This is a genomic window from Pigmentiphaga sp. MLSB6-MA01 (genome assembly GCF_058793475.1).
In genome coordinates, this window is sequence record NZ_JBXAFV010000011.1 from 29,776 (window position 1) to 85,325 (window position 55,550).

Sequence of the window (55,550 nt, forward strand, 5' to 3'; positions counted from 1 at the left end):
GCAGCTGACCGAGCCCTCGTGGGACGAGATATGCGACAGCCGGGCCGCGCGCGCGCCCGACGCCACCGCCTCGTCCTGCGCGCGGTACTGATCGGCCAGGATGCGCAGGTTGGCCAGGTTGTCCTCCACCTCCTTGAAGGCCGTCAGCACTGTCTGCCGATAGTTGGCGGCTTCTTCTTCGTAGGCCGCCCGCGCGGCCTGGAGCCCGGCTTCGCGCCGTCCGCCGTCGAAGATGGGCAGCGTCAGCATGGTCCCCACCAGCGGACCCAGCAGGAAGGTGCGGCTCGACCAGTTGAACAGGTCGCCCAGCTGCGCCGACTCGTAACCCAGCGCGCCGGTCAGCGCCAGCCTGGGAAAGAAGGCCGTGCGCGCAACGCCGACCTCGGCGTTGGCGGCCGCCATCGCCCGCTCGGCCGCGGCGATGTCGGGTCGGCGTTCCAGCAGCTCGGACGGCAGGCCGGGCGGGACCGGCACCGCCAGCCTGGCCAGGGGACGTGCCGGCAGGCTGAAGTTGGCCGGCGCCTCGCCCAGCAGGATCGCCAACGCATGTTCCGCCGCCGCGCGCTGGCGGGCGATGTCCAGCGCCTCGGACCTGGCCGATGCCAGCTCCGTGCGCGCCCGCGCCAGGTCCAGTTCGCTGATGTCGCCTTCGTCGTAGCGGCGCTGGATCAGCGCCAGCGTCCGTTCGCGCAAGGCCACGGTACCGCCGTAGAGTTCCTGTCCCGCATCCAGCTCCCGCACCAGGAAATACGCCTGCGCGACGTCGGCCTGCACGGCCAGCAGCACCGAGCGCAGCAATGCCTCGCCTTGCCCGGCCCGGGCCGACGCCGCATCGACGCTGGCCGCGACCCGGCCGAACAGGTCCACCTCGTAGGCCACGCTGGCCTGGGCACGCCACAGCGTGGACGGGGACGTATTCGCCTCGGCGGGCAATCCCTTCGAGGCCGGCGACGGCCGCTGCCGCGTGGGGCCGGCGCCCGCGTCCACGCGCGGGTACAGGTCGGCCCGCGCCTCGCCCAGCCGCGCCCTGGCTTGTGCCAGCCGTGCCACCGCTGCCTTGAGATTCTGGTTCGCGTCCGCCGCGCGCGCCTGCAACTGATCCAGCACCGGATCGCCGAATACCGTCCACCAGTGTCCACGGTGGGCATCCTCGGCCGGCCGGGCGGCCTTCCAGTTGCCAGCGGCCGCTTCCTTGAACGCCACCGGCACGTCGGGCCGGGGCGGATCATAGACGGGCGCCACCGAGCAGCCCGCCAGCACGAGCAAGGCCATCGATGCCGCTCGCCGCAGATATTTCTTCATGGGATTCTCTTTCACTTCAGTGGCTCCGCGTGGTGCGCCGCCACGATGGGCGCCTCGTGCTGGGCGGCCGAGTGCAGCTTGCGCGCACCGCTGGCCAGCCGCAGCAGTACATAGAAGACGGGGGTCAGGAACAGGCCGAACAAGGTCACGCCCAGCATCCCGAAGAACACCGCCACGCCCATGGCATGCCGCATCTCGGAGCCGGCGCCGGAGGACGTCACCAGCGGCACCACCCCCATGATGAACGCGATGGATGTCATCAGGATGGGACGCAGGCGCAGACGGCTGGCCTCGACGGCCGCCTCGATCACCGACCTGCCCTGCAGCTCCAGCTCGCGCGCGAACTCGACGATCAGGATGGCGTTCTTCGAGGCCAGGCCCACCAGTACCATCAGACCGATCTGGGTAAAGATGTTGTTGTCTCCCCGCGTCAGCCAGACGCCCGTGAGCGCGGCCAGGATGCTCATCGGCACGATCAGGATCACCGCCAGCGGCAGTGTCAGGCTCTCGTACAGGGCCGCCAGCACCAGGAACACCAGCAGCACGCTGATCGGAAACACCCAGATGCCGGCATTGCCCGCCAGGATCTGCTGGTAGGTCAGGTCCGTCCAGGCCAGTTTCATGCCCCGCGGCAGGACTTCCGCCGCGATGCGCTCGGCGGCGGCCTGTGCCTGGTCCGAGGAGTACCCCGGCGCCGGCCCGCCGTTGATGTCGGCGGCGGTGTAGCCGTTGTAGCGCACCACCATTTCCGGTCCGAATGTCGGCCGCACATCCACCAGCGACGACAGCGGCACCATCTCGCCCGCGGCATTGCGGGTCTTCAACGCCAGGATGTCGTCAGGATGCGCGCGAAACGGCGCGTCGGCCTGCGCGCGGACCTGGTACACCCGCCCGAAGCGGTTGAAGTCGTTCACGTACAGCGAACCCAGGTAGATCTGCATGGTGTCGAACACGTCCGTGACGGCAACGCCCAGCTGCTTGGCCTTGACCCGATCCAGTTGCACGTCCAGCTGCGGCACGTTGATCTGGTAGCTGCTGAACGTCGGCCCGAGCTCGGGCGCCTTCTGCGCCGCGGCCACGAAGGCCTGCGCGGCCGCATCCAGTTCGGCGTAGCCCAGCGCGGCCCGGTCCTCGATCTGCAGCTTGAACCCGCCCAACGTGCCCAGGCCCATGACGGGCGGCGGCGGGAATACCGCGATGAAGGACTCCTTGATGGCCGAGAACTGCTGGTTGAGTGCGTTCGAGATCGCCTCGGCCGAGACGTCCCGGCCCTTGCGTTCGTGGAAGTCCTTCAGCGACACGAACACGATGCCCGCGCTCGAGCTGTTGGTGAAGCCGTTGATCGACAGTCCGGGAAATGCGATGGCGCTTTCCACGCCCGGCTGCTTGAGCGCGATGTCGGACATGCGCCGGATGACGTCTTCCGTACGGTCGAGCGATGCCCCGTTGGGCAATTGCGCGAAGGCGACCAGATACTGCTTGTCCTGCGCGGGCACGAAGCCTCCCGGCACGATGGACGAGACGCCGAGCGTCAGCGCCAGCAACACGCCGTATACGCCCATGACCACGGCCTTGCGCGAAATGACACCCGATACCCCGTCGCCATAGCGGTCGGACGCCCTGCCGAACAGATCGTTGAAGCGGCGGAAGAAGCCCCCGAACAAGCGGTTCATCACGCGCGTCAAGGCATCGGGCCGGGCATCGTGGGACTTCAGCAGCAGGGCCGCCAGCGCCGGCGACAGCGTCAGCGAATTGAACGCCGAGATCACCGTGGAAATGGCGATGGTCATCGCGAACTGCTTGTAGAACTGGCCGCTCAGGCCGGTCATGAAGGCCAGCGGCACGAATACCGCGACCAGCGTCAGCGCGATGGCGATGATGGGACCGCTGACCTCGCGCATCGCGCGATAGGTAGCCTCGCGCGGCGTAAGCCCGGCGGCGATGTTGCGCTCCACGTTCTCGACCACCACGATCGCATCGTCCACCACGATGCCTATGGCGAGCACCATGCCGAACAGCGACAGCGCGTTGATCGAATAGCCGAAGCCCAGCATCAGCGAAAATGTTCCGATGATGGAGACCGGCACCGCCAGGAGCGGAATGATGGACGCCCGCCAGGTCTGCAGGAATACGATGACCACCAGCACCACCAGGGCCACGGCCTCCAGCAGCGTGACCACCACCGCCTTGATGCTGGCGCGCACGAACTGCGTCGGGTCGTAGACGATGCGATAGTCCACCGACGGCGGGAAGTCCTTGGCCATCTCCTTCATGGCCGCCCGCACCTGATCCGACACCGCCAGCGCGTTGGCGCCAGGCGACTGCATGATGGCCAGCGCCACCGCCGGCTTGTTGTCCAGCAATGAACGCAGGCCGTACTCGGCCGCGGCCAGCTCGATGCGCGCCACATCCGACAGGCGCGTCACGCCGCCGTCGGGCGAAGTCTTCAGGACGATGTTGGCGAAATCCGACTCGGTCTGCAGACGGCCCTGCGTATTCACCGACAATTGCAGGGACACGTCGGACGCGCTGGGCGAAGCGCCGATCACGCCGGCCGCCACCTGCACGTTCTGCTCGCGTATCGCCGCCACCACGTCCGAGGCCGTCAGCCCCCGCTGCGCGACCCTCTGGGGATCCAGCCAGACACGCATCGAATAGTTGCCGGCCCCCCACAGCTGCACTTCGCCCACGCCGGGAATGCGCGCCAGGCGGTCCTTGACGTTGATCAGCGCATAGTTGCGCAGGTAGGTGATGTCATAACGATCGTCAGGCGAGATCAGATGCGTCACCATCGTCAGCGTGGGCGAACTCTTGATGGTCGTGACGCCCAGCCGCTGCACGTCCTCGGGCAGGCGCGGCAGCGCCTGCGACACCCGGTTCTGCACCAGTTGCTGCGCCTTGTCCGGGTCCATGCCCAGGCGGAAGGTCACCGTGACGGCCAGGTTGCCGTCGCTGTTGGCCTGGGACTGCATGTACAGCATGTCCTCGACGCCGTTGATGGACTCCTCCAGCGGCGAAGCCACCGTCTCGGCGATCACCTTCGGATTGGCGCCGGGATACTGCGCCCGCACCACGACCGAGGGCGGGACGACTTCCGGATACTCCGAGATGGGCAACTGGAACATCGCCAGCGCGCCCGCCAGCAGGATCAGGACCGATAGCACGCCCGCGAAAATGGGCCGGTCGATGAAAAACTTGGAAATATTCATGATCGTGTCCGGAGCGCCTCAAACCTGCTTCGGCTGGCGGCCGGCCTGCGCGCGCGGCGGCGCGCCGTCGGCCGGCGGGTGATCGTCCGCGAACCGGCCCGGCTGCCCCGCCATGGGGACTTCGCGCGGCGCCACCGGCTCGCCCGGCCGCACGCGCTGGAGCCCGTTGACCACGATGCGCTCGCCCGCCTTCAGGCCGGCGTCGACCACGCGCAGGCCATCGCTGGCCGTGCCCAGGCGCACTTCGCGATAGCTCGTCCGATTGCCTTCTTCCAGCACCAGCACGAAACGCTTGTCCTGGTCGGTGCCGACGGCGCGTTCATCGATCAGCAGCGCATCGCGCGGCTTGCCGCCGCCCAGTTGCACGCGCGCGTACAGCCCGGGAATCAGTTGGCCGTCGGGATTGTCGAACACCGCGCGCACGCGGATGGTGCCCGAGGCCACGTCCAGCCGGTTGTCGATGAAGCTGACCGTGCCCTTGCGCGGATGGCCGTCCTCGTTGGCCAGGCCCAGGTAGACCGGGATGGTCCCCGAACCCGCGCGGCTGGCCTGCGCCATCTTCAGATAGGTGGGCTCGTCCACGTCGAAGGCCGCGTACATCCGCGCCGTCGACACCAGGGTGGTCAACGGCGCCGACGCGGCGCCAGCGGCCACGACGTTGCCCACCGTCACCTGCGCGCGCGAGATGCGGCCGCTGACCGGTGCCGTGATGCGCGTGTACTCCAGGTTCAGCCGGGCAGCCTCGAGCGCGGCCCGCGCGGCCTGCAGATTGGCCACCGCCTCGCGCGCCGCGTTCTGCTTTTCCTCGAAATCGCGCTTGGCGATCGCGTTGTCCGCAAGCAGCCGCTGGCCGCGGGCCAGGTCGGAGGCCGCGTAGGCGTCGCGCGCCTCGGCCGCGGCGAGCTGGCCCTGGACGCGGGCGACCTCGGCCGCGTAGGGGCGCGGGTCGATGGTGAACAACACCTCGCCCTTCTTGACCAGGGCACCGTCCTGGAAATGCACGGCGGTCAGCGTTCCGGACACCAGGGGCCGGATCTCGACGCGGTCCACCGCCTCCAGCCGTCCGGAATAGCCGCGCCAGTCCGTGATGCTGCGGCTGACGACCTCGGCGACATCCACGGCCGCCGCGGGGGCCGGCGCGGCCGGGGCCTCCTGGCTGGCCAGGGCCGGCATCCGCTGCACGGCGATGCCGCCGGCAACGCCAAGCACGGCAACGCCCAGCGTGACCGCCAGCGCGTGTTTGCGAAAACGAAACATGAAAAACCTCGGGCTCGTATGGGTGAATACAGCGATGCCCGATTTTGAGTGTTATCTTGTTTCCGATAAATCCTGCGTTTTTACAAACACTATTCATCCAGAACGAACAATCGCCGCCCATAAGGCGGCAGGAGCCTCCCGTGGACAAATTCCAGGCCATGCAGGTGTTCACGCGCGTGGTGGAAGCCAACAGCTTCACCATGGCCGCCGACAACCTCGGACTGCCGCGCGCCACCGTCAGCACGACCATCCGCAACCTCGAACGCGCGCTGCAGGTCCGGCTGCTCAACCGGACCACGCGCAAGATCAGCCTCACGCCCGACGGCGCCTCGTACTACGAGCGCTGCATACGGCTATTGGCTGACCTGGAGGAGGCAGAGACCTCCTTCCGCGATGTCGCGCGCCGGCCCCGGGGCCGGCTGCGGATCGACACGCCGGCCTCGATCGGCCGCTCGATCCTGATCCCCTCGCTGTGCGAATTCCACGAACGCTACCCGGACATCGAGCTGGTGATCGGCATGGGCGACCGCCCCGTCGACCTGGTCCAGGAGGCCGTGGATTGCGCCATCCGTGTCGGCGAACTCCAGGATTCGTCCATGGTGGCACGGCGCATCGGTACGTTCGAAAGCCTGACCTGCGCCGCGCCTTCGTATCTCGAAGCCTATGGCGAGCCGCGCACGATCAAGGACCTGGAACGCCATCATGCGGTCCACTATTTCTCCGCGCGCACCGGCCGCACCATCGACTGGGATTTCGTCGTCGACGGCGTGGCCACCGAAGTCAAGGTCAAGAGCATCGTCGCGGTCAACGACTCGGACGCCTACGTGGCCTGCGGCCTGCAGGGCTTCGGTCTCATCCAGCCCGCGCGCTATATGGTGCGGCCCCACCTGGAGTCCGGACAACTGCGCGAGGTCCTGACCGGCTGGAAACCCTCTCCCATGCCGATCTCGGTGGTCTACCTGCACAACCGGCACCTGTCCCCCAAGGTCCGTGCCTTCGTGGACTGGGTGACCGAACTGTTCGGCCGTTGCCCGCTGCTCGGCGGCGAATGCCACGCGGGCGAGATGCCGCAGGAGTGCGAGTTCGCCTGCGAACCCACCGGCCATACGGTCCGGTCCGTCATCGAACAGCACAACCTGGCCGAAAGCGTCTTCTGACGCCCTCGCCAGGGCCTGTCGCCCTAACCCCGGACGCGGCTCTTGCCCGCCCGGGCCTCGACCGCCGCGCGGCACGGAGCGAGCAGGTCCAGTTGCTCCTTGTACACGTCCGTCCGGACCTCGAACATCCCCAGGAACGAATGGAACAAGTTGTCGTGACTATAGGGTTCGTCGCGGCGGGCGGCCAGGCAGGCCGTGTCCACGCCCCAGCCTTGGGCCGCGCCGGGTGACATCCACATCACCATGGGCACGTGGGTCTGGGCGCGCGGTGCGATCGCATACGGCGCCGCGTGCAGGTAGAGGCCATTCTCGCCCAGCGACTCCCCATGGTCGGACACGTAGACCATGGCGGTATCCCGCGTGGCGGCCTGCTTCTGCAAAAGAGCGACGACCTGCGCCAGGAAGTGGTCCGTGTAGAGGATGGAGTTGTCGTAGGCATTGACCAGCGCCCCTTGCGGACAATCCCCCAATTGGTTGGTCCGGCAAACGGGCTTGAATCGCTCGAATTCGGGCGGATAGCGCCGGTAGTACGCCGGCCCGTGGCTGCCCATGGTGTGCAGCACGATGAAAGCGTCGCCCGGATGGGCATCCATGTAGGCGGGCAGGCCTTCGAGCAGCGCCTCGTCGCGGCAGCCGTCGGCATCGCAATGCGGATGCCGGGGATCGCCCATGACGCTGTCGTTGGGCACGCGCAGGCAGGTACCCTTGCAATCGCTGTTGTTCTCGCGCCAGTAGACCGCCACGCCCGCCCGCTGGAGCACGTCCAGCAGGCCCTCGCGCGTCTTGGCCGCGCGGTCTGAATAATCCGCCCGGCCGAGGTTCGAAAACATGCAGGGCACCGACACCGCGGTGGACGTGCCGCACGAAGAAACGTTGGAAAAATTGAGCACGCCCAGGCGCGACAGCTCCGGCGTCGTATCGCGCGCATAGCCGTTCAGCCCGAAATGATCCGCGCGCGCGGTCTCGCCCACCACGAATACCACCAGGGACTTGCGGGGCCGCGCCGTGGCGGCGGCCCCACGGACGGCGTCCAGGCCGATCGGGGCCACGACCAGGGCGGCCTCCTTGGCGCCCCAGCGCTGGCGCGCATACTTGCCCAGCGCATACACATAGCTCGTCGGATTGATCTTCTGGGTCACCTGCCTGTGCTCGCGGAACAGCGGCGCATACACCGAGTAGAACCCACCCAGCATCGCCAGGCCGGTGACCAGGCAGGCCACGGCTACCAGCAGTCGGGTCGCCACGCCCCGCACACCTGCCGCGTACTCGACGCGCAGACGCCACAAACCCACCACCGGCAGGACCCCCAGCACAAGCAGGTAGCCCAGCAACCCGGGACTCAGCAAGGCCCCGGCCTCGCGCGCGTCGGTCTCGACCAGGTTCTGCACCATCACGTTGTCGATCGCGATGCCGTAGGTGGACATGAAATAGGCCGCCAAGGCGGAGACCGGCAGCAGCACCGTCAGCAACGGCTTGAACACCGTCTTGAACGAAAACAGCGTCAGCAGCAGCCCGAACACCGACCACATCAGGATGGCGAACGAGAGATAGAAGGCGGCGGAACTGGCACCGTTCCAGGGGACGATGCGCAGGATATCGCGCCAGACCGCGAGGTTGTAGAAAAGCATCAGCGCGGCGGCAATGGCGAGCGACAGGCGCGTGCTGTTGCGGAGTCCCCAACCCCGGTCCCGGCCGGCCGCGACCAACCCCCAAATGAACGCCCCCGAGCGGCGTTCGTGTAGTGCGGAAGACAAACTGGTGCTCCCATGAAGCAATGCCGGCCAGCCTATCGGAACCGTCATCGAAGAAACGTCGAATTTTTGTCGAATTTTTGTCGAACCGGCAAATTGTTAGCATACAAATAGTTTGCATGCTAATATCTTTCCATGGAAAGAATTGACAAACAGCTGGCCACCCTGACCATGGCCCTGGGCCGCACGGCCCGCGCCTACAAGTCGGCCGCCGACAAAATGACCGCCGATTTCGGCCTGTCCCAGGCTACCGCCTGGCCCGTGGTCATGATCGGCCGCCTGGGCGACGGCGCCCGCCCTGGCGCCGTCGCCGACGCGCTGGGCATCGAGCCCTCCTCGGTGGTCCGTGTCATCGATCGCGTGGTCGAGCTGGGCCTCGTGGAGCGCCGCGAAGATGCTTCCGACCGCCGCGCCAAGTCCCTGTATCTCACGGCCGCCGGCCGGCAATGCGCCGACCGGATCGAAGCCGCCCTCATCCCCTTCCGGCGCTCCCTGTTCGCGGGCAAGAGCACGGACGATATCGAAGCCTGCCTGCGCACGCTCGAAGGCTTGCAGGCCGCGATCGAACAACTCGCACAGGAATCCGGCCCCGCTTCGTCCCCATGAAGCTCCCTACTCTTTCAGAGACGCTGTTCTCGCTCAAGAGCTACATCGCCGCGGTCCTCGCCCTCTACCTCGCGATGCGCATGGGCCTGCCGCGTCCGTTCTGGGCCATGACCACCGCCTACGTGGTCAGCAGCCCGCTGGCCGGCGCGGTACGCTCCAAGGCGGTCTACCGCATCACCGGCACCACGCTGGGGACGGCGATGGCCCTGGCCGCCGTGCCGCTCCTGGCCAATGCGCCGGAACTGCTGTCGCTCGCATTCGCGCTCTGGGTGGGGCTGTGCCTGTACATTTCGCTGCTCGACCGCACGCCCAGGTCCTACCTCTTCATGCTGGCGGGCTACACCGCCGCGCTGATCGGCTTTCCCGCCGTCGCGCAGCCCGAGCAGATCTTCGACACCTCGCTGGCGCGCGTGGAGGAAATCCTGCTCGGCATCACCTGCGCCACGCTGATACACAGCCTGGCAATGCCGCAGGGCATCGGTCCCGTCCTCGTCTCCCGCGTGCAGCGGGCCTATGACGATGCCCAGCGGTGGATCGCCGACACGCTAGGCGGGAAACCCGACGCCGGCCAACTGGACCGCCGCAAACTGGCCGCCGATGTCACCGATCTGCGGTTGATGGCGACCCACCTGCCCTTCGACACCTCGCACCTGCGCTGGACCTCGAACGCCATCCATGCCGTGCAGGACCGCATCTCGTTGATGATGCCGCTGCTGTCCGCCATCGAGGACCGCCTGGCCGTGCTGCGGGCGATGCCCGCCGGCCTCGCCCGCGGCTGGGAAACGGTGATGCGGGACGTGGCCGCGTGGACCCGCGATCCCCGATCCCGGGACCCGGCGCGGCTGGCCGGGCTGGTGCGGGACATCGACGCGAACCACCCCGCGATCTCGCGGGACATGAACTGGCGCGACATGGTCGAACTCAGCCTGGGCTCGCGCCTGAAGGCACTGATCAACGCCTACGCCGACTCCAGCGCGCTGCGCACGCACATCGAGGCCGGCCTGCACGATGCCCGCTCGGAACTCATCCGCGAGCATCCCAACTCGCCCCGCGTGCTGCACACCGACCGCGGGCTGGCCCTGTTGTCGGCCTTCGCGGCCACCGTGGCCATCCTGGCCTGCTGCCTGTTCTGGATCGCCACCGCGTGGCAGGCGGGTTCGGGCGCTGCCCTGATGGCGGCCATCTTCTGCTGCCTGTTCGCCACCATGGACAACCCGGTGCCGGCGATACGGGTGTTCCTGAAATTCACGCTGTTGTCGATCCCCTGCTCGGCCTTCTACCTGCTGGTCGTGCTGCCGGCCGTGCACAGCTTCGAGATGCTGGTGCTGACCACCGCGCCGTTGTTCCTGCTCCTGGGCATCCTGGTCGCACGGCCGCCCACCACCGGCCGCGCGATGGCTTTCCTGTTCGGCGTGACGTCGGCGCTGGCGATGCACGACACCCAGACGGCCGATCTCGTCTCCTTCGCCAACAGCATGCTGGCGCAGGTCGCGGGCATCGTGGCCGCCGCCGTCTGTACACGGCTGTTCCGGACCATCAGTGCCGACTACGGCGCGCTCAGGCTGCTGCGCGCGAACTGGAGGGAATTGGCCGAACTGGGACGCGCCGACTCGGCCCGAAACATCGCCGTGACCGAAATCTCCGCCCGCATGCTGGACCGCCTGGCGCTGCTCTCGCCCCGCATGGCGGTGGCCCGCGCCAACGCGGACCTGCAGGACGCCGATGTGCTGGCGGACCTGCGCCTGGGCCTGAACATGACGCAGTTGCTGCGCCTGCAGCCCGAGCTGGACCGCGAGCACGTGTCCGTACGCCCGTTGCTGGCCGCGATGTCGTCGTTCTTTGCCGGCCGGCGCCTGCCCGCGCGGCGCCCGGCGCCCTCCCTCCTCTGCCGGGTCGACGGCCTGTTGCGCGCCGTGTGCGCGCTTCCCCCCTCGCCCGGACAACGCGACGCCGTCGCCGCGCTGTGCGGCATCCGCCGCGACCTGTATCCCGATGCCGACGATTATCAGCCGGCGTCCTCCCCGCCGGAGTCCGACCGTGTTCGCTGAAATCAATGTCTATGGCCTGTACGTGCCCGCCCTGTTGTTGCTGACTTTCGCGGCCCTTGCCGTGTCGCGGCTGCTCGGACATGGGCTGGCCCGCCTCGGGCTCTATCGCCTGGTCTGGCACCCCCCGCTGTTCGACGCCTGCCTGTTCGTCATCGTCCTGGCTTGCCTGTCGTTCCTGTTCACCCGCGAGTTCTAAAGTGATACCCAAGCTTTCATTGCCGGCGCTGGGCCGGTTCGCATTGACCCTGCTGGTCCTGGCCATCGCCATCGCCGCCGGCTGGACGCTGTGGCAGCGCTACGAGGTCCGCCCCTGGACTCGCGACGGCCGCGTCAAGGCCTATGTCGTGCAGGTCGCCCCCGATGTCACCGGTCCCGTCACCCAGGTGCTGGTGCGCGACAACCAGGCCGTCCAGGCCGGCCAGATCCTGTTCCAGATCGACAAGGCCCGCTACGAGCTCGCCGTGCGCCAGTCCGAGGCCGCCGTGCGGTCGCAGCGCGCCGCGCTGGCCCAGGCCATGCGCGAAACCCGCCGCAATGGCGAACTGGGCGAATTGGTCGCCCAGGAAAGCCGCGAGCAGGCACAGTCGCGCGCCGAGCAATTGGGCGCCGCCCTGGCCCAGGCACAGGCCAATCTCGATCTGGCCCGGCTCAACCTGACCCGCAGCACGGTGCGCTCGCCCGTCAACGGCTACGTGACCAACCTGGACCTGCAAGGCGGCGCCTACGTCACCGCCGGCCACGCCGTCATGGCGCTGGTCGATCGCGATTCGTTCTACGTCGAAGGCTATTTCGAGGAAAACAAGCTGCCGCGCATACACGTCGGCGACCAGGCCTCGGTGCTGTTGATGGGAGCCGGCGAGCCTCTGGAAGGCCACGTCGAGAGTTTCTCGGAAGGTATCGCCGACCGCGATCGCAGCACGGCCGCCAACCTGCTTCCCAACGTCAACCCGACCTTCAACTGGGTCCGGCTGGCCCAGCGCATCCCCGTGCGCGTCGTCATCGACCGCGTTCCGGATTCGGTCAGGCTGGTGGCGGGCCAGACGGCCACGGTCGAGGTTCGCGAACAGGCCGCGCCTCGTTCCGAAGGAGCGGCCTCATGAAGACCCGCGCCCCCCGGTACCTGGCCGCCGCGCTGCTGGCGACGATGGCCGCTTGCTCGACCGTGGGCCCCGACTACCATCTTCCCGGGCAGGCCGCGGCCAGATTGGAGGCCGCCAACGGTCCGCTGGCCGGACGGGAAACGGCCTCCGCCCTGTCCGTGCCGCTGCCGGCCCACTGGTGGCGCCTGTACGACGATCCGGTACTGGATGATCTGGTCGGCCAGGCGTTCGCCGCCAATGCCGATCTACGCGTGGCCGCCGCCAACCTGCAACGCGCCGCAGCCGTCGTCGACGAAGCCGGCGCCGGCCGGCGTCCGAGCGTCTCGGTCAACGCCTCCCCCGCCTATGGACGCGCCTCGGGCGCCGCCAAAGGCGTGCCCTACGCGCTGCCCGACATCGGCACCTACGACGCGGGCGCCGCGGTGTCCTACCAGGTTGATCTGTTCGGCAAGATTTCGCGCGGACTGGAAGCCGCGAATGCCGATGCCGAGGCGGCCCAGGCCGCCTACGACCTGGCCCGGGTCAATGTCGCCGCCGGCACCGTGCGGGCCTACGCCGAGGCCTGCGCGGCGGGCCAGCAACTGGAGGTTGCCCAGCACTCGATCGCGCTGCAGGAACAGTTCGCCGAACTCACCCGCAAACGCGCCGGCATGGGCCGGGGCACGTCGCTGGACGTCAGCCGCGCGCAAGGCCAGCTCGAGCAATTGCGGGCGGCCGTGCCGCCGCTGGAAGCGCAACGCGCCACCTCGCTCTACCGGCTGGCCGTGCTGGTCGGCAAAGTACCGGGCACGCTGCCCGTCTCCCTGGCTGCCTGCCATGCCCCGCCTGCCCTGCGCGACCCCGTCCCTGTCGGCGACGGCGCGGCGCTGCTGCGCCGGCGGCCCGACATCCGCCAGGCCGAACGCTCACTGGCCTCGGCCACCGCCCGCATAGGCGTCGCCACGGCCGAGCTGTATCCCAGCATCTCGCTGGGCTTGTCGGCCGGCAGCACCGGCACGCTGTCCCGGCTCGGCGCCGACAACGCCTTCCGCTGGAGCCTGGGGCCGCTCATTTCCTGGAGTCTTCCCGACACCGGCCTGGCGCGCAGCCACATCGCGCAGGCCGAGGCCGGCAGCGCGGCGGCGCTGGCCCGCTTCGACGCCGCCGTGCTGAACGCGCTGCGCGAAACCTCCAGCGCGCTGACCGTGTATGCGCGGGACCTGGACCGGACGGATGCGCTGCGCGCCGCCCGCGACAACAACCGCGACGCCGCCGAGCAGGCGCGCACGCTGTACCGCCTGGGACGCACCGACTTCCTGACGGCGCTGGATGCCGACCGTACCCTGGCCGGTTCGGAAAGCGCGTTGACCGCCGCCCAGGGGCAACTGGCCGCCGACCAGGCCGCGCTGTTCCTGGCATTGGGCGGCGGCTGGGAATAGTCCCGGGCTACTTCTTGCCGCTCTTCTTCGCCTTGCCCTTGCCTTCGGCGCGCTTGGCCACGGGCCCGGGCCGGCCCTTGCGGTAATCCTCATAGAACTGCTCGGCCATCTGCCGCAAGGCCCGGCCGATCGCCGCGTATTCGTATTCGTTCAGGTTGGCCAGCGACACGCGCCCGGCCGGCCGCAATGTACCGAAGCCACTTCCCGGCAGCATCACGATGCCCGTTTCGTCCGCGATGCGGAACAGCAGGTCGGTGGGCGCCACGTTCTTCTGCACCCAGGCCGCGAAATCCGGGCCGTGCAGGTCCCTCGCGATGGCGCCCAGGTCGAGCAGCGTGTAATAGTCCACCGCATTCTCGTCGTGAGGCTGGGCGATGCCCAGTTCGCGGTACAGCGCTGCCTGCCGCCGGCGTATCAGCTTCTTGAGCTCGGCCTTGTAGCCGTCGTGCTCGTCCATCAGGGCGAACAGCGAAAACAAGGCCATTTGCACCTGCTGCGGCGTGGACAGCCCCGCGGTGTGGTTCAGGGCCACGGACCGGCTGTCGGCCACCAGCCGGTCGATGAACTTCAGCCCGGGCACGTCCGGCGTGAGCGAGGCATAGCGTTCGTTCAGGGCCTTCTTCATCGAGGCGGGCAGGCCGCGCAAGGCCTCGTCCATGACGTTGTCGTCGTGGACGGCGATGGCGCCCAGGCGCCAGCCCGTCGCGCCGAAATACTTGGAGTACGAATAGACCAGGATGGTGTTGCGCGGGCATTTGGCGAACAGCGACTGGAAGTCGTCGGCGAACGTCCCGTAGACGTCGTCGGTCAGCACGATCAGATCGCGTCTCCGGGTCTCGATGATTTCGCGTATGCGCTGCAGCCCATGCTCGTTGATCTTGTAGGACGGCGGATTGCTCGGGTTGATGCAAAAGAAGACCTTCACCGCCGGATCCAGCAGTTTGTCGATCTCCGCGTCGGGGTACTGCCATCCCCGCTCGGGATCGGCATTGATGTACACCGGTTCGAGCCGATAGTCGTTCAGGCGCGGGATCTCGATGTAGGGCGTGAACGCCGGCATGCCTATCGCCACCTTGTCCCCCGCCTTGACCAGTCCGTTCTGCTTCATGGTGTTGAAGACGTAGGTCATCGCGGCCGTGCCGCCTTCCGTGGCGAAAACGTCGATGCGCCGATTGCTCAGGAACCCGCCGATCATTTCCTTGACCAGATAGGTCCGGACGATTTCCTCGGTGATCCGCAGCATGCGTGGCGGCACCGGGTAGTTGTCGCCCAGCACGCCTTCGACCATTTCGTGCAGGAACTCGGATGCGGGCAACCCCATCTGGTCGCGCACATAGCTCAGCACGCGTCCCAGGAATACCACGCCCTCCTTGTCGCTGTTCTCGGCGATGTAGGCGTTGAAACGGTTTTCGATGCCCTCGATCCGGGGCAGCCCGCCTATGCCGTGCGGCATGTACGAGAAGGACAGCTCGGCCTCGATGACCGCGAACAGCCCCAGCCGGAAGAATGCGCGCCGCGGCACGGTCGCCAGGAAGTTGGGATTGCCCCGCCCGGCATTGAGCATGAGGCGGTTCTGCTTGCTCGAAGCCAGTTCGATGAGTGCGTCCTTCAGTTCGAAAGGACTCAGTTTCGCGTACCGGCTGTAATCCGCTGTCGACATGACGGCCTCCGTGGTTGGATGGCTTGCGATGACCCTAGGCAAAAGCGACGACCAGCGGGCCAAGCAGGGTCAGGAACACATTGGCCAGGGCGTAGGTCACGGCAAAAGGCACGGTCGGCACGGAATTGCCCGCCTTGTCCAGCACTTCGCCGAAAGCGGGATTGGCGCTGCGGGATCCGGACAACGCGCCGGCGAAGACCGCCGCGTTGTCGTAGCGCAGCACATAGCGGCCGAACAGCATGGTCACCAGCAGCGGCACGATGGTGACGGCCACGCCGATCAGGAAGATGGAGAGCCCGCTGGCGCGTATGGTCTCGACGGCCTGGAGCCCCGACTGCAGGCCGACTACGGCAACGAAGCCCGCCAGGCCCAGGTCGCGCAGCAGCGTCGAGGCGCCGGTAGGCATGTTGCCCAGGCTCATCCGCCGCGTGCGGTACCAGCCGAACAGCAGCCCGGACAGCAGCGCCCCGCCTCCGCTGCCCAGCGTCAGGGGAATCGAGCCGATGCGCAGCACGGCCAGCCCGATGATCAGCCCCAGCGCCAGGCCCAGGCCGTGGTAGACCCAGTCGGTCTTGTCGCTGGGCACGATGACGGTGCCCACGCTGTGGGCCGCCCGCTGGATGTCGTTGCCCGTGCCGAACAGCACCGCCACGTCGCCCGCGCGGATCACCGTGTCCGGCTCCATCGGCAGCGGCCGGCCGTCCCGCTTCAGTCCCAGCACCACGATGCCATGGCGGATGTCGGCGGCGATACCCGCCCGTATCTGAGCAACGGTCTTGCCCAGGTAATCAGCGCCAGTGATCAGGACATCGCGCGTCAGCATGACCATGTCCATGCCGCTGGACGACAACACCTCGTCCCCGAGCGCCTGGCGCGCCGCCACCACCGCCGCCCGCCTGCCCGCCAGCAGCACGATATCGCCGGCGTGCAGCTTGAGATCAGCCTGAGCGGGAATGATCTGGCCGTCGCGCTTGATGCGCTCGACGGTGACCGCCATGCCGTCGGGCGCCAGCGCTTCGATCTCGCGCACGGTGCTGCCCGCGGCCGGGCCGGCCCGGTAGAGCCGCCCCACCACCTCGGGCGCGGCAAGCTGCTCGCCCGCTCCGGGCACGATCATGCCTGCGCTCATGGACGTCTCGGCCTTCACGGCGTCCTCGCGGATGTCGCGGCCCATGAACTTCGGCAGCACATTGACGCAGATGATGATGGCGCCGAACGAACCGAAGATATAGGTCACGGCATAGCCGATGGCCACGTTGGCCTGCAGGCGCTGGAGTTCGTCGGGCGGCAGGCCCAGCTTGGCCAGCGCCGAGCCGGCGGTGCCGATGATGGCCGACTGCGTCAGCCCTCCCGCCGCCACGCCGGCGGCCAGCCCCTTGTCCAGGTCGAACATCCGCGCCAGCACGATCACGGTCACGAGACCGGTGATGGCAAGCACCGCCGCCATGGCGATTTCTTTCAGGGATTGGCGCCCGAGGGACTTGAAGAATTGGGGACCGCTCTCGAAACCGACGGCATAGATGAACAGCGCGAAGAGCACCGCCTTGACGCCGTTGTCGATGGACACCCCGAGCTGGCTGAACAGCACGGCCACGAGCAGCGAGCCCGCCACGCCCCCGAGCTGGAATCTGCCGAACTGGAACTTGCCTATCCAGAAACCGATCGCCAATGAGAGAAACAGCAGGATCTCCGGCGACTGCCTGATGGCCTCATGTACCCACGTCATGACCTGCCCCCGTACGAATGCTTCGGTCCATCACCCGCGGCACTCGTGACACCGGGGATCGGACAGGGAAACCAACCGGTAACGCGACAAGGCACTGCATCCAGCGTGGATACTCTATACGAAGTCATCGCAACGTGCTACCTGTGCACGCTGTTTCATAGGGAGAGCCCCATTCAGGCCCGCTTTCCCCGGCCCGGGCCTCCCGGCCGGGGAAAGGACGCGCGCAGGGCCTCGACCTCCTTCCTGCATGCGCAATCCGGCCCGTGGTCGTTGACCATGCCGACGGCCTGCATCAGCGAGTACATCGTGGTCGGGCCCACGAAGCGCCAGCCGCGGCGCTTGAGCTCCCTGGACAGGGCCTTCGACTCCGGGGACTCGGCGCGCGGGGGGCCAGCGTAGGCGCTGGCGGGCTCATACCGCCACAGGAAGGCCGCGAGCGAGCCTTCCTCGGTACGCAGTTCGAGCGCCCGGCGCGCATTGTTGACGACCGCCTCGATCTTGCCCCGGTGCCGCACGATGCTCGCGTCGGCCAGCAGGCGTTCGACGTCGCGGGCGCCGAAGGCCGCCACCTCGTCGATTTCGAATCCGGCGAAAGCCTGGCGGAATGCCGGCCGCTTACGCAGGATGGTGAGCCAGCTCAGGCCGGCCTGGAAACCCTCCAGGCTGAGGCGTTCGAACAGCGCCGCCTCGCCGTCCAGCGGGCGGCCCCATTCCTCGTCATGGTAGGCGACGTACAGGGCATCGTTGCCGGCCCACGCGCAGCGGCGCGGCGGATCATCGGGTTCGTTGGCGTGCATGGCATGAGGCCGAAAAGGGGAAATCCGATATATTCTCGCCCATGAACACTGCGCGGCGCCTACCGGCCGCCGCTTTTTTTCCATCATGGAACAGATCGATCTCGACGACGGCACGGCCGACCGCTTCCTGCTGGATGCGCCCGGCACCTCGCTGCTGGTCTTCACCAGCGATACCTGCCCCAACTGCCGGCTGGCACGCGCCCGGCTGCCCGACATGAGCATGCCGGTGGCCCGCATCTGCTGGATCGACGCCGGCCACAACCGGGGGCTGGTCGAACGCTACGAGGTGTTCCACCTGCCCTCGATGTTCGTGGTCAAGAACGGGGTCTACTACGGTGCCGTGCAGGCGACCCTGGCGGATTGGGACATCAGGCGCCAGATCTCCCTGGCGCTGGACAGCTATCCGGCCGAGCTGCCCTAGGATCCGTCCCCTCGCCTCAGGCGTGGGCTGGATCCCAGCTCCTCCACAAAGCCGCCCCGCCCATCAGCCCGGCGTCGTTCGAGCCCACGCTTACGTGGGGCGGCAAGCCCGCATCCACCTCCCGGGCATTGCCGCCGCCCAGGTGGATGCGATCCGGCGTCAGCAGGATGTCGATCAGCGCCAGCGCGCGCGACAGGAGCCGGTTCCAGCGCCGCCGGCCCTCGGCCCGCAGCGCCGCGTCACCCAGGCATTCCTCGTAGGTCTTGCCGTCCATCATGGGATGGTGCGCGAGCTCCAGGTGCGGCATCAACCGGCCGTCGCGAAAGAGCGCCGTCCCCACGCCAGTGCCCAGCGTCATGACGAATTCCAGGCCCTCGCCCTGGGCCAGGCCGTAGCCCTGCATGTCGGCATCGTTCACCATCCGCGCGGGGCAGCCCAGCCGGTCGCCCAACGCCTGCGCCAGCGGAAAGCCCACCCACGACGGCGAACCGAGATTGACCGCGGTCAGGACGCGCTGCCGCCGCACCACCCCGGGAAAACCGATGGAGATCCGGTCATAGGCTCCCAGCGAAGCGGCCATGCTCGCGATCTCCTCCAGCAATCGGTCCGGCGGACACGGCCGGGGTGTCGGCACCCGCAGGTGCGCGCCCAGCAGCCGGCCCGCCTCGTCGATGACGGCGGCTTTCAGTCCCGTGCCACCGATGTCGACCGCCAGGATGCCCGGCCCCGGCGCAGCCTTCATGCGCCGCCCCCCTGCGCCGGCGCGGGCGGCGGCCCGTTGCGCGGCAGCGGATCCTGCCGCAGCGTCTGCAGGATCCGCTGGCCCACCCTGCCATCGACAGCCAGGCCCGCCCGCTGCTGCTCCGCCGCCACCGCGTCGCGCGTACGGCTGCCCGGGATGCCGTCCGGCGTGCCGATGTCATGGCCGCGCGCCAGCAGCAGCGCCTGCAGTTCCCGGATCTCGGCGCGCGACAGGCCGGGATCGTCGGTCGGCCAGGGCGTGACGATGGGCGGCTCGCCACGCAGCCGGTCGATCAACAGGCTGACGGCCAGCGCGTACTTGCGCGAGCTGTTGTAGCTCAGGATGGCGTCGAAGTTCCGCGTGGCCAGGAACACCGGACCGCCCGCGCCGGTGGGCGCGAACAGATACGCGGGCGACTCCGGGGCCGGTTCGCCGCCGCGCAGCCGGTCCGGGCGGCCGCCGTCCACGCGCGTGACGCCGCGCGCGGTCCAGTCCGCCAGCGTGCGGCGCTCCGAGCCCGCGAATTCTTCGCCGGCGGGCACGCCTGCCGCCACGCCGGCCGGCAGCTTGACCTCGATGACCGGCAAGAGCCCCCGCGTCCACTGCGCGCGCCGCTTGCGCAGGTGGTTGGCCGTCGAAGCCAGCGCATCGGGCAGCGATCCGTACAGGTCTATCCTTCCATCTCCATCGCCGTCGGCCGCGAGTTCATAGTACGAGGTGGGAATGAACTGGGTCATGCCGAAGGCGCCGCTCCACGACCCCACGAAGGTGTCCGGCTGCACCAGCCCGTCGCGCAGCATCCGTACCGAGGCGTAGACGTTCTTGATCCACAGGGTCTTGCCCTCGGTGCACGCGCGGGTCAGCCAGGCGTCCAATACACGGGTCTTGCCCAACACCCGGCCGAAGTTCGTCTCGATGCCGAAGATCGCCACCATCACCTCGCCATCCACGTCATAGCGCGCGGCGATGCTCGACAGCGGCACGGCCTCGGCCGCCATCAGCTTGCGCCCGTCGGCCACCCGCTCCTCATCGACGGTCTTGGCCAGGTAGTCCCACCACGTTTCCCTGCCCTCGGGCTGGGCCCGGGCCGACGCCACCGTCGATGCCAGCAAGGTCGCGCCTTGCGTATAGGTATCGAAATCGGCAACCTGGATGCCGTTGGCGGAGGCCGCCGGTCTCAACCTGGCCAGGCAGGCGCCGGTATCGAGCTGGGCATGGGCCTGCGCGGCGGCCAGCACCGCCAGGCCTCCGGCCAGCAGCCTGGCGCGGGAAAGAAACGGTTTGGAAATAGCGGTCTCCTTGGTCGGGACAGGAATCGGCGCAGCGGTCATCGCGTATCCGCGGATGCCGGCGTCGACGGCGCGGCGGCGATGCGGGCGAAGAACCGCCGCATGATGGCATGGGACACCGGCGTCTCGGCCACGCCCGCCCGCAAGGCCCGGACATCCAGACCTTCACCGGCGAGCCCGGCCTGCATCACGTCGAAATACGCCCGCATCACAGGCACGGTGAATTCCGGATGGAACTGCACCGACACCGCTTGCGGGCCATAGCGCAGCATCTGATGGCTGTCCTTGCCGTTGCGGGCCAGCACCGCCGCGCCTGCGGGCGGTTCGGCCACGGTCTGCTCGTGGATGAAATGGGCGGCGAAGACCGTCGGCATGCCCTCCAGCAGCGCGTCGCCGGCTGCCGCCCGCGTCAGCTCGACCTGCTGGGTGCCGATTTCCCGCCCACCGTCCAGGTAGTCCACGCGCCCGCCCAGCGCGTGGCTCATCAACTGATGGCCATAACAAATGCCGAACAGGGGCAGCGACACATCCATCGCGTCGCGCACCCAGCCCGCGCAAGCCTCGCTCCACGAGGCATGATCGGTCACGTTGGCCCGCGAACCGGTGATCAGCGCGGCCGCATAGCGGGACGGCGCCTCGGGCTTCTCGCCCTTGTAGGCGGCCACACGGGCCAGGCGCGCGGAACTCAGTCCCGCCACCTCTCCGACCATGCGGTCGAAGCCGCCATAGGCCGCGCCGACCGCATGCGGCGGCGCCCCGGTCTGAAGAATGAGGATGGGAAGCATCTGACGTAGTACCTCGGCCATGGAAATCGTTCCATGACACCTCATTTCCCGTGCCGCGGCAACCTCAGGCGGCCGGGCCGGTTTCGCCGATCAGCCCGCCCAGCAGCAGCACCGCCAGCAGGAACCAGAAGATCGCGCCCAGCACCGAGCGATTCATCAACGCGCGTATGCCGGCGTAAAGCAGCAACAGCCCCAGGACCAGCAACCCGAAATTGAACAGGGTCGGGCTCATGCCCAGCGCACCGGCCAGCCCCGAGGAAAACGCGCCGACGGCTTCGCCGAAGCCGCCGAACACGGCTTTCAACGCGGCGACGATGGTGCGGATGACCTCGCCCAGCATAGCCCCCAGCCATTCGAAAGTGGATTCGCTTTTCATGTTTGGCGACAGAGTTGGCACTCAGCCATTATGGCGCATGCACCGTACGGCCAAGCCCGCCGGCGTTGCCGGACGGACCCGCCTCAGGCCGCCGGCGCCCCGCCGGCCGGCCCCGTGCCGGTACGCGTGGGCAAGTGCTCGGCCTCGTCGCTGGGGACCGGGGCATAGTCCGGACCGAACGACACCTCGCCCAGCCTCCACCCGGCGGGCCGTCGCACGGCCCCCCAGAAGCGCCGGGCGGCCTGCCACTGCTGACCGACCAGGCCGCGGTCGTTGTCGGCGTCGACCATGGGATCGCTGACCCCGGTCGGGCGGACCTTCTCGCCGTACAGCGACGTGCCGAACAGGATGTCCCAGATGGGCAGGACCTGCCCGAAGTTGCAATTGTGCAGCGACGGACGCTCCGGGTCCCGCACCATGTGATGCAGGCGATGGAACTTGGGGTCGACCAGCACGCGTTCGCCGATGCGGCCGAAGCCGAAGCGTACATTGGTGTGGGACAGGTTCTGCACCAGCTCGCTCAACAGGCCCAGCAGCGCGAACTCAGAGGGCTCCACGCCCATGGCCAGGCCGACGGTGGCCAGGATGAAGGATTGCAGCACCCCGTCGATGTAGCTGCCGCGGTCGTTGGTCCAGCAGCTCATCTGGCGCTGGCTGTGGTGCATGCTGTGCAACGCCCACCACCAGGGAATGGCATGCTGGGCCCGATGCATCCAGTAATAGACGCAGTCGTACACAAGGTAATAGACCAGGAACAGCAGATAGGGATGGTTCTCGAACCACGGCACCCAATGCTTGAGCCCCGACGACATGGCCGGCCCGGCGTCGGCCTCGCCTCCCAGCCCGCCCAGCATGTTGGCGAACGGCGTCAGGATCAGGTAGCTGAACAGCGGGAACAGGCCCAGCAGCATCAGCAGCGTATAAAGACGGTCGATGCGCGTGAGGCCCCGGTCCTCCCAGCGCTCGGCCGGAGCCAGGGTTTCCAGCGGGCGGAAGATGAAGCCGATGATGAACAGCTGCAACAGCGCGATCAGCAGCGCCTCGGAGATCTCCAGCGGATTGCCCGCGGTATCGGCGATGTGCAGAAAGACGACGGCCGGTTCGACGAAATGGTTGCTGACCCAGGCGATCAGCTGGGTCCAGAGCGATGCCAGGTAAGACATGGGAAATCGGTATCGGGTTCGAGGCTGCGCATACTGTAGCACCAGGCTGGCCCGGGCTGGCTCGGCCGCGCGGGCTTCTGATAAGATATATTCAACATACATCTTTATGGACGGCTCCCATGCTCGACCTCAACTCCTGCACCGACGAAGAAATCGCTCGCCTCGTCTCGGCCTTCTACGCCCGGGTACGGCAGGATGCCGCGCTGGGCCCCATCTTCGAGGCCCATGTCGACGACTGGGACAGCCATCTTTCCAAACTCACCGATTTCTGGTCCTCCATCCTGCGCGGTACGCGGCGCTATGGCGGCACACCGATGACGCGGCACGCCGCCCTGCCCGACCTGCACGAGGCCCTGTTCGCGCGCTGGCTGGAACTGTTCGACCTGACGGCCCGGGAACAGGAGAACCAGGCCATGGCCGGGCGAGCCCAGGTCATGGCCCGCCGCATCGCGCAAAGCCTGTGGCTGGGCTACCAGATGCATCGCCATCCCGACCGCCTGGCGCGCGAGCTGCCATGCGCCTGACCGTCCAGAGCGACTATGCGCTGCGGCTGCTGATGTACGTTGGCGCACATGCCGACAGGCTGTGCACGATCGCCGAGGTCGCCCAGACCCACGGCATTTCCGCCGCCCACCTGATGAAGGTGACCCATCGCCTGGGCCAACTGGGCTACCTGGAGACGGTGCGCGGCAGGGGCGGCGGCATGCGCCTGGCCCGGCCGCCCGAACGGATAGGCCTGGGCGACGTGCTGCGCGACCTGGAGCCGGATTTCCACCTGGTCGAATGCCACGCCACCGGCAGCACCTGCGTGCTGACGGGCCACTGCCGCCTGACGGGCATCCTCGATGCCGCCCTGCAGCGTTTCCTGCAACACCTGGACCACTACACGCTCGCCGACCTCCTGCCCGCCGGCACCCCTTCCCTCTTTCCTCCGTTTCCCATCAAGGCTGCGTCATGAATCTGCACGAACTGCTGGGCATCGCCTTTCCCGTCATCCAGGCTCCCATGGCCGGCTCGCAGGGCAGCGCGCTCGCGATCGCCGTGTCCAACGCGGGCGGCCTGGGGTCACTGCCCTGCGCGATGCTGGGACCCGATGCGCTGCGCGCCGAACTCGACACGCTGCGAGCGGGCACCGACCGGCCCTACAACATCAACTTTTTCTGCCATACGCCCCCCGTACCCGACGCCGCGCGCGAAGCACGATGGCGCCAGGCCCTCGGCCCGTACTACGCGGAATTCGGCATCGATCCCGCCGGCATTCCGCCCGGCCCGGGGCGCGCGCCGTTCACGGCCGAGATCGCCGACCTGGTCGAACCCTGCCGGCCTCCCGTGGTCAGTTTCCATTTCGGCCTGCCATCGGCGGATTTGCTGGCCCGTGTGAAGTCGTGGGGATCCCGGGTGCTGTCGTCGGCCACCTCCGTCGCCGAAGCGCGCTGGCTGGAAGACCACGGCGCCGACGTCATCATCGCGCAGGGCAACGAGGCCGGCGGCCACCGGGGCCTCTTCCTGTCCGACGACCTGGACATCCAGTCGGGGACCTTCGCGCTGCTGCCGCAGATCGTGGCAGCGGTGCGCGTGCCGGTGGTGGCGGCGGGTGGGATCGCCGATGCGCGCACGGTCGCGGCGGCGCGGACGCTGGGCGCGGCCGGCGTACAGGCCGGCACGGCCTACCTGCTCTGCCCGGAGTCCACGATCAGCGCCATCCACCGTGCCGCGCTCAAGCATCCCGCCGCCCATACCGCGCTCACCAACGTGTTTTCCGGCCGTCCGGCGCGCGGCATCGTGAACCGGGTCATGCGCGAACTGGGGCCCATGTCGCCGGCGGCGCCGGCCTTTCCCCTCGCCACCTCGGCGATCGCGCCCTTGCGCGCCAAGGCCGAGGCGCAAGGCTCGGGCGATTTCTCCCCGCTCTGGTGCGGCCAGAACCCCGGCGCGTGCCGCGAACTGCCGGCGGCCCAGATGACGCGCGAACTGGGCGCCGCCTGGGGCTGACGTCCACCGGCTATCCCGACACCCCGTCCGGGGAATTGTGGACACTGTACACAAAATTCGCTACGCTGCGTCTCTCCTGTCCGGCGGCATCCGCCGGATGTCCCGTTTGTCAGGAAAACGCCAGCATGAGCCGAACGATAGACGTCTGCACTGTCCGGCATCTCCCCGTGCCCGCCGAATCGGTCTTCGATGCCTGCATGGCCGCCTTGTCCCAGCGGCGGACCGACGGCGAAACCGGGTGCCGGGACGACTATCTGATCATGGACCGGCCTTATTGCCTGGCCTTCGAATGGCAGGCGGCGGACGCCCCGCGGCCAGACCTGGTCACCGTGGCGCTGATCGACGCCGAACCCGGCTGCAAGATCAAGGTCACCCAACAGCTTGATGTCGACCGGGCGGCCGAGGCCGAACGCGTCCGCCGGGACTGGGCACGCATGCTGGACGCCATGTCCCGGACACTGCGCGCGCGGGCCTGCGCCTGAAACGCCCCCCGGGACCGCCGAGCGGCCTGTCTTGTTTACAGACCCCGCCGGGTGGCCGACAATCGTCCTTTGGTTCGTCCGCATTGAAAGGGGATACGGGTGCGCGAACCCGCCAGCCGCTCCGCGCCGCAACCGGCCGCCACGGGCAATCGCTACGATCGCATGGAATGGGCAGGCGCCTTCGGCGATCTCGGCACCCTGATTCCTTTCGTTGCCGCCTATATCGGCGTGCTCAAGCTCGATCCGTTCGGCGTGTTGTTCGCCTTCGGCCTGTGCATGCTGGCCTGCGGCCTCCACTACAAGACCCCCATCCCGGTGCAGCCGATGAAGGCCATCGGCGCGGTGGCGATCACCCAGGCGGCCCAGACCGCCGTGGTCACTCCGGGCGCGGTCTACGGCGCCGCGCTCGCCACCGGCCTCGCCTGGCTGTTCCTGGGGCTGAGCGGCATGGCCACCCGGGTGACGCGCCTGGTCCCCCCCGCCGTGGTCCTGGGCATCATGCTGGGACTGGGATTCGGCTTCATGCTCGAAGGCGTGAAAATGATGCAGACCGACTGGCCCATCGCGGCGCTGGCCGGCGTGGGCACGCTGCTGTTGATGGGTAACCGCACCCTGCCCGCGATGTTCGCGCTGCTCATCTTCGGCGCCGCGGTGGGCGCCTGGCGCCAGCCCGCGCTGTTGCATGAACTGGCGCAGATCCCGCTGGGCCTGCCCTCGCCTTCGTTCGCGCTGTCGGAGGTGAGCCTGCACGAGCTGGCGATCGGCGCGGCGCTGCTGGCCCTGCCCCAGCTTCCGCTCACGCTGGGCAACGCCGTCATCGCGGTCAAGGAAGAGAACAACCGTCTGTTTCCTCAGCGCCCGGTGTCCGAGACTGGCCTGGCGACCTCGACCGGCATCATGAACGTCTTCAGCTCGGTGGTCGGCGGAGTGCCCATGTGCCACGGCGCGGGCGGCATGGCCGGCCATGTGGCCTTCGGCGCCCGCACGGGCGGCGCGCTGGTCATCCTGGGGGTCATCCTGCTGGCGCTCGCGCTGTTCTTCAGCGCGGGAGTCGCGCTGCTGTTCAAGCTGTTTCCGCTGTCCATCCTGGGCGTGGTCTTGTTCCTGACCGGCGCCCAGCTCGCGCTCGGCAGCAGCGTGCTGCCGACGGACAGGAACCAGCGCCTGGTGGTCCTGGCCACCGCCGCCCTGTGCATGTGGAACGTCGCGGCCGGATTCCTGCTGGGCCTGGCCCTGCACCTGATGATCGCGCGCGGCTGGGTCAGGATGTGACCGCGGGCGCTACGGCCCGTCGCTGGCCCGCCAGCAGCGAATACAGATCCCTCGGGTCCGCCAGGTCGGGCACGAGCTGCACGTCCTGTCCCGACGCGCTGGCCTGCGCCAGGCCCAGCAGATAGCGCAGCGCCGAGAAATCCTCCAGCGCGAAGCCCACCGAATCGAACACCGTCACCTGCTCCGGCGACTCCCGCCCCGGCTGCGCGCCAGACAGAACCTGCCACAACGGCACCACCGGCGAGTTCGCCGGCAGTTGCTGGATCTCGCCTTCGACCCGGGTCTGGGCCTCGTACTCCACCACGACGCGGGCCTGCCGCAGGATGGCCGGATGCAGCTCGGTCTTGCCGGGGCAGTCGCCGCCGACCGCGTTCACGTGCATGCCGGGCGCCACCCACTGCGTCCGCAGCACCGACGCGCGGCGCTTGTCCGCGGTCGCGGTGGTGACGATGTCCGCGCCCCGCACCGCTTCCTCGGCCGATTGGGCCGCCGTCACCCGCAGCCTGTCGATCCCGGCCAGGTTCGCCATGAGCTTGTCCGTGGCGCGGCGGTCGATATCGTAGGCGCGGATCTCGTCGATGCCCAACAGGGCATGGAAGGCGAGCGCCTGGAATTCGCTTTGCGCGCCGTTGCCGATCAACGCCATGGAACAGGCGTCCGCGCGCGCCATGGCGCGCGCGGCCAGCGCCGAGGTCGCGGCGGTACGCAGCGCCGTCGCCAGGGTCAGGTCGGCCAGCAGCAGGGGGTAGCCGGTCGCGACGTCGGCCAGGACGCCGAATGCCAGGACGGTAGGCAGGCCGCTCAGCGCGTTGCCCGGATGGCCGTTGACATACTTGAATGCATAGCGCCTGCCGTCGGATACCGGCATCAGCTCGATCACCCCCATGCTGGAATGATTCGCCACCCGCGCGCATTTCTCGAACTCCGGCCAGCGCAGGTAATCGTCGCGGATATGCCGCGCCAGTTCCTCGATGACGCGTATCGTCCCATGTTCGCCGATCATGCGGGCCACCGTGGCCGCATCCAGATAGCGCGTCTTCATATGCCCTCCTCAGGCCGTCGCGGCCTCCCTGGCGGAAGCGGGCGCGGCGCAATCGGCCAGACTCGCCCGGTCCAGGCGCAAGGTCATGCAGTAGGCGCCCCCGCCGGACATCATGAAGGGCGCGAGATCGACCGGTGTCACCCGGTATCCCCGTTCTTGCAACACAGCGCGCAGCCGCGCCGTGGGCGTGGCCATGACGATCTCCCTGCCCACGCTGACCGCGTTCACGCTGAAGCGGGCCAGGTCTTCTTCCGTGGCCACGATCAGCCTGTCCGCGGGCACGCGCCCATGCAGGTTGCGCAGGGCCCGGGCGGTCAGCGCGGGCGGAAAAACCAGGATCTCGCCGCCGGCAAGCGGGCAGAAGCACACGTCCAGGTGGTAGCAACGATCGGAGACCAGTTCCATCGCCACGGTTTCCTTGCCGAAGAACTCGCCGATGCGAGCCAGCGACTCGCGCGACGACCGGGGGCCGTAGGCCGCCCAGAACCATTGCCGGTTGGCGTCCCAAATGGCGTCGCCCGCCCCTTCCTGGAAGCATCCGCCGGGCAACTGCGCCACTTCGGCCAGCAAGCCCTCGTCGCGCAGCGCGCGGAACATCTCCAGGAAGGCGGCTTCCTCGCCCTGGCGCTGGGGATAGCGGAAGCGGGCCAGCAGGGCCCGGCCATCCAGCACGATGGCCGCATTCGCGGGAAAGACCATGTCGGGGAGACCGGGACTGCCCGCGCGCAGGACCACCTCGCAGCCCGCGCGCGCCAACGCGCGGCGCAGGGCGCGCGACGCGCCGTTCGCGGCGGCCGCGCACCCGTCGGGGTCGCGCGCCCACGCATCGGGCTGCATCCACGGATTGATGCGATAGCTGACATCGAAATACCGGGGCTCGACCATCAGGATCCTGGCTTGGGTCTTCACGCTAGCTCCTTGCGACATGCGCGGCCGGACTGGCCTCCCCATCATTCTGCTCGTCCGTGACGCCAAGATGGAGTGCAAGAAACTGGGCATTTCTTCCCATGGATTGCCATAACGCCAGACTCTGCTATCGTTTTGCCATCGCTCTCACGCGCCGGGGATACCGCCATGGACGACGTCGACCATCGCTTGATCGCCCTGCTGCGCGACAACGCGCGCACGCCGGTCTCCACCCTTGCCCAGAAGCTCCAGGTTTCGCGCGGCACGGTCCAGAACCGCCTGGCCCGCCTCGAGGAACAGGGAATCATCGTCGGCTATACCGTGCGCCTGCGGCCCGATGCCGAGCCCCGGGGCATCCGCGCCTGGATGAGCATAGAAATCGAAGGCAACACGGCCCGCCGCGTCCTGCAGTCCCTGCGCGGCGAACCGGCCATCCAGGCCTTGCACACCACCAACGGCCGGTGGGACATCGTGGCCGAGCTGCGGGCCGCGAGTCTCGAGGATTTCGACCGCGCGCTCGAACGCATACGATTGATCCCCGGCATCGCGAACACCGAAACCAACATCCTGCTGTCCAGCTACGTTTGAGTTGATGCGCCCATGACGACGACACCCGTCCCCTCCCCCCACGGCTTCAGCCAGGTGGACGTGTTCACCGCGGTTCCGCTGCGGGGCAATCCCCTGGCCGTCGTGCACGGCGCCGATGGACTCGATGAAACCCGCATGGCCGCGCTCGCCCGATGGACCGGGCTGAGCGAGACCACCTTCCTGCTGCGCCCCACCCAGGCCGGCGCCGACTACCGCGTACGCATCTTCACGCCGGCCGGCGAACTACCCTTCGCCGGGCACCCCACGCTGGGCAGTTGCCACGCCTGGCTGCGGGCGGGCGGCCAGCCGGGCGGCCCGGACATCGTGCAGGAATGCGGCGTCGGGCTGGTCCGGATACGGCGCTCGCAGGGACGCCTCGCGTTCGCGGCACCGCCCCTGCGCCGCGCGGGCGACGTCGACCCGGCCACGCTCGCGCAGGCGGCGCGCGGCCTGGGCATCCCGCCCGCGGCCATCCTCGACGCCAACTGGGTGGACAACGGGCCGGCCTGGATGGCGGTCATGCTCGCCTCGCGCGCGCAGGTCCTGGCGCTGGAGCCGGACCACGCGGCCATGGGCATGCTCAAGATCGGCGTGGTCGCGCCCTGGGATCCCGCCGTGGACGGCACCGAGGCCCGGTTCGAGGTGCGCGCCTTCGCGCCGGGCCTGGGCGTGCCGGAAGACCCCGTGACCGGCAGCCTGAACGCCGGCATCGCGCAATGGCTGATCGGTTCGGGGCGCGCCCCCGACCGCTACGTCGCCAGCCAGGGTACCGCCCTGGGCCGGGCCGGGCGGGTCCACGTCAGCCGTGAAACGGACGGCATCTGGGTGGGCGGCGACGTGGCCGACTGCATCGAAGGCAGGATCCTGCTCTAATCCGGTCCGACCGCATCCGCCTTCCGTTCCCCGCTCCATGCCTCAAGACAATCATTTCTCCGAGACCCTGCTTGCCGAAGAATGGCGCGACCTGATGGCCCGCCTCTCACCACCCGGCCGCGACCTGCTGTCCGGCATCGTGCACGGCAACGTGCGCGAACTGGCCGACGACTTCTACGACCACATGCTGGCCGACGAACAAGCCTCGGTCTTCCTGTCCAGCCAGCAGGTGCACGAACGCCTGCACGCCTCGCTGCAGAAATGGCTGCGGGATGTCCTGACCACCGCCGATCCGGCGGGCATCGAAGGCCTGATCGCCACGCAGCGGGTGATAGGCGATGTGCATGCCCGCCTGGGTATTCCCGTCACGCTGGTTGCCCGGGGCGCCCGGCGGCTGAAGCTGCGCCTGCTGGAACGCCTGTGCGGCGAGGGCCCCGGGGAACGCGACCGGCAAACCGCCATGCTCTACGTCTCGCAGGTGCTGGACCTGTCGATGGAGGCGATGACCGCCTCGTATTCGCGCTCGCACGAACGGTCCGCGCGCAGCGACGAGGCCTACCGCCTGTTCTCGCTGATGCAGAACCTGGGCACCGAGCGCGAGCGCCAGCGGGCGTCCTTGCTGGACTGGGAAAACGGCCTGGTCTACCAGATCGCGACCGACGGACCGCTGGCCGACGTGCAGGACCTGTCGGCGTCCACGTTCGGGCTGTGGTTCACGCACAAGGGCCAGCCCAGCTTCGGCGAAACGCCCGAAATCCAGGCGATCAGCGGCTTGATCGCCGCGATCGACGCGCGGCTCCGGGACGCCCGCGCCGCCGGCGGGCAACCCGCGCCCCGCACGCAACTGCTGCGTGGCGTCCGCGAGAACGTATCCCAGGTCAAGCAGTTGCTGGGAGTCCTGTTCGAGCAGATGTCGGAACTCGAAAGCGGCCGGGACGCCCTGACACAGTTGATGAACCGGCGCTTCCTGCCCACCGTGCTCAGGCGCGAGGTCGCCCTGACCCTGCGTGCGCGGTCCTCGTTCGCACTGATCATGGTGGACGTCGACCACTTCAAATCCATCAATGACCGCTATGGCCATCACGCGGGAGACCTGGCGCTGCGCAGCGTCGCCACCGTCCTGCTCAATGGCATGCGCAGCAGCGACTATGCCTTCCGCTACGGCGGCGAAGAGTTCCTGCTGGTACTGGTGGAGACCAGCGAAGAACAGGCCTGGCACATCGCTGAAAGGCTGCGCCAGCAGGTGGCGGCCGAACGCATCATGCTGCCCGGCGACGTCCCGCTGCAGGCCACCATCAGCCTGGGGCTCGCCATGCACACCGACCACCCGGACTACGAACGCACGCTGGCGGCGGCCGATGCGGCGCTGTACACGGCCAAGAAGCTTGGCCGCAACCGCGTCGAACGCGGCAGCCTCGGCGCGGACGCGGCGGCGAGGCCTTAGGGCAGGATGTCCAGCACGACCTCCATCGGCCGGCACAGCCGGGTGCCTCGCGGCGCCACGACGATGGGGCGGTTGATCAGGATGGGATGCTGCATCATGAAATCGAGCAGATCGTCGTCGCTCCACTTCGGGTCGCCCAGTCCGAGTTCCTCGTAGGGACTGCCCTTGACCCGCATCGCTTCGCGCATCGGCAATCCGGTCGCGGCGATCAAGCCCTTGAGCGTGTCGCGGCTGGGGGGCGTCTTCAGGTACTCGACGACCGTGGGTTCGAATCCGCGTTCCTGCAACAGGGCCAGGACCTTGCGCGATGTGCCGCAGGCGGGATTGTGGTAGATGGTGATGTCGCTCATGGGGCCTCCTTCGTGGAAATCCGGCGCGGCGATCCGGGAGCTGACCGCGCATGAGCCCCGCATCATAGCCCGAGGCCGGCGCCGCCCCACCGCGCCGCGCCCCCGTGTTTTTGTGCACTGCAACCTGCACCTGCTAAGCTATCGCACCCGCATTTCCCGCTCCCGCGGCCCCGTTCTCCTCCATGCACGCCCCCTCCTCGCCGCCATCCTCCCAGCCGGATTCGCCCGCCGCTTCCGTCCAGCCGCCCTCCTTCGGCCGCGCCCTGCTCGCGCTCGGGCTGGGAGGATTCGGCATCGGCACCGGCGAGTTCGTCATCATGGGACTGCTGCCCGACGCGGCCCAGGACCTCGGCATCTCCATCCCCGCCGCCGGACACCTGATCAGCGCCTATGCCCTGGGTGTCGTCGTCGGGGCGCCGGTGCTGGCGGTACTGGGCGCCCGCATGCCGCGCCGCGCGCTGCTCGTGGCCCTGATGATCTTCTTCGCCCTGGGCAATTTCGCCAGCGCGGCGGCGCCGGGCTACCTGTCCATGATCCTGATGCGGCTGATGACGGGCCTGCCCCACGGCACCTACTTCGGCGTGGCTGCCCTGGTGGCCGCGCACCTGGCGCCCGCGGGCCAGCGCGCCCGGGCCGTCGGCTACGTCATGCTGGGCCTGACCGTGGCCACGCTGATCGGCGTTCCGCTGGCCACCGGCCTCGGCCAGTGGCTGGGGTGGCGCGCCGCCTTCGCGCTGGTGGGTGTCATCGGCATCCTGGCCTCGCTCCTGGTCTGGCGCTGGATCCCGGACATCCCCGCCAGCGAAGGCGCCAGCCCCTGGCGCGAACTCGGCGCGCTGCGCCGCAAGCAGGTCTGGCTGACGCTGGGCATAGGCGCGATCGGCTTCGGCGGCATGTTCGCGGTATTCAGCTACATCAAGCCCACGTTGATGGAACTCGCCGGCCTGCCGGTGCATGGGGTTCCCTTCGTCCTCGCGCTGTTCGGCGTGGGCATGGTGACCGGCAACCTGGCCGGTTCGCGGCTCGCGGACAAGGCGCTGATGCCCACCATAGGCGGACTGCTGGTCTGGTCGGGGCTGGTGCTCGGGCTGTTCTGCCTGACCGCGTCCAACATCTGGCTGGGCGCGTTCAACGTCTTCCTGATCGGCACCGTCGTCGCCATCGGGCCGGCCCTCCAGATCCGCTTGATGGACGTCGCCGGCGACGCGCAGACGCTGGCCGCGGCCCTGAACCACTCGGCCTTCAACCTCGCCAACGCGCTGGGCGCGTGGCTGGGCGGCCTGACCATATCGGCCGGCCTGGGCTGGGCCTCCACCGGCTGGGTCGGCTTGCTGCTGGCCGTGGGCGGCCTGGCCATTTTCGGTCTCGCCTGCGCCGATATGCGCCGCGCGTCCCCTCCCGCCGGCGCGGGCCAGCCCTGAGCGGCGCCATCCGGACGCCAGGGCGCGCCCGGACCTGGCCAATAGCACACGATGAGGCGCGACACCTCCCGCCCGGGCGGTTACAAGATTTGCCGCACGCGCCCGGCTGGACGCTGGTACCGTATGCGGTGGATACACCGCATATGGGGATGCGGCGTACCACACCAAGGAGGGAACAGACATGGCAGATGCTCCGAATCCCACGCCCGTGCCGGGCGGCGTCGATCTGACGGAAACCTTGAAAACGCTGGGCGCGCGATGGGGCTGGTTCGTCGCCCTGGGCGTGCTGATGCTGGTCCTCGGCTTCGTGGCCGGGGCCTACGTCCTGGCCGCCACCGTCGCCAGCGTCCTGTTCGTCGGCGCGATGATGCTGGTGGCGGGCATCGGCCAACTGGTGCAGGCCTGGCGCGTCAAGGACTGGCGAGGCTTCCTGTTCTGGACCCTGGGCGGCCTGCTCTATGCCATCGCCGGGGGCGTCGCCCTGTACAACCCGCTGGCCGGCGCGGCGGTGCTGACGCTGCTGCTGGGCGCGTTCCTGATTGCCTCGGGCGCGCTGCGCCTGTGGATCTGGTTCCAGCACCGCGGCCAGCAGGGCTGGGGCTGGCTGGCGCTGTCGGGCGCCGTCACGCTGCTGGCCGGACTGCTGGTGGCCATGGGCTGGCCCGAGAACAGCCTGTGGATCCTGGGCCTGCTGCTGTCCCTGGACCTGCTGTTCCAGGGCATCACACTCGTCATGCTGGGCCTGGCCCTGCGCCGGGGACAGCCGCCCGCCTCCCACGCCTGAGCACGGGCCGCCGGTCGGCGGCACCCTTGCCGCGTGCGCCATAATGGAGCCTGCCGGCGCGCCCGCCGCCGGCCGTCTTCCATCGTATGAACCGCACAGAAATCTCTTTCCTACGCACGCTTTCCAGCCTGCGCTGGCTTGCCATAGGCGGCCAGGCCGCCACCATTTTCATCGCCAGCGGTCCACTGGGCGTGGACCTGCCCCTGGGCATGCTGTGGAGCGGCGTCGCCACCCTTATCCTGTTCAACCTCTACGCCGGCTGGCGCCTGCGCACCGGCGACGAACCCTCGCATGCCACCGCCTTCCTGCACATGCTGGTCGACATCGTCGTGCTGGCCTGGATGGTCGCCTGGAGCGGCGGCATCAGCAACCCCTTCGGCCTGCTGTTCCTGGTCCTGATCGCCCTGGCGGCGATGGCCCTGCCCAACCGCTGGGCCTACGCCACCGCCGGCGCGGGCGTGATCGGCTATGCCGCGGCGGCCATTTTCGGCCACCCGTTGCACGCTCCTGGCGACGCCTACGAACTGCTGCTGTGGGGTATCGCCGCCAGCTTCCTGATCTCGGTCAGCGTGATCCTGATCTTCTCGACCCGGCTGGCGGCCGACCTGCGCAACCGCGAGCGCGAACTGGCCGACCTGCGCGAACGCTTCGCGCGCAACGAGGGCATCGTGGCGCTGGCCACCCACGCCGCCTCGATGGCGCATGAACTGAACACCCCGCTGGCCACCATGACGCTGCTGGCCGACGAGATCGCCGCCCAGGCCGACACCGACGACCTGCGCGCCGACACCGAGATGCTGACCGAACTGCTGGGCCTGTGCCGGGAACGCGTGCGCAATCTGGCGGTCCCAACCGAAGTGGAACTGGAACGTGTGGTGGAGCAGTGGAAGCTGGTCCGCCCCACGGTCGAACTGCACCGCACGGGTGTCCTGCCCCGCGGCCTGCGCGTCGAACCCTCGGTCGCCCACCTGCTCCAGGCCTTGCTGAACAATGCCGCCGATGCCGGCGTCCAGGCCGGCGCCCCCTACGTGGACCTGCACCTGGAATGCAAGGGCGGCATGGTGCGTGGCGTGGTGCGCGACTACGGACGCGGCCTGAACCCCGACCAGCCGCTCTTGCCCGCCACGCTGTTCCGCAGCGGCAAGCCCGGCGGCCTGGGCGTGGGCCTGGCGCTGTCGCACGCCACGGTCGAACGCCTGGGCGGAGACATGACCATGACCGCCGCCGAGGGCGGCGGCGTGCGCATCCAGTTCCAACTCCCCGTGGAAACCACTGTGACCTCATGATGACTGACCTGGATACCGGCCTGCTGGTCGACGACGACGAACTCTACCTGCGCACCCTGCAGCGCAGCCTGGCCCGGCGCGGACTCGAAACCCGCACCGCCACCACCATCGCCGAAGCGCTGCGCATCGCCGACGAGATCCGCCCCGGCTTCGCGCTGGTCGACCTCAAGCTCAGCAGCGACGACTCGGGGCTTACGCTGATCAAGCCGCTGCGTGCCCTGCGCGCCGACATGCGCATCCTGCTCGTGACCGGCTACGCCAGCGTGGCGACCGCCGTCGACGCCATCAAGCGCGGCGCCGACGACTACCTGCCCAAGCCCGCCACCGCCGACATGATCCTGCGCGCGCTGGGCCTGGAGAAGGCCGAGGCCGTCACGGTGGAATCGACCATGATTCCCCTCCACCGCCTGGAGTGGGAACACATCCAGCAGGCACTGCATGAAACCGGCGGCAACGTCTCCGCCGCCGCCCGCCTGCTCAACATGCACCGGCGCTCGCTGCAGCGCAAGCTGGCCAAGCGGCCCGGCCCCGAGCGGGGCCCCGAACCCGAATAGGACGCCGGTCGGCGGCCTCGCCCGCCACGCCGGAAAACGCGATGCCGGCGGGTCAGGCCCTGCGCCTGACCAGCACGGACTTGTCGTTGTGGAACACCTCTTCGCCGTGCTGGTTGTACACGTGGTCGCGCATGACGATCAGGCCACGATCGGGCTTGGACGTCGGCCGTCTGGAAACGATTTCCACCTCGGTGCGCAGCGTGTCCCCCGGCCGCACATGCTTGAGGAAGCGTGCCTCGTCCACGCCCACCAGCGCGATCACGCAGCCTTCGAGCAAGTCGCCCGTCATCGCGGTGGAAAACGACATCACCAGATGACTGGGGCAGATGCGCCCGGGCAACCCCCGGTCGCGCGCATGGCCGTCATCCAGGAACAAAGGTACTTCGTAGCCGACCAGGCGGCAGAAGGCATCGTGGTCCGCCTCGGTGATCAGGCGCGTGCGCGTGGGATAGCGGGCTCCGACCTCGAAGTCCTCGAAGAATCGCGTGGGGGCACAAGACATGGCGATGCGCATTCCAATTGACTCGATGAAACCAAGCATGTATGGTTTTGAACGCAAAGTCAAATTGATCAAAGACGCCCCCTCCCACACCTGGATTCTGGAGACGACCGACATGCAGGAAGCCCGCGAGATCCTCACCCAAGGCAAGTCCTGGCCCGACCGATACACCTACGTTCCCGCGCTGCGCATAGGCAACATGGTCTGGCTGTCGGGCACCACGGGCACCGACGAGGCCGGCACCATCACCGCGCCCGGCGACATCGTCGAACAGACGCGCCAGATCTTCCGCAAGTTCGACGCCCTGCTCAAGGCTGCCGGCGGCTCCTGCAACGACATCGTCCAGACCCACGACTTCTTCGTCACCACCGAGAACTATGCCGGCACGGCCGACGTGCGGCGCGAGTTCTTCACCACGGCGCGCCCGACCTCCAGCGGCGTCAAGGTCGCCGGGTTGCTGCGCAAGGACGCCCTGATCGAAATCTCGGCGATGGCGGTCATCGGCTCGGCCCCCGCGGCCTGATACGCGGCCCCACGGCGGATCGGGGGTGCGGCCCTGGCCGCACCCCCGATCCGGGGCCTGTCTCGAACGAGGAATTCAGCGGGGGCGCCGTGCCGCCGGGCCCTGGGAGACGAACTTCACGCTCATGTACCCCTGCAATCCCTCGATGCCGCCCTCCTTGCCGTAGCCGCTGTCTCCCACTCCGCCCCACGGCGTTTCCGGGCCGCTGATCGTAAACGTGTTGATGCCCACGAGGCCGGCCTTGAGAGCCTGCGACGCACGGGTTGCCCGATCCAGGTCCGAGGTGAAGACGTAGGATGCCAGGCCATAGCGCAACGCGTTGGCCTGTCCCAGCACCTCGGCTTCGTCCCGGAACCGGATCAGCGAGGCGATCGGCCCGAAGGGCTCTTCGTGCAGGATGCGGGCTGTGGCCGGTATGTCGGTCACGACGGTCGGCTCCCAGTAGAACCCGGAACCTTCACGCCGGGCACCGCCCGTGCGTATCGCCGCGCCCTTCTCTCGCGCGTCCGCCACGTATTCGCCCATGGCGGCCAGCCGCCGCGCATTGGCCAGCGGCCCCATCGCGTTGCGCTCGTCCAGACCCGAGCCGATGTGCATGGCGCGGGTCTGGTCGATGAAATGCGCCACGAACTCCTCATAGATGCCGTCCTGCACGAAGATGCGGCTCGGCGACACGCAGACCTGCCCGGCATTCCGGAACTTGGAGGCAACGGCCTGCCGCGCGACGGCCGCCGGATCGACATCGTCGTAGACCAGCACCGGCGCATGGCCACCCAGCTCCATCGTGGTCGACTTCAGTCCCTTCGCGGCCAGGCCCGCCAGATGCTTGCCCACGGCCGTGGAACCGGTGAAGGTCAGCTTGCGCACGACGGGCGATCCGATCAGATGATCGGACACCTCGGCGGGCACGCCGAAGACCAGGTTGAAGACTCCCGGCGGGACGCCCGCGTCATGCAGCGCGCGCGTCAGCTCGATGGCGGTACCCGGGGTTTCTTCGGACGCCTTCAGGATGCAGGCGCAGCCGGCGGCCAAGGGCCCGGCCATCTTGCGCGAAGGCGTGGTCCCGGGAAAATTCCAGGGCGCGAACGCCGCGACCACGCCGACCGGTTCCTGGTGCACGCTCCAGCACAGATCGGGATGGCGCGCCGGCACGATGCGGCCGTAGGCCCGCCGGCCCTCCTCGGCCATCCACTCGAATATGTCCGCGGTCAGGGCGACCTCGATCCGGGACTCGCGCAGCGGCTTGCCCTGCTCGATCGTCAAGATCCGCGCGATGTGCTCGAGCCGCTCGCGGATCAGGTCGGCCGTCCGCTTGAGCAGGCGCCCCCGCTCGAACGCCGGTGTGGCGGCCCAGGCAGGCATGGCGCGCGCGGCGGCCGCCAGCGCCCGGTCCAGGTCGGCGGATGAGGCGTGCGGCAGATGGCCGATGACCGCCTCGGTCGAGGGATCGATCACGGCTTCGGTCAGCCTGCCGCCGCCGTCCAGCCATTGGCCGTCGATGTACAGCTGGAGTGTGGTGTACGGTGAGTTGGACATATCGGCTCGGTTGCTGAAAGAGGGTTGGGGAATCAGAACGCCGTGATCTGCACATGCAAGACCGCGGACCGGCCCGACTTGACCGCGGCGACGCAGTCGCCGATGGCGCCGGCCAGACGCTCCGGGTCGGAAACCTTGGCGCCATAGGCGCCGAAGGCTTCCCCGATCCTGGCGTATTCCACGCCCTCCGGCAGCGACGCCTCGAACGCGTCCTGGGCCTGCGCTTCGCCGTCGGGATAGACGCGCAGCGTGGATTGCTTGACCGCCGACCAGCCGCCGTTGTCCAGGACGATGGTCAGCAGCGGCAATTGGTAGCGGCGCGACACCGCGAACACCGAACTCGGGTTGTTGAAATAGAAACTGCCGTCGCCCACGACCTGGATCACCATCCGGTCGGGCCTGGCCAGCTTCGCCCCCAGTGCCATGCCGCCGGAAGCGCCCAGTCCCCCGCCGCCCACGCGCACCATGGTCCCGGGGATCGGCCTCGGAATCTGCGCCGCCAAGGCCGGCGCGTTGCGGACCGCCTCGTTCATGATGATGTCGTGGTCGTCGATGTGGCGCGCCAGCTCGGCGAACAGGAAATGCGGATTGATCCGTCCGGGGACGCCGGGATCGGCCGCCTTCCTGGCCGCGTCATCGCGGACACGGCGGCGCTCTTCGGCGATCCGGACACAGCGGGCGCGCGCGGCGGCCTCCAGATCCGCCGGGCCGCGCCGGTCGATTTCCTCGAGCACCTGCTCCAGCACGCGGGCGCTGTCTGCCTGCACCCGCAGGTTCGCGGGAAAGGTCCACATGGGCGAATCCTGCTTGAGCACGTCCACGTCAATCTGGACCCAGAAGGTCTGCTCGTTGAACCGGACGTCCCTCGGGAACCAGGGCACGTCCACGTCCACCATGAGGGCGACGTCGGCCCGCGCCAGGTGCGGCCCGGGCTGGCCGCCGCAGAAGCACGGCCCTTCGTGCGACATGTTGTTCACCATGTTCGATTCGAACACCCGGATGCCGGCGCGCAAGGCCAGGGCCTCGATGGCCGCGGACGCCCGGGGGCTGCGGCCGGCATAGGCCGTCACCAGGATGGGATGCTCGGCGCCCAGCAACGCATCGACGATGCGCCCGATCACCTCGGGATCGGCGCCTCCCGCCTGCAGGGGGCCGAACTGTTCGGCCGGATACGCGCGCATCCGGTCGTCGGGCCAGTTCTCGGTCAGCGTCTCGCGCGGCAACATGAGATAGACCGGCCCCTTGGGCTCGGAATGCATCACGCTGTGCGCCCGGCGCAGCGTCTCCTTGACGACCACGCCCGACGGCAGCGTCCATTCCCATTTCACGTACGGCCGTACCAGCGCGCCCTGGTCGAACGGCTCCTGGATGAAGTGCACGTAGGTATCGCGGCTGCCCACCAGCTCGCCCGAGGTCGTGAAAGGCGCCTTGCCCGCCATCAGCAGCACGGGGATGCGGCTGCGCAGCAGGTTGTGCATGGCCATCGATGCGTTGGCGGTTCCCACGTCGACGTGGACCAGCACCCCCTGGCCGCGGCCCGTGACCGCCGCGTAGCCGCCGGCCATGTGCGCGGCGGTACTCTCGTGCGGACACAGGAAGACCGTGGGCGATCGGCGGCCCTGCTTACGGCGCTCGGCCAGCTCTTCGATGATGGGGGCGTGGTCGGTCCCCATGTTGCAGAACAGATAGTCGATCCCCACTTCCAGCAGGCCATCGAGGAAGTGGCTGGACGTACTCCGGTTTTCCGGCGCGGATGCGTTCATCGTGTTCTCCAGGAATCAGTGGTTGCCGCGTCGATATCGCCCGCGCTCAGTCCCGCCTCGGCCAGAACTTCCCGCGTGTGCTGGCCCAGCGTGGGCGGCGGCGTACGGATGGTGGCGGGCGTCTCCGAGAAATAGACCGGGACGGCGGTGGTCATCATGGGGCCGACGCCGGGATGCTCGTATCGATGGAAAAAACCGGTGTCCTTCAGGTACGGATCGTCCATCAGCTCCTCCAGCGTATTCATCGCCCCGGCCGGGACATCGCCGGCATCGAGCCGGGCGCGCAGCTCGGCGGTGCCGTAGTGGGCGATGCGCGCGGCGATGATCGAATAGATCTCGTCGACGTTGCGCGACCGGGCCTCCAGCGTCGAGAACCGGGGGTCGGTACTGGCTTCCGGTATGTCCAGGGCCGCCAGCAGGGCTTTCCAGTGCGCGTCGGTGTTGGCCATGATGCAGATGTAGCCGTCGCGCGTGGCATAGGGCCGGCGATGCCGGGTCAGCAGGCGCGTATAGCCGAGCGTGCCCTGCCCATCGTCGAAGGCGCGCGTCCACAGATGCTCCACCAGCAGGAACGACAGCATCGTCTCGAACATGGGGACATGCACTTCCTGGCCCTTCCCCGTCCGTTCCCGGCTCAACAGCGCCATGGCGATCGCCGACGCCAGCATGTGCCCCGTGAACTTGTCGGCGATCACGGTCGGGATGTAGCGCGGCTCGTCGGCCGTCCGGCCCACCAGTCCGGCCAGGCCGCACTCGCCCTGGATGATGTCGTCGTAGGCCGGCAGGTTGGCGCGCGGGCCGTCGTGCCGGTATCCCGACGCCGACCCGTAGACGATGGCCGGATTGCGCCGGGAGACCGCCGCGTAGTCGATGCCCAGCCGCTCGGCCGCCTTGGGGCGCATGCCGTGCACGAACACATCCGCGGTATCGATCAGCCGCATCAGCGCGTCCAGCGCGGCGGGCTGCTTCAGGTCCAGCACCACGCTGCGCTTGTTCCGGTTCACGTTGGCGAAAAAAGCGGCCATGCCGGGATGGGGCGCCGGCCCTATCTGGCGGTTGAGGTCGCCGATGGGCGACTCTATCTTGATGATGTCGGCGCCCATGTCGCCCAGGGTCTGGGTCGCCAGCGGCCCCAGGATGGTCGTGGTCAGATCGATGACGCGGATGCCCTGCAGCGGCCCCGTCGCCTTGGCCTGTCTGTCTGTGGCGGGTTTGCGGTCTAGCATTGTCGGATCTTCAAGAAAGGATGGAACATGGCGCGGCGTCGCCGCCGCCCCGGGGGAATCCGGCGTCAGTCCAGGCGCACGCCGGTCTTGCGGACGATGTCGCCCCACTTCTGGGTATCCCGCCGGATGAGCGCGGCGAACTCCTGGGGCGTGCTGCCCACCGCCACCGCCGAATACGAGGCCATGCGCTCCTGCACGTCTGGCATCCTGGCGATCCTCGCTACGGCCTTGGCCAGCCTGTCGATGATCGCGGGCGGCGTGCCGGCCGGCGCCACCAGGCCGTTCCAGACCGCGGCCTCGAAGCCGGGCAACCCCTGCTCCGCCACCGTGGGCAGATCGGGCATTTCCGCCGAACGCTTCGTGCCGGTGTACCCCAACGCCTTGGCCCGTCCCGCCTTGATGGTCGGAAGGCCGCTGCCGCTGAACATGAATTGCACGCGCCCCGCCGCCATGTCCACTTCGGCCGTGCTGGTCCCCTTGTACGGGACATGCACCACGTCGATGCCCGCCATCGACGCCAGCAGCGCGCCGACCAGTTGGGGCGAGGTGCCGGTTCCCGGCGATGCGTAGTTGAGCTTGCCCGGCTGCGACCTGGCCAGCTTGATCAGTTCCTGGACATTGTTGGCCGGCAGCATCGGGCTTGCCATCAGGTAATAGGGATTCTCCGCCATGACCGAGATCGGTTCGAAATCCTTGATGGGGTCATAGGGCATTTTCGCGAAAAGGCTGGGGTTGATCGCCAGCGTCGTGACCGACGCGGTCAGCAGCGTATAGCCGTCGGGGGCGGCCTTGGCCACCGCATCCGCGCCTATCATCGTGCTGGCGCCCACCTTGTTCTCGACCACGACCGGCTGGCCCAGCTCGATGGCCAGTTTCTCGGCGAACAGGCGCGAGATGGCGTCGGAGGTCCCGCCGGCGGCCTGGGGATTGATCAGGCGTATGGGCCGGTTGGGATAGCCCGGGTCGGCCGCGGAACCAGCAGCCGGCAGCGTGGCGGCGACAACGGCGGACAAGATCGAAATGGCAAATCGTTTCATGTGATGCTCCCGAATGGTTGACTACCAGCAAGAGATCCCTTGCCGCCTCGCAAGGGATGGCGCTTCCCTGCAAGAAGGCTCCGCTCAGCGGACGGCCGCCAGGGGCTCGGTCCAGGCGTCGTAGCCGTATACCCAGTCCGGATTGGTATCGTTGCGCATCCAGTTGTTGGCCTTGGCCGAGAGCTGGAGCTTCGAGGTGCGCGGCAACCTTGTGTCGGCATAGCGCCGCAGGGCCGCGGCCGCGGTCGAGGGCGTGGCCTCGACCACGCAGCGGGCCAGGATGGCGGCGTCCTCCAGCGCGGCGCTGGCGCCCTGCGCCATGTACGGCGGCATCGGATGGCAGGCGTCCCCCAGCAGCGCGACACGCCCCTCCGTCCAGCGAGGCAGCGGGTCGCGCGCCAGCAGCGCCCACTTGTAGACCTCCGGGCACGCATCCAGGACCGCCCTCACCTGCGGGTGGAATTCCGCGAAGGCCGCGCGCAGCTCGCCCAGGTCGCCCTTGGTGGACCAGGATTCGCTGGTGGCCCACTTGCCGTCATCCGGCACGCTGGTGGTGAAGTACACCTCGTCGGCGGCCTCGGTCGTGTAGTACATGACGATATGGCGATCCTTGCCCCACCACTTGATGCGCGAACGCTCGATGCGGTGCTCGCCCAGGCGCTCGGCCGGAAAGGTCGCGCGGTAGGCGATGCGTCCGGTGAACACGGGCTGCTCGGGCCCGAGGATGATCTCGCGCACCCGGGAATGGACACCGTCGGCGCCGACCACGATGTCGGCGCTCGCCTGCGTGCCATCGGCGAAAGACAGCGTCACGCCCCGGCCGTCCTGGCTCAGCGCTTCCAGCTTCTTGCCCAGCGATATGTCCTCGGCGGGCACCGCCGACTCCAGCGCGGCGTGCAGGTCTCCGCGATGCAGGCACAGGAAGGGCGCGCCATAGCGGGCTTCGACGTGGCCGGCGATGGGAAACTCATTGGTGACGGCGCCGGTATCGTAGTCGCGGTTCAGGCTGGACTCCGGAACCAGCGCATGCGCGCGCAGGCGGTCTTCCGCACCGATCCTGCGCAGCACCTTGCACGCATTCGGTGCCATCTGTATGCCGGCGCCGACCCGGGCGAACCGTGGCGCCTGCTCGTAGACGCGGACGTCGATCCCGGCCTGCCGCAACAGGGCCGCGGCCGCGAGCCCGCCTATGCCGGCACCGACGATGGCGACGGAGATCCGTTCAGTCATCGGTCTGCTCCTGTCCGGGGACGATGATGCGATAGCAATGGAATCCTTCCAGCAAGTGCCTGCCGTGCTGGTTCTCCAGGCGGGTGGCCACGCGGCAGTATTTGCGGTGGCCCTCTTCCCAGATCTTCTCGATCACGAAGCAGGGGCGGACCGTATCCCCCACCGCTGCCGGATGCAGATAGCGGCACCCCTGCTCGACCAGCACGAAGCCTTCGATGTGATCGCGCAGCTCCGAGGCGCCGAGCGCCGTCAGGGAAGCAAGCAGCAGGCCATGGGCCAGCGGCTTGCCGAACCGCGTATTCTTTGCGTACTCGACGTCGTAGTGACTGCGGTGCACGTCCCCGGTAATGCCGGAAAACAGCAGGAAGTGCGCGTCGGTCAGGGTTTTGGAAGGTCCGTGGAAAGCCATTCCTTCGGACAGTGGTCTGGCCAGGTATTCCATGGCCGAGCCACCGGACAATGCTGCGCTGCCGGGCATGAGCAAAGACTCCGAGTTGACGCATCTCGCGATGCGGAATATAGTTTTTGAACATAAAGTCAAAAACCAACGTCGGCACTCTATCTTCGATTTGAACCAAAAGTCAAATACAAAATTTCTTATGCCAGAAGACACCTCCACCACGACCCCGGCCACGCGCTGGGACGGACGGCGCGTCGGCAAGGCGACACGCCGTGACGCCATCCTCAACAGCGTTGCCAGCGTGCTGAGCAGCGGCCGGCTGTCGACGCTCACGATGCAGGACATCGCCGACGAGCTCGGCATCACCAAAGGCAACCTCTACTACTACTTCACCGACAAGCAGGACATCCTCTACCAGTGCCACATGCGCGCGATGGATGCGAGCCTGGAGGCGCTGCGCCGCGCGCGCCAGGCCAAGGGCTCGCCCGGCGAACGGCTGCAGCAGCTGCTGGCCGGCCACATCGTCGGCATCCTGAAGGACGGATTGGGCAGCGTGCTGCTGACCGACCTGGAAAACCTGCGGCCCGAAAACCGCGATGTCTACGTGGCGCGCCGGGACGAGTTCGAGCGCGGCGTGCGCAAGCTCATCGAAGAAGGCATGAAGGCCGGCGAATTCCACTGCGACGACAGTCTGCTGGCGGGGTTTTCCATGCTCGGGTCCATCAACTGGATCACCAAATGGTTCCGCGCCGACGGCCGCCTGGGCGTCAACGACGTGGCCGTCGGCATGAGCCGGTTCCTGATGGGCGCCCTGTACTGCCCGCCGGACATGATTCCCGCCCCCGTGGAGCCTGCGCCCGAGGCCGAAGACGCACCCCCGTCCAAGGTGAAGGCCGGCGTGAAGACCGGACGCCCGGCCAAGACACCCACCAAGGCGGCCTCCAGGACACCGACCAAGGCCGCCACCAGGACGGCCTCCAGGCCCAAGGGCGGTGAAGCCGGCCGCAAGGCGGGCAAGCCATGACGCCCCCCGCCCGGGACGACGCCCTTGCCCCCCTGCCCGGCGACTGCCTGGCGCAGCTCGTGGCCATCGCGGGGCAAGAGAACGTCATCCTCGACCCGCGGGCGCTGGCCCTGGCCTCGTCCGACCTCATCGACTGGCCGTGGCAACGGCCGGCAGCGGCCGTGGTCAAGCCCCGCTCCACCGAGGAAACCGCGCGCCTGGCACGGGTGGCCGCCCGGCACGGACTGCCGCTCATCGCCCGTGGCGCGGGGCTGTCCTATTCCGGAGGCGGCGTGCCCGGCGGCGCGGCGATCATCGTCGATACCGCCAACCTGGCCACGATCGACATCCACGCCGATGACCGCCATGCGCGGGTCGGCGCGGGAACACCCTGGGAAGCCCTGGCCCGGGCCTTGGCGCCCCACGGACTCAAGCCGGCCCAGCCCATGCCCATCTCCGGAGTCCACACCACGGTGGGCGGCGCCGCGTCGCAGGGCATGCCCGGCGGCATGGACGGCATCATCGGCCTGGCGGTGGTGCTGGCCGACGGCACCATTGCGCGCACCGGCTCGGGCGCGCGCCGCCAGGGATCGGCCTTTCAGCGTTACTGGGGGCCGGACCTGACGGGCATGTTCCTGGGGGACTGCGGCGCCTACGGCGTCAAGACCGAGATCTGCCTGCGGCTGGTGCCAGTGCGCCCGCTGCGCTTCGCCTCCTTCTCCTGCCCGGACGGCGCGACGAGCGTCGACATCATGACGCGCCTGCTCCAGGCAGGCCTGGCCATGCGCGTCGTGGCCAACGGCCCCGGCAACGGGCCCGGGGCGGAGGCGGCATGGACCCTGCACGTCACGGTGGAAGGCGCGACCGAGGACGCGGCCGACAGCGTGCTGGCCGCCGTGCGCGCCGACTGCGGGCGGCAGGCCACCGAGATAGATGCCGACGTCCCCCGCCGCCTGCATGCCCGGCCCTTCTCGATCCGGGGTTTCGTCGGCCTGGAGGGAGAACGCTGGCTGCCGGTCCACGGCGTGCTGCCGCCGACCCAGGCCCCGTCCTGCCTGGCCGCGCTGCGGCGGCTGCTGGCGGACCGGGCGGCCGAATTTGACGCGCATGGCATCCGCTACACCTGGACGCTCTCCTCCACCGGGCCCTACGTCACGATCGAACCCATGTTCTACTGGAACGATGCCTTGACGCCGCTACACCTGTACTATCTGTCGGACAGGCACCGGGAGCGTTTCGCGGGCCGCCACGATGCGGTCCAGGCCAGGGCCCTGGTCCGGCAAGCCCGGGACGCCATCCGCCTCGCGATGGACGCCCATGACGCGGTCCATGCTCAGATCGGGCGCTATTTCGCCTATCGGTCGGTGCTGGAAGATGGCGCCGGCCAACTGGCGGCACGGATCAAGCACGCGCTGGATCCAGACGGGCGGATGCACCCTGGCGCGCTGGAAGCCTAGCCCGGAGCGCTCCACTCTTCCCGCAGTGCGACATATTGTCGCAGGGCTAATCCCTAGGGCGGCCGGTCACAATTCGCCACAGATGGTGCAATGCAAGGCACGACCGGGGGCGCCTCCCCGGGATGCCGCCCCCGGCTCCCGCCGCGCGCGACTATTTGTCGCAGGCTCCCTCTAGGCACGTTCAGTAGGATGCGGAACTGGCGGATTTCGCCAACGTTTCTACACACCAAGGCTGGACGTGAGTAAATCCTTCTTCGCGAACGCGGGACGCACTTTGTGCGTCGGCGCCCTGATGTTGCTGCTGGCTGGCTGCAACATGGACATCCTCGATCCCAAGGGCGACATCGGCGCCCAGGAAAAAACCCTGCTGCTGACCGCGACCGGGCTGATGCTGCTGGTGGTCGTGCCGGTCATCATCATGACCCTGTGGTTCGCCTGGAAATACCGCGCCTCCAACACCCAGGCCAAATACGATCCCAAGTGGTCGCATTCCACCGCCATCGAGGTGGTGGTCTGGACCATCCCCTGCATCATCGTCGGCATCCTGGCGGTCCTGACCTGGAAGAGCTCGCACGCGCTGGACCCCTACCGTCCCCTGCAATCCGAGGTCAAGCCCATCGAGATCGACGTCGTGTCGCTGGACTGGAAGTGGCTGTTCATCTACCCCGAGTACAAGATCGCCACCGTCAACGAGATCCAGTTCCCGGTCGATACGCCCGTCAACTTCCGCATCACGTCCGCCTCGGTCATGAACTCCTTCTTCATCCCGCGCCTGGGTAGCCAGATCTACTCCATGGCGGGCATGGAGACCAAGCTCCACCTCATCGCGCGCGAAGCCGGCACCTACGCGGGCATCTCGGCCAACTACAGCGGCGCGGGATTCTCGGGCATGCGTTTCAAGGCCATCGCCAGCAGCCAGGAAGACTTCCAGCAATGGGTCCGCGATGCCCAGGCATCGCCCAGCAAGATGACCGCCGAGGCCTACCAGGCCCTGGTCTCGCCCAGCGAGCACGAGCCGGTGGCCTATTACTCGGGCGCCGAACCCACCATGTTCGACGGCATCATTTACCAGTACATGGCCTCCGCAGGCATGGATACCGGAATATGCACGCCTGCCAACACCCCCAAGATAGCCTTGTCGGAGTAAATCGATGTTCGGGAAACTGACCCTGGATGCCATCCCGTACCATGAACCCATCGTCATGGTCACGCTGGCCGCGGTCGTCATTCTTGGTGCCGCCATGTTTGGCGCCGTCACCTATTACGGCAAGTGGACCTACCTGTGGAAAGAGTGGCTGACCACGGTGGACCACAAGCGCATCGGCATCATGTACATCATCGTGGCGCTGATCATGCTGCTGCGCGGATTCGCCGATGCCATCATGATGCGCACGCAGCTCGCCATCGCCTCGAGCGACTCGGCCGGCTATCTGCCGCCGCACCACTACGACCAGATTTTCACCGCCCACGGCGTGATCATGATCTTCTTCATGGCCATGCCTTTCATCACCGGCCTGATGAACATCGTCGTGCCGCTGCAGATCGGCGCCCGCGACGTGGCCTACCCGTTCCTGAACTCGCTCAGCTTCTGGCTGTTCGGCGGCGGCATCGTGCTGATCATGATTTCGCTGTTCGTGGGCGAATTCGCCGCCACCGGCTGGCTGGCCTACCCGCCCCTGTCGGGGCTGGACTACAGCCCGAGCGTGGGGGTGGACTACTACATCTGGGCCTTGCAGCTCTCAGGGCTGGGAACCACGCTCAGCGGCATCAACTTCATCGTCACCATCCTGCGCATGCGCGCGCCCGGCATGACGATGATGAAGATGCCGGTATTCACCTGGACCGCGCTGGTCACCAACATCCTGATCGTCGCCGCCTTCCCGGTGCTGACGGCCACGCTGGCGCTGCTGACCGCCGACCGCTACCTGGGCATGCACTTCTTCACGAACGAGCTCGGCGGCAACGTGATGATGTACGTGAACCTGATCTGGATCTGGGGCCATCCCGAGGTCTACATCCTGATCCTGCCCTGCTTCGGCGCGTTCTCGGAAATCATCGCCACCTTCTCGCGCAAGCCGCTGTTCGGCTACAAGTCCATGGTCTACGCCACGGCCGCCATCGGCGTGCTGTCGTTCCTGGTCTGGCTGCACCACTTCTTCACCATGGGTTCGGGGGCCAACGTCAATGCCTTCTTCGGCATCGCGACGATGATCATCTCGGTGCCCACGGGCGTGAAGATCTTCAACTGGCTGTTCACGATGTACCGCGGCCGCGTCGAGATCACCACGCCCGTGCTGTGGACGCTGGGCTTCATGATCACCTTCGTGATCGGCGGCATGACCGGCGTGCTGATGGCGATTCCCGGGGTCTCGTTCGTGCTGCACAACAGCCTGTTCCTGATCGCCCACTTCCACAACACCATCATCGGCGGCGTCGTGTTCGGATGTATCGCCGCCATGGTGTATTGGTTCCCCAAGGCCTTCGGCTTCAAGCTGAACGAGCGCCTGGGCAAGTACTCGTTCTGGTGCTGGTTCATCGGCTTCTTCATGGCCTTCATGCCGCTGTACATCCTCGGCTTCATGGGCATGACGCGCCGCCTGAACCACTACGACAACCCGGCCTGGCAGCCGTACCTGATCGTGGCCTGGGTAGGCGCGGTCATCATCGCGCTGGGCATCTTCTTCCTGCTGCTGCAGATCTTCGTCAGCATCCGCGACCGCAAGAAGAATGTCGACTTCGACGGCGACCCCTGGGGTGGCCGTACGCTGGAATGGTCCATTCCCTCTCCTCCGCCGTTCTACAACTTCGCAAAGGTGCCCCAAGTGTCCCACCTCGATCAGTTCTGGCATGACAAGGAAACCGGCGTCGCCTACCAGCGCCCCGCCCGCTACGAAGACATCCATATGCCGCGCAATACCGGCGCCGGCGTCTACATCGGCGTGGCGGGCACCCTGCTCGGCTTCGCCCTGGTCTGGCACATCTGGTGGCTGGCGGGCCTGGGCCTGGCCGGCATGATCGGCGCCTTCATCGCCCGCGCCTACGACCGCGACGTGGACTACTACGTCAAGGCCGACGAGGTGACGCGCATCGAGAACGCCCACTACGAGTCGCTGAAGCAGGCCGCGTAGAACCCCCCCCCTACGCGCTAACGCGCGCCCCCCAGGGGGCGATGCGGGTGGACCGGCAAAGCCGGATCCACCGCATCCTGGGTCGTGTAGCAGTGTATCGGTGCGAAGCGCCGGTTTTTTAAAGATCGATATGAGTAGCGCAGCAATTCTTCACACGCATCGCCAGGATGGCGGCGATCATCATGCCCATGGGGGGCATGAGCATCACGACGATGGGTCCAAGACCGTTCTGGGGTTCTGGATCTATCTGATGAGCGATTTGCTCATTTTCTCGGTGCTGTTCGCGACGTTCGCCGTGCTCTCGGGCGCGACCGCGGGCGGACCGCATGGCAGCGAGTTGTTCGACCTGTCGTTCGTGCTGACCGAAACCATGCTGCTGCTGGTCAGCAGCGTGACCTTCGGCATGGCCATGCTGGCCCTGCATGCCGGACAGCGCGGCAAGGTGCTGGCCTGGATGGCCGTCACCTTCCTGTTCGGCGCCGGTTTCATCGGCATGGAAATCTATGAATTCCATCACCTGATCGCCGAGGGCGCCGGCCCGCAGCGCAGCGCCTATCTGTCGGCCTTCTTCACCCTGGTCGGCACCCACGGCCTGCACGTGACGTCGGGCCTGATCTGGATGGCCGTGATGATGCACATGATCAGCCGCCACGGCCTTGATCCGATCGTCCGCCGGCGCATGGCCTGCCTGAGCCTGTTCTGGCACTTTCTGGACCTGGTCTGGATCTGCGTGTTCACCTTCGTCTATCTGATGGGAGCCCTGTAATGGCGCAACACTCCTCCACCGCCGAAGGCCACGACTCCCACGCCAGCCACGGCTCGGTCAAGTCCTATCTCGTGGGCTTCGTCCTCTGCATCGTGCTGACCGCGATGTCGTTCGGCGTCGTGATGACCGGCGCCGTGACCGGTTTTGCCGCCGTGGCCGCCATCGTCGTGCTGTGCGTGCTGCAACTGCTGGTCCAGCTGGTGTTCTTCCTGCACATGGGCACTTCGCCCGAGCAGCGCGAAAACCTGTCGTCCTTCGTCTTCACCGTGCTCATCATCGCGATCATCGTCGGTGGCTCCGCCTGGGTGCTGCACAACATGAACGCGAACATGATGCCTATGTAGCATCGAGCGCCGGGCCCGCGCACGCCGGCCCGGCGCCACCACAAGCAGTCCGCGGCAGATGCCCGCGGCCTTGCCTTACGCCACCTTTTGCTCGGCGTGCTCCTCGAACTGCTCGGCCTCGGTCGAGCCGTGCAGCGCGGTAGTGGACGAACGTCCTCCCTCCACCGCCTGCGTCACCGCGTCGAAATAGCCAGTGCCGACCTCGCGCTGGTGCTTGACCGCCGTGAAGCCGCGCTCGGCCGCGGCGAACTCCTTCTGCTGCAGGGCCACGAAGGCCGTCATCTGCTCACGGGCATAGCCGTACGCAAGATCGAACATGCCGTAGTTCAAGGCGTGGAAGCCGGCCAGGGTGATGAACTGGAACTTGTAGCCCATGGCGCCCAGCTCACGCTGGAACTTGGCGATGGTCGCGTCGTCCAGGTTCTTCTTCCAGTTGAACGAAGGCGAGCAGTTATAGGCCAACAGCTTGCCTGGGAACTGCCGATGGACGGCCTCGGCGAAGCGGCGCGCGTAGTCCAGGTTGGGGGTCGAGGTTTCGCACCAGATCAGGTCGGCATACGGCGCATAGGCCAGCCCCCGGGAGATGGCCTGGTCGATGCCCGCCCGCGTGCGGAAGAACCCTTCGACAGTACGGTCGCCGGTGATGAACGGCCGGTCGTTGTCATCGACGTCGCTGGTGATCAGGTCGGCGGCGTCGGCATCCGTGCGGGCCAGCAGCAACGTCGGCACGCCCAGCGTATCGGCGGCCAGGCGCGCGGCGACCAGCTTGGAAACCGCCTCGCGCGTGGGCACCAGGACCTTGCCGCCCATGTGGCCGCACTTCTTGACCGATGCCAGCTGGTCCTCGAAATGCACGCCTGAGGCGCCCGCGTCGATCATGGCCTTCATCAGTTCGAAGGCGTTCAGCACGCCGCCGAATCCGGCCTCGGCATCGGCCACGATGGGCGCGAAGTAATCAATGTAGTCCGCCGCGCCCGGCCGGCCGCCCTCCATCCACTGGACCTGGTCGCAGCGCTGCAACGCGTTGTTGATGCGCCGCACGACCGACGGAACGGAATTGGCCGGATACAGGGATTGGTCCGGATACATCTCGCCCGCCAGATTGGCGTCGCCCGCGACCTGCCAGCCCGACAGGTAGATCGCGCGCAGCCCGGCCTTCACCTGCTGCATGGCCTGGTTGCCCGTCATCGCGCCCAGCGAATTGACGAAGGGCTCCTCGTTCAGCATCTTCCAGAGCTTCTCGGCGCCACGGCGGGCCAGCGTGTGCTCGGGCTGGACCGAGCCTCGCAGCGCCACGACCCGTTCGGCGTCGTAGCCCCGGCGTATGCCTTTCCAGCGCGGGTGCTCGCGCCACTCCTGCTCCAGCTTCTCGACTTCGGCGTTGCGTTGGGACATGAATGTCTCCTCAAGGTTGGAAACGACGGTTGGAAATCCTGGCGGCCGCGGTGCCGGGTAAGGAACAATCTATAGATATGCTGCAACGCAATCAATCTTTTTACTCTTCTATAAGAATTATTTTTTATTCAATAAAAACAATATGTTAAAAATAAAATTCCATGATGAGAAACAAAAAACCGGCCTATGAAAGCCGGTTTTTTTGCGAAGCAGCGATTGGATTCGAGCGATTTTGCGATGTGCGGGAGCGCTTCAAGATACGAGAATTGGCGGCATGCGATGGACAGGCGCCAGACAATTTATTAGAATTATCTAAATTAGAATTTTCTAATAAAAAAATGCACTCATCACCTACGGACGCCCGGCGCTTCATGCAGGAAGGTGCCACCCAGGCCGCGGCGCTGCTGCGCTCGGTGGGCAACGAATCCCGGCTGCTGGTGCTGTGCCTGCTGATCGAACACGGCGAACTCACGGTGGGCGAGCTGCTGGCGCAGGTGCCGCTCAGCCAGTCGGCGCTGTCCCAGCACCTGGCCAGGATGCGCGACGAAGGCCTGGTCTCGTTCCGCAGGACCGCCCAGACCCTGCACTACCGCATCGCCAACCCCGACGTGGAACGGCTGATCGCCACGCTCAAGGCGATCTTCTGCCCCTCGCCCCAGGACAGTCCATCATGACGCTACGCCAGATTCCCCCCCGGGACGTTTTCACCCTGCTCGACCAGGGCGCCCTCCTGATCGATATCCGCGATGCCGACGAACATGCGCGGGAGCGCATACCGCGGGCACGCCATATCCCCCTTGCCCGGCTGGCCGGCGCCGGGCCGCTGGCCGACGCCGGCACCCCTGTCGTCTTCCATTGCCGGTCCGGCAACCGCACGCGCCAGAACGCGGCGGCACTTGCCGCCTGCGCCCCCGGCGAGGCCGGCATCCTGGAAGGCGGGCTCGATGCCTGGAAACGTGCCGGCCTGCCCGTCGTGAAAGACCGCTCCCAGCCGCTGGAGCTCCAGCGCCAGGTCCAGATCGTCGCCGGCACGCTGGTCGCGCTGGGCGTCATCCTGGGCCTGGCCGTCAACCCCTGGTTCCACCTGCTGTCGGGACTGGTCGGCGGTGGCCTGGTCTTCGCCGGGCTGTCCGGCTTTTGCGGCCTTGCCCGCGTGCTGGCCAGGCTGCCCTGGAACGCGCATCGATCAGGGTGAAAAAAACCCGCCTGCAAGCAGGCGGGTTCCAGGGAACAGCGTCACAAACCGGCGGCGAGCCGCCGGCGATGGATCAACGCTTGTTCAGGTCCAGCACGTCGCGCGCGGGCGAGCCGGTGAACAACTGGCGGGGACGGCCGATCTTGTAGTCGGGATCGGAGATCATTTCGTCCCACTGCGCGATCCAGCCCACGGTCCGGGCCAGCGCGAAGATGGCCGTGAACAGCTGGGTCGGGATGCCGATGGCGCGCTGGACGATACCCGAGTAGAAATCGACGTTCGGGTACAGCTTGCGCTGGACGAAGTAATCGTCTTCCAGGGCGATCTTTTCCAGGGCCATGGCCAGCTTGAACAGCGGATCGTCCTGCAGGCCCATGGCTTCCAGCACTTCGCGGCAGGTTTCCTGCATCAGCTTGGCGCGCGGGTCGTAGTTCTTGTAGACGCGGTGGCCGAAGCCCATCAGGCGCACGCCCGAGTCCTTGTCCTTGACCTTGGCGACGAACTCGCCCAGCTTGTCGACGCCGCCGGCTGCCAGCAGGTCTTCCAGCATCTGCAGCGCCGCTTCGTTGGCGCCGCCGTGGGCCGGGCCCCACAGGCAAGCCACGCCCGCCGCGATGGCCGCGAACGGGTTGGTGCCCGACGAACCGCACAGGCGCACGGTCGAGGTCGAGGCGTTCTGCTCGTGGTCGGCATGCAGGATGAAGATGCGGTCGAGCGCGCGCTCGATGACCGGGTTCACCTTGTATTCCTCGCACGGCGTGGCGAACATCATGTGCAGGAAGTTGCCGGTGTAGGACAGGTCGTTCTTCGGATAGACGTAGGGCTGGCCGACCGAGTACTTGTAGGCCATGGCCACCAGCGTGGGCATCTTGGCGATCAGGCGGATGGCCGAGATCTCGCGGTGCTTGGGCTGGGTGATGTCGATCGAGTCGTGGTAGAACGCCGACAGCGCGCCGACCAGGCCGGTCAGCACGGCCATCGGGTGGGCGTCGCGGCGGAAGCCGCGCAGGAAGAACTGCAACTGCTCGTTGACCATGGTGTGATGGGTCACCAGATGGTCGAAGTCAGCCTTCTGCTTGGCGTTGGGCAACTCGCCGTTCAGGATCAGGTAGCTGGTTTCCAGGAAGTCGCACTTGACCGCCAGTTGCTCGATCGGATAGCCGCGATACAGCAGTTCGCCCTTGTCGCCATCGATGTAGGTGATGCTGGACGAGCAAGCAGCCGTCGACATGAAACCAGGATCGAGGGTGAACATCCCGGTTTGCGCGTACAGCTTGCGGATATCCACGACCGACGGGCCGATCGTGCCTTCATAAACCGGAAACTCGGCACCCTGGCTCCCATCGGAGAAGGTCAGGGTCGCTTTCTTGTCGGACAGTTTCATCGGATGTTCCTCTTCCATCAAAATCAATTCACATGGACTTCGGCCGCTCACACGGAGCGCAGCCGCTTCAGCAAGTCCCGCATGGCTGGCGTGGCAAGGTCTCCCTCGGGTTCCTTGCGAGCCAACAGATAGTCCATCAGCTCGTTGTCGGACAGCTCGAGCAGCCGGGTCAGCTCCGCCACGTCGGCGTCGGTGAGCCCGGATTCGTACGCGTCCAGAAAACGCGTCAGTATCAGGTCGTTCTCGAGCAGTCCACGCCGGGCGCGCCAGCGCAGGCGCGTCCGGTCATGCAGGGAAAACTCCGGCACCACGGCGTCAGATCGCCCGCCGGGCCATCATTTCCTTGATCTTGCCTATTGCCCGGGTGGGGTTCAGCCCCTTGGGACAGACATCGACGCAATTCATGATGGTGTGGCAACGGAACAAACGATATGGATCCTCGAGGTTATCCAAACGTTCCCCGGTCGCTTCGTCGCGGCTGTCCGCGAGGAAGCGGTAGGCCTGCAGCAGGCCGGCCGGCCCCACGAACTTGTCGGGGTTCCACCAGAACGACGGGCAGGACGTCGAGCAGCAAGCACACAGAATACACTCATACAGGCCGTCGAGTTCCTCGCGAGCCTCGGGCGACTGCAGGCGCTCCTTCTCGGGAGGCGGCGTGTCGTTGATCAGGAACGGCTTGACCGAGTGGTACTGGTTGAAGAAGTGGGTCATGTCCACGATCAGGTCGCGGATGACCGGCAGGCCGGGCAGCGGCTTGAGCACGATGGGCTGCTTCAGGTCGAGCAGGTTGGTCGTGCACGACAGGCCGTTCTTGCCGTTGATGTTCATGGCGTCGGACCCGCACACGCCCTCGCGGCACGAGC

52 protein-coding genes and 2 pseudogenes (1 of these 54 running past the window's edge) are annotated in these 55,550 nt (G+C 67.6%); 28 read left to right on the forward strand and 26 right to left on the reverse strand.

What is annotated here, in order from left to right; translation table 11 throughout:
• Positions 1-26 precede the first annotated feature (26 nt).
• The 3 genes and pseudogenes from AC1Q6E_RS18070 to AC1Q6E_RS18080 all read right to left on the reverse strand — a co-directional run.
• Positions 27-1,302, reverse strand: a pseudogene (locus AC1Q6E_RS18070) (efflux transporter outer membrane subunit); the annotation flags it as partial.
• 11 nt (positions 1,303-1,313) lie between these two features.
• Entirely contained in the window at positions 1,314-4,511 is a 3,198-nt protein-coding gene (locus tag AC1Q6E_RS18075) for an efflux RND transporter permease subunit (protein WP_492573219.1), read from the reverse strand.
• Positions 4,512-4,529: 18 nt separating this feature from the next.
• Entirely contained in the window at positions 4,530-5,768 is a 1,239-nt protein-coding gene (locus tag AC1Q6E_RS18080; protein ID WP_152795416.1) for an efflux RND transporter periplasmic adaptor subunit, read from the reverse strand.
• A 140-nt stretch (positions 5,769-5,908) separates the two neighbouring features.
• On the opposite strand from AC1Q6E_RS18080, the gene AC1Q6E_RS18085 reads away from it, so the two are divergent.
• A complete protein-coding gene (locus AC1Q6E_RS18085) occupies positions 5,909-6,925 on the forward strand; it encodes a LysR family transcriptional regulator (protein WP_296558191.1) in 1,017 nt (338 codons plus the stop codon).
• A 23-nt stretch (positions 6,926-6,948) separates the two neighbouring features.
• Here AC1Q6E_RS18085 and AC1Q6E_RS18090 read toward each other — a convergent pair whose 3' ends face one another.
• On the reverse strand, positions 6,949-8,679 hold the full coding sequence (locus AC1Q6E_RS18090) for a phosphoethanolamine transferase (RefSeq protein ID WP_492573221.1): 1,731 nt from the start codon (positions 8,677-8,679) through the stop codon (positions 6,949-6,951).
• A gap of 132 nt (positions 8,680-8,811) precedes the next feature.
• Here AC1Q6E_RS18090 and AC1Q6E_RS18095 point away from each other — a divergent pair, with 132 nt between their 5' ends.
• The 5 genes from AC1Q6E_RS18095 to AC1Q6E_RS18115 are packed head-to-tail and all read left to right on the forward strand — an operon-like array spanning position 8,812 to position 13,848.
• Positions 8,812-9,282, forward strand: coding sequence for a MarR family winged helix-turn-helix transcriptional regulator (locus AC1Q6E_RS18095; protein ID WP_152795412.1), 471 nt, complete (start codon positions 8,812-8,814; stop codon positions 9,280-9,282).
• Positions 9,279-11,330 (forward strand): FUSC family protein, encoded by a 2,052-nt coding sequence (locus AC1Q6E_RS18100; RefSeq protein ID WP_492573224.1) that lies wholly within the window; start codon positions 9,279-9,281, stop codon positions 11,328-11,330. Before AC1Q6E_RS18095 ends, AC1Q6E_RS18100 begins: the two co-directional genes overlap by 4 nt.
• Complete coding sequence (locus tag AC1Q6E_RS18105; RefSeq protein ID WP_296558196.1) at positions 11,320-11,526, forward strand: DUF1656 domain-containing protein; 207 nt, start codon at positions 11,320-11,322, stop codon at positions 11,524-11,526. Before AC1Q6E_RS18100 ends, AC1Q6E_RS18105 begins: the two co-directional genes overlap by 11 nt.
• A gap of 4 nt (positions 11,527-11,530) precedes the next feature.
• Complete coding sequence (locus AC1Q6E_RS18110) at positions 11,531-12,430, forward strand: efflux RND transporter periplasmic adaptor subunit (RefSeq protein ID WP_492573293.1); 900 nt, start codon at positions 11,531-11,533, stop codon at positions 12,428-12,430.
• Positions 12,427-13,848: an efflux transporter outer membrane subunit gene (locus AC1Q6E_RS18115; protein WP_492573225.1), complete on the forward strand. Its 1,422-nt coding sequence runs from the start codon at positions 12,427-12,429 to the stop codon at positions 13,846-13,848. The genes AC1Q6E_RS18110 and AC1Q6E_RS18115 overlap by 4 nt, the downstream gene beginning before the upstream one ends.
• 7 nt (positions 13,849-13,855) lie before the next feature.
• On the opposite strand, the gene AC1Q6E_RS18120 is transcribed toward AC1Q6E_RS18115, so the two are convergent.
• From AC1Q6E_RS18120 to AC1Q6E_RS18130, 3 genes are all read right to left on the reverse strand, one after another.
• Entirely contained in the window at positions 13,856-15,508 is a 1,653-nt protein-coding gene (locus AC1Q6E_RS18120; RefSeq protein WP_152795402.1) for a bifunctional aspartate transaminase/aspartate 4-decarboxylase, read from the reverse strand.
• Between the two features lie 34 nt (positions 15,509-15,542).
• On the reverse strand, positions 15,543-17,234 hold the full coding sequence (aspT, locus tag AC1Q6E_RS18125) for an aspartate-alanine antiporter (protein ID WP_152795400.1): 1,692 nt from the start codon (positions 17,232-17,234) through the stop codon (positions 15,543-15,545).
• Positions 17,235-17,407: 173 nt separating this feature from the next.
• Positions 17,408-18,031 carry a DNA-3-methyladenine glycosylase I gene (locus tag AC1Q6E_RS18130; protein WP_152795398.1) on the reverse strand — a complete coding sequence of 208 codons (624 nt, stop codon included), beginning with the start codon at positions 18,029-18,031 and terminating at the stop codon, positions 17,408-17,410.
• A gap of 85 nt (positions 18,032-18,116) precedes the next feature.
• On the opposite strand from AC1Q6E_RS18130, the gene AC1Q6E_RS18135 reads away from it, so the two are divergent.
• Complete coding sequence (locus AC1Q6E_RS18135) at positions 18,117-18,452, forward strand: thioredoxin family protein (protein ID WP_152795396.1); 336 nt, start codon at positions 18,117-18,119, stop codon at positions 18,450-18,452.
• Positions 18,453-18,468: 16 nt separating this feature from the next.
• On the opposite strand, the gene AC1Q6E_RS18140 is transcribed toward AC1Q6E_RS18135, so the two are convergent.
• The 5 genes from AC1Q6E_RS18140 to AC1Q6E_RS18160 form a co-directional block, all read right to left on the reverse strand.
• Positions 18,469-19,194, reverse strand: a complete 726-nt coding sequence (locus tag AC1Q6E_RS18140) for an ROK family protein (RefSeq protein WP_152795394.1) — start codon at positions 19,192-19,194, stop codon at positions 18,469-18,471.
• Positions 19,191-20,525, reverse strand: a complete 1,335-nt coding sequence (locus AC1Q6E_RS18145; protein WP_492573227.1) for a lytic murein transglycosylase — start codon at positions 20,523-20,525, stop codon at positions 19,191-19,193. The genes AC1Q6E_RS18140 and AC1Q6E_RS18145 overlap by 4 nt, the downstream gene beginning before the upstream one ends.
• Complete coding sequence (locus AC1Q6E_RS18150; RefSeq protein ID WP_492573228.1) at positions 20,522-21,289, reverse strand: glutamine amidotransferase; 768 nt, start codon at positions 21,287-21,289, stop codon at positions 20,522-20,524. Before AC1Q6E_RS18150 ends, AC1Q6E_RS18145 begins: the two co-directional genes overlap by 4 nt.
• A gap of 43 nt (positions 21,290-21,332) precedes the next feature.
• Positions 21,333-21,644 carry a hypothetical protein gene (locus AC1Q6E_RS18155; protein WP_152795390.1) on the reverse strand — a complete coding sequence of 104 codons (312 nt, stop codon included), beginning with the start codon at positions 21,642-21,644 and terminating at the stop codon, positions 21,333-21,335.
• Positions 21,645-21,727: 83 nt separating this feature from the next.
• Positions 21,728-22,807 (reverse strand): sterol desaturase family protein, encoded by a 1,080-nt coding sequence (locus AC1Q6E_RS18160; RefSeq protein WP_152795388.1) that lies wholly within the window; start codon positions 22,805-22,807, stop codon positions 21,728-21,730.
• Between the two features lie 119 nt (positions 22,808-22,926).
• Here AC1Q6E_RS18160 and AC1Q6E_RS18165 point away from each other — a divergent pair, with 119 nt between their 5' ends.
• The 5 genes from AC1Q6E_RS18165 to AC1Q6E_RS18185 all read left to right on the forward strand — a co-directional run bounded on the left by AC1Q6E_RS18165 (position 22,927) and on the right by AC1Q6E_RS18185 (position 26,553).
• A complete protein-coding gene (locus AC1Q6E_RS18165; protein ID WP_492573229.1) occupies positions 22,927-23,331 on the forward strand; it encodes a group III truncated hemoglobin in 405 nt (134 codons plus the stop codon).
• Positions 23,322-23,765 carry an RrF2 family transcriptional regulator gene (locus AC1Q6E_RS18170; protein ID WP_152795384.1) on the forward strand — a complete coding sequence of 148 codons (444 nt, stop codon included), beginning with the start codon at positions 23,322-23,324 and terminating at the stop codon, positions 23,763-23,765. The genes AC1Q6E_RS18165 and AC1Q6E_RS18170 overlap by 10 nt, the downstream gene beginning before the upstream one ends.
• On the forward strand, positions 23,762-24,799 hold the full coding sequence (locus AC1Q6E_RS18175) for an NAD(P)H-dependent flavin oxidoreductase (RefSeq protein ID WP_492573230.1): 1,038 nt from the start codon (positions 23,762-23,764) through the stop codon (positions 24,797-24,799). Before AC1Q6E_RS18170 ends, AC1Q6E_RS18175 begins: the two co-directional genes overlap by 4 nt.
• 125 nt (positions 24,800-24,924) lie before the next feature.
• Positions 24,925-25,281, forward strand: coding sequence for an SRPBCC domain-containing protein (locus tag AC1Q6E_RS18180; protein ID WP_492573231.1), 357 nt, complete (start codon positions 24,925-24,927; stop codon positions 25,279-25,281).
• A 99-nt stretch (positions 25,282-25,380) separates the two neighbouring features.
• Positions 25,381-26,553 (forward strand): putative sulfate/molybdate transporter, encoded by a 1,173-nt coding sequence (locus AC1Q6E_RS18185; protein WP_492573232.1) that lies wholly within the window; start codon positions 25,381-25,383, stop codon positions 26,551-26,553.
• Here the strand turns inward: AC1Q6E_RS18185 and ocd are convergent.
• Both ocd and AC1Q6E_RS18195 read right to left on the reverse strand, forming a co-directional pair.
• Positions 26,543-27,595: an ornithine cyclodeaminase gene (gene ocd / locus AC1Q6E_RS18190; protein WP_492573233.1), complete on the reverse strand. Its 1,053-nt coding sequence runs from the start codon at positions 27,593-27,595 to the stop codon at positions 26,543-26,545. The two genes, AC1Q6E_RS18185 and ocd, sit on opposite strands and share 11 nt — an antisense overlap.
• Positions 27,596-27,604: 9 nt before the next feature.
• The gene (locus AC1Q6E_RS18195) at positions 27,605-28,504 is read right to left on the reverse strand and encodes a dimethylarginine dimethylaminohydrolase family protein (protein WP_492573234.1); all 900 of its coding nucleotides are present in this window, start codon (positions 28,502-28,504) and stop codon (positions 27,605-27,607) included.
• A 165-nt stretch (positions 28,505-28,669) separates the two neighbouring features.
• Here AC1Q6E_RS18195 and AC1Q6E_RS18200 point away from each other — a divergent pair, with 165 nt between their 5' ends.
• Genes AC1Q6E_RS18200 through AC1Q6E_RS18210 form a run of 3 tightly spaced genes read left to right on the forward strand, consistent with a single transcriptional unit; the run spans position 28,670 to position 31,406 of the window.
• Positions 28,670-29,089, forward strand: a complete 420-nt coding sequence (locus tag AC1Q6E_RS18200) for an Lrp/AsnC family transcriptional regulator (protein WP_152795374.1) — start codon at positions 28,670-28,672, stop codon at positions 29,087-29,089.
• Between the two features lie 12 nt (positions 29,090-29,101).
• Entirely contained in the window at positions 29,102-29,962 is an 861-nt protein-coding gene (locus tag AC1Q6E_RS18205) for a PhzF family phenazine biosynthesis protein (protein WP_492573235.1), read from the forward strand.
• Positions 29,963-29,999: 37 nt separating this feature from the next.
• Complete coding sequence (locus AC1Q6E_RS18210; RefSeq protein ID WP_152795370.1) at positions 30,000-31,406, forward strand: GGDEF domain-containing protein; 1,407 nt, start codon at positions 30,000-30,002, stop codon at positions 31,404-31,406.
• On the opposite strand, the pseudogene arsC reads toward AC1Q6E_RS18210, so the two are convergent.
• Positions 31,406-31,756 (reverse strand): annotated as a pseudogene (arsC, locus tag AC1Q6E_RS18215) (arsenate reductase (glutaredoxin)); the annotation flags it as partial. The gene AC1Q6E_RS18210 and the pseudogene arsC overlap by 1 nt on opposite strands.
• Positions 31,757-31,938: 182 nt before the next feature.
• On the opposite strand from arsC, the gene AC1Q6E_RS18220 reads away from it, so the two are divergent.
• From AC1Q6E_RS18220 to AC1Q6E_RS18235, 4 genes are all read left to right on the forward strand, one after another.
• Positions 31,939-33,177 carry an MFS transporter gene (locus tag AC1Q6E_RS18220; protein ID WP_296558800.1) on the forward strand — a complete coding sequence of 413 codons (1,239 nt, stop codon included), beginning with the start codon at positions 31,939-31,941 and terminating at the stop codon, positions 33,175-33,177.
• Positions 33,178-33,358: 181 nt separating this feature from the next.
• Complete coding sequence (locus AC1Q6E_RS18225; RefSeq protein ID WP_152795364.1) at positions 33,359-33,961, forward strand: HdeD family acid-resistance protein; 603 nt, start codon at positions 33,359-33,361, stop codon at positions 33,959-33,961.
• Between the two features lie 86 nt (positions 33,962-34,047).
• A complete protein-coding gene (locus AC1Q6E_RS18230) occupies positions 34,048-35,247 on the forward strand; it encodes an ATP-binding protein (RefSeq protein WP_152795362.1) in 1,200 nt (399 codons plus the stop codon).
• Complete coding sequence (locus tag AC1Q6E_RS18235; protein ID WP_152797708.1) at positions 35,247-35,801, forward strand: response regulator transcription factor; 555 nt, start codon at positions 35,247-35,249, stop codon at positions 35,799-35,801. The genes AC1Q6E_RS18230 and AC1Q6E_RS18235 overlap by 1 nt, the downstream gene beginning before the upstream one ends.
• 52 nt (positions 35,802-35,853) lie before the next feature.
• On the opposite strand, the gene AC1Q6E_RS18240 is transcribed toward AC1Q6E_RS18235, so the two are convergent.
• Positions 35,854-36,303 carry a MaoC family dehydratase gene (locus AC1Q6E_RS18240; protein ID WP_296558803.1) on the reverse strand — a complete coding sequence of 150 codons (450 nt, stop codon included), beginning with the start codon at positions 36,301-36,303 and terminating at the stop codon, positions 35,854-35,856.
• Positions 36,304-36,415: 112 nt separating this feature from the next.
• Between AC1Q6E_RS18240 and AC1Q6E_RS18245 the strand changes: the two genes are divergently transcribed.
• Positions 36,416-36,823, forward strand: a complete 408-nt coding sequence (locus tag AC1Q6E_RS18245; RefSeq protein ID WP_152795358.1) for a RidA family protein — start codon at positions 36,416-36,418, stop codon at positions 36,821-36,823.
• A 75-nt stretch (positions 36,824-36,898) separates the two neighbouring features.
• Here AC1Q6E_RS18245 and AC1Q6E_RS18250 read toward each other — a convergent pair whose 3' ends face one another.
• The 6 genes from AC1Q6E_RS18250 to AC1Q6E_RS18275 all read right to left on the reverse strand — a co-directional run bounded on the left by AC1Q6E_RS18250 (position 36,899) and on the right by AC1Q6E_RS18275 (position 44,093).
• Positions 36,899-38,359 (reverse strand): NAD-dependent succinate-semialdehyde dehydrogenase, encoded by a 1,461-nt coding sequence (locus tag AC1Q6E_RS18250; RefSeq protein ID WP_296558805.1) that lies wholly within the window; start codon positions 38,357-38,359, stop codon positions 36,899-36,901.
• 32 nt (positions 38,360-38,391) lie between these two features.
• On the reverse strand, positions 38,392-40,122 hold the full coding sequence (locus tag AC1Q6E_RS18255) for a thiamine pyrophosphate-requiring protein (RefSeq protein WP_296558807.1): 1,731 nt from the start codon (positions 40,120-40,122) through the stop codon (positions 38,392-38,394).
• Entirely contained in the window at positions 40,119-41,348 is a 1,230-nt protein-coding gene (locus AC1Q6E_RS18260; RefSeq protein WP_152795352.1) for a CaiB/BaiF CoA transferase family protein, read from the reverse strand. The genes AC1Q6E_RS18255 and AC1Q6E_RS18260 overlap by 4 nt, the downstream gene beginning before the upstream one ends.
• A gap of 65 nt (positions 41,349-41,413) precedes the next feature.
• Entirely contained in the window at positions 41,414-42,385 is a 972-nt protein-coding gene (locus tag AC1Q6E_RS18265) for a Bug family tripartite tricarboxylate transporter substrate binding protein (protein WP_152795350.1), read from the reverse strand.
• Between the two features lie 84 nt (positions 42,386-42,469).
• Positions 42,470-43,615 (reverse strand): FAD-dependent monooxygenase, encoded by a 1,146-nt coding sequence (locus AC1Q6E_RS18270; protein ID WP_152795348.1) that lies wholly within the window; start codon positions 43,613-43,615, stop codon positions 42,470-42,472.
• Complete coding sequence (locus AC1Q6E_RS18275; protein WP_296558811.1) at positions 43,608-44,093, reverse strand: MaoC family dehydratase; 486 nt, start codon at positions 44,091-44,093, stop codon at positions 43,608-43,610. The genes AC1Q6E_RS18270 and AC1Q6E_RS18275 overlap by 8 nt, the downstream gene beginning before the upstream one ends.
• A gap of 121 nt (positions 44,094-44,214) precedes the next feature.
• Between AC1Q6E_RS18275 and AC1Q6E_RS18280 the strand changes: the two genes are divergently transcribed.
• The 6 genes from AC1Q6E_RS18280 to cyoD all read left to right on the forward strand — a co-directional run bounded on the left by AC1Q6E_RS18280 (position 44,215) and on the right by cyoD (position 50,713).
• Positions 44,215-45,039: a TetR/AcrR family transcriptional regulator gene (locus AC1Q6E_RS18280; RefSeq protein ID WP_296558813.1), complete on the forward strand. Its 825-nt coding sequence runs from the start codon at positions 44,215-44,217 to the stop codon at positions 45,037-45,039.
• Complete coding sequence (locus AC1Q6E_RS18285; RefSeq protein WP_296558815.1) at positions 45,036-46,475, forward strand: FAD-binding oxidoreductase; 1,440 nt, start codon at positions 45,036-45,038, stop codon at positions 46,473-46,475. The genes AC1Q6E_RS18280 and AC1Q6E_RS18285 overlap by 4 nt, the downstream gene beginning before the upstream one ends.
• A 238-nt stretch (positions 46,476-46,713) precedes the next feature.
• Positions 46,714-47,622, forward strand: coding sequence for a ubiquinol oxidase subunit II (gene cyoA, locus AC1Q6E_RS18290; RefSeq protein WP_492573238.1), 909 nt, complete (start codon positions 46,714-46,716; stop codon positions 47,620-47,622).
• A 4-nt stretch (positions 47,623-47,626) separates the two neighbouring features.
• Positions 47,627-49,603, forward strand: a complete 1,977-nt coding sequence (cyoB, locus tag AC1Q6E_RS18295) for a cytochrome o ubiquinol oxidase subunit I (RefSeq protein WP_152795342.1) — start codon at positions 47,627-47,629, stop codon at positions 49,601-49,603.
• Between the two features lie 130 nt (positions 49,604-49,733).
• Positions 49,734-50,369 (forward strand): cytochrome o ubiquinol oxidase subunit III, encoded by a 636-nt coding sequence (gene cyoC / locus AC1Q6E_RS18300; RefSeq protein ID WP_130358485.1) that lies wholly within the window; start codon positions 49,734-49,736, stop codon positions 50,367-50,369.
• Positions 50,369-50,713 carry a cytochrome o ubiquinol oxidase subunit IV gene (cyoD, locus tag AC1Q6E_RS18305; protein WP_152795340.1) on the forward strand — a complete coding sequence of 115 codons (345 nt, stop codon included), beginning with the start codon at positions 50,369-50,371 and terminating at the stop codon, positions 50,711-50,713. The genes cyoC and cyoD overlap by 1 nt, the downstream gene beginning before the upstream one ends.
• Positions 50,714-50,788: 75 nt before the next feature.
• Here the strand turns inward: cyoD and aceA are convergent, their stop codons facing one another.
• Complete coding sequence (aceA, locus tag AC1Q6E_RS18310) at positions 50,789-52,108, reverse strand: isocitrate lyase (RefSeq protein WP_152795338.1); 1,320 nt, start codon at positions 52,106-52,108, stop codon at positions 50,789-50,791.
• Between the two features lie 338 nt (positions 52,109-52,446).
• Between aceA and AC1Q6E_RS18315 the strand changes: the two genes are divergently transcribed.
• Together AC1Q6E_RS18315 and AC1Q6E_RS18320 are read left to right on the forward strand one after the other, a co-directional pair.
• Positions 52,447-52,782, forward strand: coding sequence for an ArsR/SmtB family transcription factor (locus AC1Q6E_RS18315; RefSeq protein WP_152795336.1), 336 nt, complete (start codon positions 52,447-52,449; stop codon positions 52,780-52,782).
• Complete coding sequence (locus AC1Q6E_RS18320; RefSeq protein WP_152795334.1) at positions 52,779-53,303, forward strand: rhodanese-like domain-containing protein; 525 nt, start codon at positions 52,779-52,781, stop codon at positions 53,301-53,303. Before AC1Q6E_RS18315 ends, AC1Q6E_RS18320 begins: the two co-directional genes overlap by 4 nt.
• A gap of 73 nt (positions 53,304-53,376) precedes the next feature.
• Here AC1Q6E_RS18320 and gltA read toward each other — a convergent pair whose 3' ends face one another.
• The 3 genes in view from gltA to AC1Q6E_RS18335 are tightly spaced (at most 47 nt apart) and all read right to left on the reverse strand, a layout consistent with a single transcriptional unit that may run on beyond the window.
• Positions 53,377-54,687: a citrate synthase gene (gene gltA, locus AC1Q6E_RS18325; RefSeq protein WP_152795332.1), complete on the reverse strand. Its 1,311-nt coding sequence runs from the start codon at positions 54,685-54,687 to the stop codon at positions 53,377-53,379.
• Between the two features lie 47 nt (positions 54,688-54,734).
• The gene (locus tag AC1Q6E_RS18330) at positions 54,735-54,995 is read right to left on the reverse strand and encodes an FAD assembly factor SdhE (RefSeq protein WP_296558821.1); all 261 of its coding nucleotides are present in this window, start codon (positions 54,993-54,995) and stop codon (positions 54,735-54,737) included.
• A gap of 7 nt (positions 54,996-55,002) precedes the next feature.
• On the reverse strand, positions 55,003-55,550 hold the 3' portion of the coding sequence (locus tag AC1Q6E_RS18335; protein WP_124689358.1) for a succinate dehydrogenase iron-sulfur subunit. The gene runs 169 nt beyond the window's last position; only the last 548 of its 717 coding nucleotides appear in the window; its start codon lies beyond the right edge, outside the window; the stop codon is at positions 55,003-55,005.

Bases quoted from the DNA above. Each gene is read 5' to 3' on its own strand.
- AC1Q6E_RS18075 (WP_492573219.1), bottom strand. From the start codon at position 4,511: ATGAATATTTCCAAGTTTTTCATCGACCGGCCCATTTTCGCGGGCGTG.
- AC1Q6E_RS18080 (WP_152795416.1), bottom strand. From the start codon at position 5,768: ATGTTTCGTTTTCGCAAACACGCGCTGGCGGTCACGCTGGGCGTTGCC.
- AC1Q6E_RS18095 (WP_152795412.1), top strand. From the start codon at position 8,812: ATGGAAAGAATTGACAAACAGCTGGCCACCCTGACCATGGCCCTGGGC.
- AC1Q6E_RS18100 (WP_492573224.1), top strand. From the start codon at position 9,279: ATGAAGCTCCCTACTCTTTCAGAGACGCTGTTCTCGCTCAAGAGCTAC.
- AC1Q6E_RS18115 (WP_492573225.1), top strand. From the start codon at position 12,427: ATGAAGACCCGCGCCCCCCGGTACCTGGCCGCCGCGCTGCTGGCGACG.
- AC1Q6E_RS18120 (WP_152795402.1), bottom strand. From the start codon at position 15,508: ATGTCGACAGCGGATTACAGCCGGTACGCGAAACTGAGTCCTTTCGAA.
- aspT (WP_152795400.1), bottom strand. From the start codon at position 17,234: ATGACGTGGGTACATGAGGCCATCAGGCAGTCGCCGGAGATCCTGCTG.
- AC1Q6E_RS18130 (WP_152795398.1), bottom strand. From the start codon at position 18,031: ATGCACGCCAACGAACCCGATGATCCGCCGCGCCGCTGCGCGTGGGCC.
- AC1Q6E_RS18135 (WP_152795396.1), top strand. From the start codon at position 18,117: ATGGAACAGATCGATCTCGACGACGGCACGGCCGACCGCTTCCTGCTG.
- AC1Q6E_RS18140 (WP_152795394.1), bottom strand. From the start codon at position 19,194: ATGAAGGCTGCGCCGGGGCCGGGCATCCTGGCGGTCGACATCGGTGGC.
- AC1Q6E_RS18145 (WP_492573227.1), bottom strand. From the start codon at position 20,525: ATGACCGCTGCGCCGATTCCTGTCCCGACCAAGGAGACCGCTATTTCC.
- AC1Q6E_RS18150 (WP_492573228.1), bottom strand. From the start codon at position 21,289: ATGGCCGAGGTACTACGTCAGATGCTTCCCATCCTCATTCTTCAGACC.
- AC1Q6E_RS18155 (WP_152795390.1), bottom strand. From the start codon at position 21,644: ATGAAAAGCGAATCCACTTTCGAATGGCTGGGGGCTATGCTGGGCGAG.
- AC1Q6E_RS18160 (WP_152795388.1), bottom strand. From the start codon at position 22,807: ATGTCTTACCTGGCATCGCTCTGGACCCAGCTGATCGCCTGGGTCAGC.
- AC1Q6E_RS18165 (WP_492573229.1), top strand. From the start codon at position 22,927: ATGCTCGACCTCAACTCCTGCACCGACGAAGAAATCGCTCGCCTCGTC.
- AC1Q6E_RS18170 (WP_152795384.1), top strand. From the start codon at position 23,322: ATGCGCCTGACCGTCCAGAGCGACTATGCGCTGCGGCTGCTGATGTAC.
- AC1Q6E_RS18175 (WP_492573230.1), top strand. From the start codon at position 23,762: ATGAATCTGCACGAACTGCTGGGCATCGCCTTTCCCGTCATCCAGGCT.
- AC1Q6E_RS18180 (WP_492573231.1), top strand. From the start codon at position 24,925: ATGAGCCGAACGATAGACGTCTGCACTGTCCGGCATCTCCCCGTGCCC.
- ocd (WP_492573233.1), bottom strand. From the start codon at position 27,595: ATGAAGACGCGCTATCTGGATGCGGCCACGGTGGCCCGCATGATCGGC.
- AC1Q6E_RS18200 (WP_152795374.1), top strand. From the start codon at position 28,670: ATGGACGACGTCGACCATCGCTTGATCGCCCTGCTGCGCGACAACGCG.
- AC1Q6E_RS18205 (WP_492573235.1), top strand. From the start codon at position 29,102: ATGACGACGACACCCGTCCCCTCCCCCCACGGCTTCAGCCAGGTGGAC.
- AC1Q6E_RS18210 (WP_152795370.1), top strand. From the start codon at position 30,000: ATGCCTCAAGACAATCATTTCTCCGAGACCCTGCTTGCCGAAGAATGG.
- AC1Q6E_RS18220 (WP_296558800.1), top strand. From the start codon at position 31,939: ATGCACGCCCCCTCCTCGCCGCCATCCTCCCAGCCGGATTCGCCCGCC.
- AC1Q6E_RS18225 (WP_152795364.1), top strand. From the start codon at position 33,359: ATGGCAGATGCTCCGAATCCCACGCCCGTGCCGGGCGGCGTCGATCTG.
- AC1Q6E_RS18230 (WP_152795362.1), top strand. From the start codon at position 34,048: ATGAACCGCACAGAAATCTCTTTCCTACGCACGCTTTCCAGCCTGCGC.
- AC1Q6E_RS18235 (WP_152797708.1), top strand. From the start codon at position 35,247: ATGACTGACCTGGATACCGGCCTGCTGGTCGACGACGACGAACTCTAC.
- AC1Q6E_RS18240 (WP_296558803.1), bottom strand. From the start codon at position 36,303: ATGTCTTGTGCCCCCACGCGATTCTTCGAGGACTTCGAGGTCGGAGCC.
- AC1Q6E_RS18245 (WP_152795358.1), top strand. From the start codon at position 36,416: ATGCAGGAAGCCCGCGAGATCCTCACCCAAGGCAAGTCCTGGCCCGAC.
- AC1Q6E_RS18250 (WP_296558805.1), bottom strand. From the start codon at position 38,359: ATGTCCAACTCACCGTACACCACACTCCAGCTGTACATCGACGGCCAA.
- AC1Q6E_RS18255 (WP_296558807.1), bottom strand. From the start codon at position 40,122: ATGAACGCATCCGCGCCGGAAAACCGGAGTACGTCCAGCCACTTCCTC.
- AC1Q6E_RS18260 (WP_152795352.1), bottom strand. From the start codon at position 41,348: ATGCTAGACCGCAAACCCGCCACAGACAGACAGGCCAAGGCGACGGGG.
- AC1Q6E_RS18265 (WP_152795350.1), bottom strand. From the start codon at position 42,385: ATGAAACGATTTGCCATTTCGATCTTGTCCGCCGTTGTCGCCGCCACG.
- AC1Q6E_RS18270 (WP_152795348.1), bottom strand. From the start codon at position 43,615: ATGACTGAACGGATCTCCGTCGCCATCGTCGGTGCCGGCATAGGCGGG.
- AC1Q6E_RS18275 (WP_296558811.1), bottom strand. From the start codon at position 44,093: ATGCCCGGCAGCGCAGCATTGTCCGGTGGCTCGGCCATGGAATACCTG.
- AC1Q6E_RS18280 (WP_296558813.1), top strand. From the start codon at position 44,215: ATGCCAGAAGACACCTCCACCACGACCCCGGCCACGCGCTGGGACGGA.
- AC1Q6E_RS18285 (WP_296558815.1), top strand. From the start codon at position 45,036: ATGACGCCCCCCGCCCGGGACGACGCCCTTGCCCCCCTGCCCGGCGAC.
- cyoB (WP_152795342.1), top strand. From the start codon at position 47,627: ATGTTCGGGAAACTGACCCTGGATGCCATCCCGTACCATGAACCCATC.
- cyoC (WP_130358485.1), top strand. From the start codon at position 49,734: ATGAGTAGCGCAGCAATTCTTCACACGCATCGCCAGGATGGCGGCGAT.
- cyoD (WP_152795340.1), top strand. From the start codon at position 50,369: ATGGCGCAACACTCCTCCACCGCCGAAGGCCACGACTCCCACGCCAGC.
- aceA (WP_152795338.1), bottom strand. From the start codon at position 52,108: ATGTCCCAACGCAACGCCGAAGTCGAGAAGCTGGAGCAGGAGTGGCGC.
- AC1Q6E_RS18315 (WP_152795336.1), top strand. From the start codon at position 52,447: ATGCACTCATCACCTACGGACGCCCGGCGCTTCATGCAGGAAGGTGCC.
- AC1Q6E_RS18320 (WP_152795334.1), top strand. From the start codon at position 52,779: ATGACGCTACGCCAGATTCCCCCCCGGGACGTTTTCACCCTGCTCGAC.
- gltA (WP_152795332.1), bottom strand. From the start codon at position 54,687: ATGAAACTGTCCGACAAGAAAGCGACCCTGACCTTCTCCGATGGGAGC.